Raw genomic sequence first — 51875 nt, 5'->3', positions numbered from 1 at the left:
GGGGCCAGGGGCTGGCCGGGTTCCTCATACGGCAAGCCAAAATCGTCACCCGGCCAGCCCCTGGCCCCGGCGAGCTCTGGCACTGACGCTGCGACTGCCAACCGGATGGAGGAGGGTCGAGCGGGCCTGGCGGGCGACGATTTCTGCTCGCAGCATGAGGAGTCCGCCAGCCCCGTTCGGCCCGACGGCGCGGGTGCTGAGTCCTGCTCGCAGCATGAGGCCGCCGTATCCGCTGGCCCCGACAAAGTGACAGCAAAGGCCAGCCCGCACGCCAATGCCATCCGCATCGTCAACGCCCGCGAGCACAACCTCAAGGGACTGAGCGTCGACATTCCGCGCGGCAGGTTCAACGTCATCACCGGCGTCAGCGGCTCCGGCAAGTCCACGCTCGCCTTCGACATCCTGTTCAACGAGGGACAGCGGCGCTACCTCGAGAGCCTCAACGCCTATGCGCGCTCGATCGTGCAGCCGGCGGGCCGGCCCGAGGTCGATGCGGTCTACGGCATCCCGCCGACGGTCGCGATCGAGCAGCGCCTCTCCCGCGGCGGGCGCAAGTCCACCGTCGGCACCACGACCGAGGTCTGGCATTTCCTGCGCCTGCTCTACGTCAAGCTCGGCACCCAGCATTGTGTGTATGACGGTACCCCGGTCCAGCCGCAGCAGCCCGACAGCATCCTGGCCCAGATCATGACCCAGTGCCGCGGCCAGCAGGTGCAGTTCCTGGCGCCGCTGGTGCTCAACCGCAAGGGCGTCTACACCGAGCTGGCCGACTGGGCCCGGCCGCGCGGCCACACTCATCTGCGGGTCGATGGCGAATTCCTGCCGACCACCGGCTTCCCGCGCATCGACCGCTTCAAGGAGCACACCATCGAGCTGCCGCTGGCTCGCCTGCGCGTCGAGCCCGGCGCCGAGTCCGAACTGCGCCGCGCCATGACCCAGGCGCTCGAGCTCGGCAAGGGGGTGTTGCATCTGCTGGCCGGGGTCGATGGCCTGGAGCAAGCGCTGGCTGATGGCCGCTCGACGCTGGGCATCGGCCGGCTGCAGGTCTATTCGACCTTGCGCGCCTGCCCGGTCTGCGCGAGCAGCTATGCCGAGCTCGACCCGAGACTGTTCTCCTACAACAGCAAGCATGGCTGGTGCCCGGACTGCGTCGGTACCGGAGTCGCCCTGACCAAGGCGCAGCGCCAGCTGATGGACGACTCGGTGCGCGACGACAAGGAGAAGGGCCGCGAGCAGAGCTTCGCCGAGCCCGAACTCGAGGAGGTCGCCGACCAGGCCTGTTCCAGCTGCGGCGGCACGCGGCTGAACCCGACCGCGCGCGCAGTGCGTTTCCAGGGCCTCGGCATCGCCGAGCTGGCGCATCGCAGCGTGCTCGACCTGCGTGGCTGGTTGCAGCAGCTGCAGGCCGATGCGTCCCTGAGCCCGCGCGAGGCCGAGATCGCGCGCGACCTGCTGCCCGAGATCCAGGGCCGGCTCGAGTTCCTGGAGGAAGTCGGCCTGGGCTATTTGACGCTGGATCGCGGCGCGCCGACGCTGAGCGGCGGCGAGGCCCAGCGCATCCGGCTGGCGGCCCAGCTCGGCAGCAATCTGCAGGGGGTCTGCTATGTGCTCGACGAGCCGACCATCGGCCTGCATGCGCGCGACAACCAGATCCTGCTCGATGCGCTGCACAAGCTGGGCAGCAAGGGCAACACGCTGGTGGTGGTCGAGCATGATGAGGACACGATACGCCGCGCCGACCATGTGATCGACATCGGCCCGAGCGCGGGCATCCGTGGCGGCCGGCTGGTGGCCGAGGGCACGGTCGATGACGTGATGGCGGCGCAGGATTCGCAGACCGGCCGCTACCTGCTGCACGCGATGCGGCATCCGCTGCAGCCGCGCCGGCCCGTCACCGAGGAAGCTTTCGCGGCAGCCGCAGCTCAGGCTCAGGCTCAGGCTCAGGCGCTCGTCGCCGAGCCGGGCGGGGTGCCGGGCTCCTCATGCTGCGAGCAGAAATCGTCGCCCGGCACCCCGCCCGACTCGACGACTCGGGGGAAGGCGAGTGGCGGTGTCACGGTTGCAGCATCGGCATCCAGCGATTTCAGCATTCATGCCGAAAGCACAGCGCCACAGGGGCGCGAGGGGGCGGCGGCTGACGATTTCTGCTCGCAGCATGAGGAAGCCGCCGCCGCCTCGCGGCCCGCCGCCAAGAAATCCACCCGCAAGAAAAAGCAGCTGGAACCCGCCACCACTTCGCTGCCCGACAAGCTGCACTGGCTGACCGTCGAGCGCGCGAACCTGCACAACCTCAAGGACGTGACGGCGGCGATCCCGCTCAAGCGCCTGGTCGCGGTCACGGGCGTCAGCGGCTCGGGCAAGTCGACCTTCGCGCGCGAGGTGCTGCTGGCCAACGTCGCCACCGCCGTGACCCAGAGCTCGACCAAGGCCGGGCGCGAGGCGCTGGCCGCCGGCCAGCTGCCGGTCTGGCAGGGTTGTGCCGGCTTGAGCGGCCACGGCCATGTCGAGCGCGTGCTCGAGGTCGACCAGACCCCGATCGGCAAGACCCCGCGCAGCTGTCCCGCCACCTACATCGGTTTCTGGGACCAGATCCGCAAGCTCTACGCCGAGACGCTCGAGGCCAAGGCGCGTGGCTACGGCCCGGGCCGCTTCAGCTTCAACACCGGCGAGGGCCGCTGCCACAGCTGCGAAGGGCAGGGCGTGCGCACCATCGCGATGAGCTTCCTGCCCGACGTCAAGGTGCCCTGCGAGGCCTGCCATGGCGCCCGCTTCAATCCCGAGACACTGGCGGTCAGCTGGCGGGGAAAAAGCATCGGCGAGGTGCTGCAGATGGAGGTCGACGAGGCGGTCGGCTTCTTCGCCTCCATGCCCTCGATCGCGCAGCCCTTGCAACTGCTCAAGGATGTCGGCCTCGGCTACCTGACGCTGGGCCAGCCCTCGCCGACCCTGTCGGGCGGCGAGGCGCAGCGCATCAAGCTGGTGACCGAACTGTCCAAGGTGCGCGACGAGGTCGGGCGGCGCGGCCAGAAGGCGCCGCATACCCTCTATGTGCTCGACGAGCCGACGGTCGGCCTGCACATGGCCGATGTCGACAAGCTGATCCGCGTGCTGCACCGCCTGGTCGATGGCGGCCACAGCGTGGTCGTGATCGAGCATGACCTCGACCTGATCGCCGAGGCCGACTGGGTGCTGGACCTGGGACCCGAGGGCGGCGATGGCGGTGGCCGAGTCGTCGCGGCGGCCACGCCCGAGGAGCTGGTGCGGCTGGGCAGCCACACCGGTCGCGCGCTGGCGCCGGTGCTGGCACGCGGCTGAGTCCGCGTTCAGGCCGGCCTGGCTGTTGCCGTGCTGTCCTGCAGCAAGGCGTCCAGCGCCGGCAGCACGACGCCGTTCCAGCTCGCCTCGCATTCCTCGGCGCTGGGCAGGCGGTGCAGGTCCTTGGCCACCGCGTGGCGCGAGAAGTCCACATGGACCTGGGGCCTCACCTCCTGCCTGGCCAGCGCATGGCGCACGCAATGCAGCGCGCAGCCGTCCAGCGCCAGGATCGGCCGCCCCGACCTGGCGGTGCGTACCAGCGGCTTGACGTCCGAGGCCACGCCGGCGATGCAGGACATCTCGGCCAGCCCCTGGTGGTCGAGCCGCAGCGCGAGCTGGTTGGCCAGCTGGGCCGAGCTCGAGCAGCCCGAGCAGGCATAGACCAGCGGCAGCTGCGCATAGCGTTGCTGGGTCTCGCGCAGCGCGGCCTGGGCCGGCTTGGCTGCGGCCGGAGCCGCCTGGGTCTGCTGGGAATGGGCCATCGGGTCTGCTTTCCGGCGCCGGCTCTGCGCCGCCTGGGTCATGTGTTTGCCGCTCACTGTGCCGCAAGCCCTGGCCGCTGCCCATCCTCCCGAATGAGGAGCGCCGCGACGCTTCCTCGTCCGAAAGCAGGGGCTCGGCTCTGCCGTGCCCGGCCGCGGCCTCAGATCCGCGTGCCCAGCCTGGCCCGCAGCAGCATCGCCAGCCCGGCGGCCGCGACCGCGATCAGCAGCGCCGGGAAACCCAGCCGGGGCGACCATTGCAGCGCGGCCGCGCCCAGCGCCGGCGCCAGCACGCCGCCCAGCGTGTAGGCCAGCACCAGCACCGAGGTGCTGTTGACCAGGGTGATGCCGCGCTCGCGCGAGCCGATGTCTATCATCGACAGGGTGTAGAGGCAGCCGCCGGCGCCGCCCCAGACGAAGGCCAGCGGCCAGGCCAGCGCCGGCTGGTCCGCCACCCAGGGCAGCAGCCCCGAGCCCAGCAGCGTGATGGCGGCGAAGATCCGCATCAGCTGCAGCCGGGTCTGGCGCGCGCCGCCCCAGAAGCTGCCTGGCGCGGCGCGCCCCAGGCGGTCGGCCAGCAGCCCGGCCGGCAGCATCAGCAGCGAACTGCCCAGCCCGCTGGCCGACACCAGCAGGGCAGCCGCCGCCGCGCCCAGTCCCAGCGCCAGGCCGTACAGCGGCAGGATGGCGGTCAGCCCGCTCTCGAAGAAGCCGCCGACGAAGCCCGCCAGCATGATCACCGGGTGCTCGCGCAGCGCGCGCCAGACCCCGCGCAGCCCGACCTCGGCCTGCTGCGCGTCGGCCTCCGACGGCAGCGGCGGGATCAGCAGGCTCCAGAGCAGGCCCAGCGTCATCAGCAGCAGCGCCGCCCAGAGCGCCTCGGGTCGGGCCGGTCCGATCCAGGCCAGCAGCATCGGACCGGCGACGAAGGTGCTGCCGACCATGGTCTCGAAGATGCCGATCCAGCGTCCGCGCTGCGGCGGCGGTGCGCATTCGGCCACCACCGCCTCGGACAGCACCCAGCGCAGGCCCGACGCCATGCCGGCCAGCAGCTGCATGCCGAACCAGAGCCAGAGTGCGTCCGTCAGGCTGAACACCAGTCCCGCGAGCACCGGCAGCAGGCCCGACAGCCAGAGCGTGGGCCGGCGTCCGAGCCGGCGCGTCACGGCCGAGGCGAACGGCGTCACCAGGAAGATGCCGGCCCAGGCCGTGGCCGCGAACAGCCCGGCCAGCCAGGTCGGCAGATCCGCATCCTTGAGCTTCAGCAGCAGCCAGGGCGCGAGCATGAAATAGCCCGTCAGTTCGAGGAAGGTCGATCCGAAGATGCTGGCGAGGCCGAGTCGGGCTTGCCGGGGCGGCAGGTCATGCAGGGGGCTGTGGCTCATTCCCCCATGTTAGCAAGGGCTTGCACAACTATCGAGGCATGGCTATAATCCTTGATTCGGTGAAAATCCGTTCGCCGAAGCACGTCGAAAGACGGACAATTTCAGAGGTTCATATGTACGCGGTCATAAAAACCGGCGGCAAGCAGTATCGCGTTGCCGTTGGCGAAAAACTTAAAGTAGAACAGATTGCTGCGGATGTGGGTCAAGAGATCGTGATCGATCAGGTGCTCGCCGTGGGTAACGGCGCAGACATCAAGGTCGGCACGCCCTTGGTCTCCGGCGCAACGGTCACGGTCACGGTGGTTTCCCACGGTCGTGGCGACAAGGTCCGCATCTTCAAGATGCGCCGTCGCAAGCACTACCAGAAGCGCCAGGGCCATCGTCAGAATTTCACCGAGCTGCAAATCAGCTCGATCAACGGCTAAGGAGTAAAGCACCATGGCACAGAAAAAAGGCGGCGGCTCAACCCGCAACGGTCGCGACTCCAAGCCGAAGATGCTGGGCGTCAAGGTGTTCGGCGGCCAGGCCATCAGCGCCGGCGCGATCATCGTGCGTCAGCGCGGCACCCGTTTCCACGCTGGCGTGGGCACCGGCTGCGGCAAGGACCACACCATCTTCGCGACCTGCGACGGCATCGTGAACTTCACCGTCAAGGGCGAGTTCAACCGCAAGACCATCAACGTCACCCCGGTGTGATGTTGCCTGTTTGATCGCTTCGGCGTTCAGACCGCAAAGGCCCGCGCTGCGGGCCTTTTGTTTTTATCCGTTTGAAGGACAATCCAGTCATGAAATTCGTTGATGAAGCCTATATCGACATAGCGGCCGGCGACGGAGGCAATGGCTGCGCGTCCTTCCGGCACGAGAAGTACAAGGAATTCGGCGGCCCCGACGGCGGCGACGGTGGTCGCGGCGGCTCGGTCTGGGCACTGGCCGACGAGAACCTCAACACCCTGATCGACTACCGCTACAACCGCCGCTTCGAGGCCCAGCGTGGCGAGCACGGCAAGGGTTCCGACATGTTCGGCTGCAAGGGCGACGACATCATCCTCAAGATGCCGGTCGGCACCATCATCCGCAACGCCGAGACCGGCGAGCTGATGCACGAGCTGCTGCAGCCCGGCGAGCAGATCCTGATCGCCAAGGGCGGCGAGGGCGGCTTCGGCAACCTGCGCTTCAAGAGTTCGATCAACCGCGCGCCGCGCCAGAAGACCATCGGCCATCCGGGCGAGCGCTTCAGCCTGGCGCTCGAGCTCAAGGTGCTGGCTGACGTCGGCCTGCTCGGCATGCCCAACGCCGGCAAGTCGACCTTCATCGCGGCGGTCTCGAACGCGCGCCCGAAGATCGCCGACTACCCCTTCACCACCCTGCACCCGAACCTGGGCGTGGTGCGCGTCGGCCCCGAGAAGAGCTTCGTCGTCGCCGACGTGCCAGGCCTGATCGAGGGCGCTTCCGAGGGCGCCGGCCTGGGCCACCAGTTCCTGCGCCACCTGCAGCGCACCCGGCTGCTGCTGCATGTGGTCGACCTGGCGCCGTTCGACGAGGCGGTCGATCCGGTCGCGCAGGCCAAGGCCATCGTCAAGGAACTCAAGAAATACGACCCCGGGCTGCATGCCAAGCCGCGCTGGCTGGTGCTCAACAAGCTCGACATGATCCCCGAGGGCGAACGCGAGGCGCGCGTGAAGGACTTCGTCAAGCGCTTCCGCCACAAGGGCCCGGTGTTCGAGATCTCGGCGCTGACGCGCGAGGGCTGCGAGCTGCTGGTGCAGAAGATCTTCCAGCATATCGTCGCCACCCGCGAGGCCGAGAAGCCCCATGTCGACGTCGATCCGCGCTTCGACGCCGCGCGCGAGCAGGCGGTCGATCCGGCGCCCCAGGTCGACCAGGACGATCCGCGCTTCCGCTGATACCCGGGCTGGACGCCTGCCCGGGTCCGGGGGATGTGCCAGCCGTTTCCGTGACGACAACCTGAGCCCAGACATGAGCACCGACTTGCAAGCCGACCCAGGCGTCTCCCTTTCCGTCGATTCCTCCGAGCTGCTGCGCGGCGCGCGCCGCATCGTCGTCAAGGTCGGCTCCAGCCTGGTGACCAACGAGGGCCGCGGCCTCGACGAGGCCGCGATCGAGCAATGGAGCGCCCAGCTCGCCGCGCTGGTCAAGTCGGGCCGCGAGCTGATCATGGTCAGCAGCGGCGCGATCGCCGAGGGCATGAAGCGGCTGGGTTGGAAGACCCGCCCCAAGATGATCAACGAGCTGCAGGCCGCTGCCGCCGTCGGCCAGATGGGCCTGGTCCAGATGTACGAGACCAAGCTGCGCGAGCAGGAAGTCGGCAGCGCCCAGGTGCTGCTGACCCATGCCGACCTGGCCGACCGCGAGCGCTACCTCAACGCCCGCTCGACCCTGCTGACCCTGCTCGAGCATGGCGTGGTGCCGGTGATCAACGAGAACGACACCGTCGTCAACGACGAGATCAAGTTCGGCGACAACGACACCCTGGGCGCGCTGGTCGCCAACCTGGTCGATGCCGACCTGCTGGTGATCCTGACCGACCAGAAGGGGCTCTACAGCGCCGACCCGCGCAAGAACCCGGACGCCGAGTTCATCCATGTCGCGCGCGCGGGCGACCCGCGCCTCGAGGAGATGGCCGGCGGCGCCGGTTCGCGCGTCGGCACCGGCGGCATGATCACCAAGATCCTGGCCGCCCGGCGCGCGGCCGGCTCCGGCGCCTCGACCGTGATCGCCTGGGGCCGCGAGCCCGACGCGCTGCTGCGCCTGAGCAACGGCGAGCCGATCGGCACCCTGCTGGTCGCGCAGACGGCCAAGCAGCAGGCACGTAAGCAGTGGATGGCCGACCATCTGCAGCTGCGCGGCTACGTGACGGTGGACGACGGCGCCGCTGCCAAGATCGTCGCCGAGGGCAAGAGCCTGCTGCCGATCGGCATGGTCGCCGTCAGCGGCGAGTTCAGCCGCGGCGACGTGATCGCGATCCGCGACGCGCAGGGCCAGGAGCTCGCGCGCGGGCTGGCCAACTACTCGGCCGGCGAGGCGCGGCTGCTGTGCCGCAAGTCGTCGAACGCGGTCGAGGGCCTGCTCGGCTATGCCGCCGAGCCCGAGATGATCCACCGCGACAACCTGGTGTTGCGCGGCTGAGCCGCTGCCGGCCAGCCTTGCCGGGCGATCACGCCCGCCCGTCCCAGGCGACCTGCCAACCTAGCACGGATGCTGTGGGTCGGGATCGAAGCTGGCGCCGGCCGGCAGCTCCATGTGCACCGGCATCGCCGGCAGCTGCAGCATGCCCAGCGGCATCTCGCCATGTGACTGGCGCGGCCGCGCATTGCCGCGCAGGTAGCGGTTGCGGCTCTCCTGCCGCGGCAGGTAGCGCGCGAGCTCATTGAGCGCCATCTCGTAGACGCCACGCTTGAACTCGACCACCATCTCGAGCGGCACCCAATAGTCGTTCCAGCGCCAGGCATCGAATTCCGGATGGCTGGTCGCGCGCAGGTTCAGGTTCCAGTCGCCGCCGGTCAGGCGCAGCAGGAACCAGATCTGTTTCTGTCCCCGGTAGTGGCCGCGTGCATCCCGGCGGATGTAGCGGTCCGGCACTTCATAGCGCAACCAGTCCCGCGTGCGGGCGACGATAGCCACATGTTCGGGCAGCAATCCGATTTCCTCGTGCAGTTCACGGTACATGGCCTGCTCGGGTGTCTCGCCCCGGTCTATGCCGCCCTGTGGAAACTGCCAGGAATGGGTGCGGATGCGCTTGCCCCAGAACACCTGGTTCTTCTGGTTGAGCAGAATGATGCCGACATTGGGCCTGAAGCCTTCTCTGTCAAGCATAATCAACCCCAAATTTTAAAACTGCGTTCATTATGCACCGCTAGTGGGCGGCTTGGCAGGGGCTGCCGGGGCAAACCCTGGCCCTACCCGGGCTGGCTCCGCGGGGCATGCGGGGCGCCAGCCAAAGCCAGACATGAAAGCCTCCCAGTTCCTGATTTCCACCCTCAAAGAAGCCCCGGCCGACGCCGAGGTGGTCAGCCACCAGCTCATGACGCGCGCCGGCATGATCAAGAAGCTGGGCGCCGGCATCTACACCTACATGCCGATGGGCCTGCGCGTGATCCAGAAGGTCGAGAAGATCGTGCGCGAGGAGATGAACCGCGCCGGCGCGATCGAGCTGACCATGCCGGTGGTGCAGCCGGCCGAGCTGTGGCAGGAAACCGGCCGCTTCGACAAGATGGGCCCCGAGATGCTGCGCATCAAGGACCGCCACGAGCGCGACTTCGTGCTGCAGCCGACCTCGGAGGAAGTCGTCACCGACATCGCGCGCCAGGAGCTGCGCAGCTACAAGCAGCTGCCGAAGAACTTCTACCAGATCCAGACCAAGTTCCGCGATGAGCGCCGGCCGCGCTTCGGCCTGATGCGCGGGCGCGAGTTCGTGATGAAGGACGCCTACAGCTTCGACCGCGACCGCGACAGCGCTCAGGCCAGCTACCAGGTGATGGCAGCGGCCTACCGCCGCATCTTCGACCGCTTCGGACTGACCTACCGCGCGGTGGCGGCCGACAGCGGCGCCATCGGTGGCGACCTGAGCGAGGAGTTCCAGGTCATCGCCGCCACCGGCGAGGACGCGATCGTCTACTGCCCGAACAGCGACTACGCCGCCAACATCGAGAAGGCCGAGGCGCTGGCGCCGCAGGGCCCGCGCCCGGTGGCGACTCAGGAGCTGGCCAAGGTGTCGACCCCCGGTACCTCGAGCTGCACTGCGCTGGCCGACTTCCTCGGCCTGCCGCTGTCGGCGACGGTCAAGTCCATGGTGCTGGCGACCGACGAGGTCAACGACTACGATGAAGTCACCAAGACCCGGGTCTTCCTGCTGCTGCTGCGCGGCGACCACGAGATGAACGAGGTCAAGGTCGGCAAGCTGCCGGGCCTGGAGCTTGGCTTCCGCCTGGCGACCGAACTCGAGATCGCCGAGCATTTCGGCTGCAAGCCGGGCTATCTGGGCCCGATCGGTCTCAAGCGCCCGGTCACCGTGATCGCCGACCGCGAGGTCGCGCTGATGGCCGACTGGGTCTGCGGCGCCAACGAGATCGACTACCACCTGACCGGCGTCAACTGGGGCCGCGACCTGCCCGAGCCCGACCTGGTCGCCGACCTACGCAACGTGGTCGCGGGCGACCCGTCGCCGGACGGCAAGGGCCCGCTCGCGATCGAGCGTGGCATCGAGGTCGGCCATGTGTTCTACCTCGGCACCAAGTATTCCCAGGCCATGAACGCCACTTTCCTGGCCGAGGACGGCAAGCCGCGCCATTTCGAGATGGGCTGCTACGGCATCGGCGTGACCCGGCTGCCGGCGGCAGCAGTCGAGCAGAACCATGACGCGCGCGGCATCATCTGGCCGGATGCGATCGCGCCCTTCACGCTCGTGATCTGCCCGATCGGCATGGACCGCAGCGAGGCCGTGCGCGCCGCTGCCGAGCAGCTGCACGACGAGCTGGCCGCGCTCGGCGTCGACGTGCTGCTCGACGACCGTGGCGAGCGCCCGGGTGCGATGTTCGCCGACTGGGAGCTGATCGGCGTGCCGCACCGTGTGACCATCGGCGACAAGGGCTTGAAGGAAGGCCAGGTCGAGTACCAGCACCGCCGCGACGAGGCCGCGACCAAGGTGGCCGTGGCCGAGCTGCTGGCCCTGCTCAAGGGCAAGCTGGGGCTCTGAGATGAGCCGCCGGGACTGTCTGGGCTGGATTGCCAAGGCAGGCCTGGCCAGCCTGTTGCCGGTCAGCCTGCCGGTGCTGGCCAGGGCAGGGGGCCAGCTCGAGGAGCCGCTGGCCGATCCGGTCCGGCTCGCGCTGCGCGCCGCGATCGAGCAGCCCGCGCCGCCCGAGCCCGAGTTTTCCCATCCCGAGGCCAAACTGGCCTATCTGCGCTGGCTCGGCGCGATGAGCCCGCGGCTGGTGCGGCGCAAGCCCGAGTTGCAGACCCGGGTCGAATTCCTGCAGACGGTCTGGTACGAGAGCCGGCGCGCCGGGCTCGACGAGTCGCTGGTGCTGGGGCTGATCCAGGTCGAGAGCGCGTTCCGCAAGTTCGCGGTCTCGCCGGTCGGCGCGCGCGGCTACATGCAGGTGATGCCGTTCTGGGCCCGGCTGATCGGCGACGGCGACCCGTCCAAGCTGTTCCTGATGCAGGCCAATATCCGCTTCGGCTGCGTGATCCTGCGCCATTACCTCGAGCGCGAGCGCGGCGACCTGTTCCTGGCGCTGGGCCGCTACAACGGCAGCCGGGGCCGCCCCGAGTACCCCAATGCGGTGTTCGCGGCGCAGAAAAACTGGCGCCTGGCTTGATGATCGTTTAGGCGGCCGAATCCGCCCGGTCCTCGACCCAGCGCGCGAATTCGAGATCGCGCGCGGTCACGCCGCCGGCGTCGTGGGTCGTGAAGCTGATCTCGACCCGGTTGTAGAGGTTGAACCACTCGGGGTGGTGCTGGCGCCGCTCGGCCTCGAGCGCGACCCGGGTCATGAAGCCGAAGGCCTGGCCGAAGTCGCGGAAGGCGAGCCAGCGCGTGATCGACTGCTCCTCCTCGTCGTACTCCCAGTTCTCCAGCTCCAGCTCGGCCAGCTGCTGGCGCACCTGCTCGGTGCCGAGCACCTGCAGCTCCTCGGTCGCCGGCAGTTGCAGCTCGTCAGCCATCTCAGGCTGCCTCGCCAGCGATGACCTTCTGCAGCTCGCCGGACTCGTACATCTCCATCATGATGTCCGAGCCGCCGATGAACTCGCCCTTGACGTAGAGCTGCGGGATGGTCGGCCAGTTGCTGTATTCCTTGATGCCCTGGCGGATTTCCGGGTCTTCCAGCACGTTGACGGTCTGGACCGTCTTGGTGTCGACGCCGCAGGCCTTGAGGATCTGGATCGCGCGACCCGAGAAGCCGCACATCGGGAAGCTGGCGCTGCCCTTCATGAAGAGCACGATCTCGTTGTTCTTGACCAGTTGGTCGATGCGTTGCTGGGTGTCGTTCATGGGGGTACTCCGTGGGTGGCCGACGGGCCGGTTAGATGCAAAGGCATCCATTATCCCAGCCTTGCCATGTCCACAAGGTCGGGCGAGCCTTGTTCGGTCCCGGTCCAGTGGCCGCTGAGCAGGCTGTCGGGCTTGCGCGCCGCCACCACATGCCCGCTGCTGCCCCAGGTGTCCATCGGCACGCTGAGTCCGGCATAGATGCCGTAGCCAGGGCCGGCGCAGATCTCGCCGCCGGCCTGCAGGCTTTCCCCGGCCTTGATCGAGCCCTGGGCGCTGATGCCACCGCCGGCCCGGATGCCCCAGCCCGCCTCCAGGTGCATGCCGCACCAGATGTCCTGCCCGACCAGGATGCCTTGTTCCGCCTGCACGCTGTGGCCGCTGTGCAGCAGGCCGCCCACGCGCAGGCCTCGCTGGCAGCTGATGCCTTGCTGGACCAGCAGGTCCTGACCCACGCTGGCCGGGCCCTGGACCTGCAGGCTGCTGCCAGCCACGATGTCCCAGCCCACGCGCAGCTCGCCGCCGCAGTGGATGGCCTCGTCGGCCTGTACGCCCCAGCGCACGCGGATGTCGCCGTTGACCTGCAGGCGGCCCTCGCTGCGCAGGCCGCCCTCGCTCCAGAGGTCGCCGCCGACCAGCAGCTGCTGGCCCACGCGCACGCTGCCGCCGGCGCGGACATGGTGGCCGGTCCGCAGCAGGCTGCCGACCTCGATATTGCCCTTGACCTGCAGGCTGCCCGCGAACACGACGGCGTCGGCCTCCAGGTGCTCCAGGGTCAGCACCGCGTCGGTGGGGCCGAACTGCTGCAGCAGCCAGCAGGCGTCCTCCACCCGGCCGGCCTGCACCAGGGTGTCGAGCGCCTGCTGGTAGCTGGCGCCGTCCTCGATGTGGCGCACGAACCAGCGGAAACCGTTGGCACAGGGGTTCTTGGCGCGCAGGAAGCGTTTCGTCAGTTCCATGGCACCGAGGTCGGCGGCGCCTGGGGCGGGATGTCGGACCAGGGCTTGTGACATGGCACTGGCCCTCAGCGGGTGTAGTCGCCCGAGGCTTCGGGCTGGAACAGCAGGGCGGCCAGTTCTGCCTGGCATGCCTCGCCATTGGGCATCGACCAGCTGATGGTGTCGCCCACGCGCCGCCCGAGCAGCGCCATGCCGATCGGCGACAGCACCGAGATGCGCCCGGCACTGGGCTGGGCATCGCGCGGATAGCACAGTGTCAGGCGCTGGCGTCGCGCCTGGCCCGGCAGCACCAGTTCCAGCTCGGAGTTCATGGTGACGACATCGGGCGCGATCTCTTGCGAGCTGACCAGGTCGACGGCTTGCAGCTCGTCGGCCAGGTCCTGCGGCAGTTGCGCACTGCCGAGCTTGTTCAGGCGGGCGTGGTCAAGTTCGGTGAGCACGCGCTCGGGGAAAAACGGGGTTTGCATGTCGCGGTTCCATCGTGAAGCGGCGTGCCGCGGCCGGCCCGCAGGCCGGTGGCACGCCAATGCGCTGTGATGGGGCCCGGCGATCGATGGTCTGCGCTGACAGGGGTGAGGGGGTGGGGAATCGCCGGGCTCAGGAATGTGCGACGGGCTTGTGCAGCCACTGCACGCGCGCAAAAGCGCGCTTTCCGGCGAGGTCATCCATCAGGGCGACAGCAGGAAAGCGGAAGGACATACCGGAGCGGGAGCCTGCCAAGCGTTGCATGTGTCGCATGATAGCAAGCCGGCGCTGCAGGGGCAAGGCAGGGGAATCGCGGCAGTGTAGCCGTGGTGCGATGGCACTGGTCGGGCGCTGCCGCGGCGGCTGTATCAGGGCTGCTGCTTCAGTTCGACCAGCGCGAGCGCGAAGTCGAAGTCCCGGATCGCCTGTGCCACCCGGGCGTAGCGCTCGGGGCCCAGCGCCGCCTGGATCTGGCCGGCATGGTCCTCGAACAGCTGCAGGCATTCCGTGTCGCAGCTCTCGAGCAGGCCCTGCAGCCGGGCGCGCAAGGGCGGCCATTGCCTGCTGTCCGGTCCCGCGGCCGGGCCGGTGTCGGCTGGCCTGGGCAGGCAGGCGGCAATCGCCTGGTTCAGCGGCAGCAGCTGGCTTGCCACGGCCGCGCGCAGCGACTCCAGCTCGCTGGCGGGTTGGCGTTGTCGCAAGGCCTGCTCGAGGCGCCGTGCCGCCTCGCTCAGGGCCTGGGCACCGATCTGGGCCGCGACCCCCTTGAGCGTATGCGCCGCGCGTTCGGCCTGCTCCCAGTCCGCGCGCGCGATGGCCTGTGCCAGCTGGTCCTGCGCATCGGCCTGGCTGGCGACGAAGCGGGCCAGCAGGCCGAGGTAGAGCGATTCGCGCCCGGCCGCCTGTCTCAGTCCAAGCCGGCTGTCGAGCCCTGCCACCTGGGCCAGCGCCTGCCAGCAGGCAGCATCCACGCCCGGCCTGGGCTTGGGCGCCGCATCGGCCGGGCTGGGTGCCGCGTCAGCGGCAGGCCGGGGCGCCGGCTTGATCCAGCGCCGCAGCTTGGCCAGCAGCTGTTCCGGGTCGATCGGCTTGGCGATATGGTCGTTCATGCCGGCCTCGAGGCAGCGCTTGCGGTCGGCGGCCATCGCATTGGCGGTCATCGCGAGGATGGGCAGCGCCTGTCGTCCGGGCAGCTTGCGGATCTCGCGCGTCGCGCTCAGGCCATCCATTACCGGCATCTGCATGTCCATCAGCACGATGTCGTAGGGCTGGCGCTGGACCTTCTGCAACGCCACCGCACCGTCCTCGGCCAGTTCCACCTGCAGTCCGAGCGCCTCCAGGAACTCGGTCGCCACTTCCTGGTTGAGCGGATTGTCTTCCACCACCAGCGCGCGCGCGCCGCGCAGGTCGGCCGCTGGCGCCAAGGCCTGCGTGGCTCTCTCGCGGTCCGTGGCGGCCGGCGCGAGAGGGTCCTGCAGTCCCAGCCTGCTCCCGTGCTGTCCTTGGCTGGCATGGCCCAGGCCTAGGCGGGCGGTGAACCAGAAGGTCGATCCGGCGCCGGGGCGACTGTCGACGCCGATCTGGCCTCCCATCAGTTCGGCCAGCCGCTTCGAGATCGACAGGCCCAGCCCGCTGCCGCCGTACTTGCGCGTGATCGAGCTGTCGGCCTGCTGGAAGCTCTGGAACAGGCGCTCGCGCTGCTCCAGCGACAGCCCGATGCCGGTGTCGCGCACGGCGAAATGCAGCAGCACCTGCTCCGCGCGACGTTCCTGCAGCGAGACGCTGATCCCGATCTCGCCCCGGGCCGTGAACTTGACGGCGTTGTCGGCCAGGTTGATCAGCACCTGCTCGAGCCGCAGCGGGTCGCCGAGCAGTTGCAGCGGCAGGTCGCTGGCGAGTTCGATGCCGAGCTTGAGCCCCTTGCTGGCGGCTTTTTCCGCGATGACCGACAGCACGTCTTCGAGCACCTGCTCGAGGTCGAACTCGACCTGCTCCAGCGCTACCTTGCCGGCCTCGAGCTTGCTGATGTCGAGGATGTCGTTGATCACGCCGAGCAGATGGCGGCCGGAGGACTGGATCTTCTGCAGGTAGTCGCGCACCTTGGGCGGCGGGTCGGCCCGGAGCGCAAGCAGCGTCATGCCCATGACGGCATTCATCGGCGTGCGGATCTCGTGCGACATGTTCGCCAGGAAGGCGCTCTTGGCTTCGCTGGCGGACTCGGCGGCGAAGCGGCGTACCCTCTCGCGCAGGCGCTCGACGCCGAAGGTCACGTTGTACGCCAGCTCCATCAGCAGGCTGACCTCTTCGGGGGCGAAGGCATCGGCCTCGCGGGCATAGACCATCATCGCGCCAAAGGTGCCGACGGCCGGCAGGACCATCGGCAGCGCGATGCTGGACTGGTAGCCATGCCTGAGCGCGAGCTGGCGCCAGGGTTCCATCCTGGGGTTGCTCAGGTAGTCCTGGTTGACCTGCGGCCGGCCGCTGCGGATGGCTTCGCCGGTCGGGCCGCGGCCCCAGGGCGAATCGGCATCCCAGCTGATCCTGATGTCCGCCAGGTAGCCGTCGTTCGACCCCCAGGACACCAGCGGCCGCACCGTCTTGCCGGCATCCTGTTCGGCGCTGCCGATCCAGGCCATGCGGTAGCCGCCGGCATCGACCACGACGCGGCAGATCTCGCTCAGCAGTTCGGTCTCGGAGTCGGCGCGGGCCATCGCGAAGTTGCAGTCGCTCAGCAGCCGCAACGCGCGCTGCACCTTGTGCTCGGACTGCTCGGCCTCGATGTTGCGCGTGATGTCGCGCGCCACGCCGAACAGGCCGACGATCTGGCCCTGGGCATTGCGGATCGGGTACTTGCGGTTGTCGACCCAGCCCGGGCGGCCGTCGTTGTGCAGGATGGGCTGGACCTCGTGCGCCACCGGCAGGCCGGCAAAGACCTGCTTTTCCAGCCGGTAGTAATGGTCGGCCAGGGCTTCGGGGAAGACATCATAGTCGGTCTGCCCGAGCAGGTCGGTCCAGTGCTCGGCCGGACTGCAGATCGTCACCAGGGTCTGGCTGGCGCCAGTGAAGACATGGTGGCGGTCCTTGAAGTAGATGAAGTCGTCGGTGTTCTCCATCATGGCGCGGAAATTGGCCGTCAGCGAGGCATCGTCCAGCGTCCGAGGCAGGCTCTTGGCATCCTGCAGCAGCAGTTCCAGCCGCACCTCGCCAGTGGGCGCCGCTGTCCTGTCGTAGCTGGCCCGGATGCAGCGTATCCGGCCGTCGGCCTGGCGCAGACGCAAGCTCAGGACCCCGGACGACTGGCTGCCATCGGGCGCGAACAGCTGGGCGGCCAGGTCGCCGTCATCCGGGTGGATCAGTTCCTGCAGCGACAGGCGACCGCTGATGAAGTCAGCGGCGGCATGGCCCAGCAGCGGCAGGATGTCCGCGCTGGCCGAGAGCACCGACCAGTGCGCGTTCCGCAACAGGCTGATCTTGACTTCGTTCATGGTGTTTCATTATCACCATTTCGAGCTGGTTGTTTCAGCCTTTCAGCGGGGCTGGCCTAGCTGGATTCGCAATATCCGCCGGTGCAGCGCAGATGGCCGGCCAGATCCTTCCGGTGCGCTATGCCGGCATAGTCCTGCTCGGCCAGCAGCCTGGCCACATCCTGGGCCTGGTCCCAGCCATGCTCGAGCAGCAGCCAGCCGCCAGGCTGCAGATGCAGCCTGGCCTGGGCGGCGATGACGCGGATGTCGTCCAGCCCGTCGGCGCCGCTGGCCAACGCCGACAGCGGCTCGTGCCTGAGCGCGGCCAGGTGCGGGTCGTCGGCGCGGATATAGGGCGGGTTGCTGACGATCAGCTCGAAGCGCTCGGGCAGCGCCTGGCCTGCGGGCTGCTGGGCGGCGGCTTCGGCCTGGCGCTGGTCCCAGTCGGACAGCCAGCTGCCCAGCAGGAAGCGTACCGGCAGGCCGAGCCGGCTGGCGTTGGCGCTGGCCACTTCCAGCGCATCGCGGCTGGCATCGAGCGCCCAGACCCGGGCATCGGGCCGGCGCTGCTGCAGCGCCAGCGCGATCGCGCCGCTGCCGGTGCCAAGGTCGAGCAGGCTGGGGTTCCTGAGCGGGGCCAGCAGCTCGAGCGCCCAGTCGACCAGGGTCTCGGTGTCGGGGCGCGGATCGAGCACGCGCGCGTCGACCTGCAGCTCGAGGCCGTGGAATTCGCGCTTGCCGACCAGGTAGGCCACCGGCTCGCCGGCCAGCCGGCGCCGGCACAGCGCCAGGTACTCCCGCGCCGCGGCGGCGGGCAGCGGGTCGGTGTCGTGCCCGATCAGCCAGGCCCGGTCGTGCGGCGAGCGGCCGAGCCGGTGCAGCAGCAGCACCTGGGCGTCGAGCTTGTCGAGTCCGGCCTGGCGGGCTTGCAGCAAGGCCTGCTGCACGGTGGCGGGCAGGGCGCTGTCCCGGTCGGCATCGGGTCCAGTCGCGGCCGGTCCGGTCGGTTCGACCGCGCTCATGCCAGCGCCCCATGCGCGGCCTGGCCGGCGCTCTGCTCGAGGTCGGCCATCAGCTCGGCGCCGCGCGCGAGCTGCAGCGCCTGGATCACCTCGTCAAGCTCGCCCTCCATCACCGCGCCGAGCTTGTACAGCGTCAGGTTGATGCGGTGGTCGGTCAGGCGGCCCTGCGGGAAGTTGTAGGTGCGGATGCGGTCGCTGCGGTCGCCGCTGCCGATCAGGCCCTTGCGCTCGGCGGCTTCCTTGGCGGCGCGCTCGCTGCGCTCCTTTTCCTGGATGCGGGCCTGCAGCACCTGCAGCGCCTTGGCCTTGTTGCTGTGCTGGCTGCGGCCGTCCTGGCATTCGGCGACGATGCCGGTCGGCAGGTGCACCACGCGCACCGCCGAGTCGGTCTTGTTGATGTGCTGGCCGCCGGCGCCGCTGGCGCGGAAGGTGTCGATGCGCAGCTCGGCCGGATTGAGCTTGATCGCCTCGGCCTCGTCGGGCTCGGGCATCACCGCGACGGTGCAGGCGCTGGTGTGGATGCGGCCCTGGGATTCGGTCGCCGGCACCCGCTGCACCCGGTGGCCACCCGACTCGAAGCGCAGCCGGCCGTAGGCCTGCTGGCCGACCACGCGCAGCACCACTTCCTTGTAGCCGCCGAGCTCGCTCGGCGATTCGCTGACGGTCTCGACCCGCCAGCCCTGGCGCTCGGCATAGCGGGTATACATGCGGGCCAGGTCGCCGGCGAACAGCGCGGCCTCGTCGCCGCCGGTGCCGGCGCGCACTTCGAGGAAGGCGTTGCGGTCGTCGTCCTGGTCCTTGGGCAGCAACAGCCATTGCAGTTCCTGCTCGAGCGTGGCGAGCTCGGCCTCGGCGGCGGCGATCTCGTCGCGCGCCATGGCGGCCAGCTCGGCATCGTCTTCCTGTGCCATCAGCCTGGCCTCGGCCAGCTCGGCCTCGCGCTGCTGGTAGCGCAGCCAGGGTTCGATCAGGGCGCCGTTTTCGGCATGTTCTCGGGTCAGCTTGCGAAAGCGCTCCAGGTCCTGGGTGGCGTCGGGCGCGCTGAGCAGGGCATCGAGTTCGTGCAGGCGCAGGCGCTGGCGCTCCAGGGTTTCGCGGATGAAGGGCTTCATCCGCGGATTATAAAATTGCGGACGAAACCGCAGCTGACCGCCTGCTGGCTGGTGGCCTGCTGCCGGCTTGCGCCTCAGGGACCGAGCTGGTCGACCCGGTCGGTGATGACGCAGTCCAGCCCCCAGTCCAGCAGCTGCTGTGCCCGCTCGGCCTGGTTGACGGTATAGGCCAGCGCCCGCCAGCCCTGTTCGTGGGCCTGGGCGATGCGCTCCTGGGTCCAGAGCGGGTGATGGCAGACCAGCGCGGTGCAGCCGAGCGCCTGCGCCGCCTCCTGCCAGCCATCCCAGAACTCGTGCAGCAGCAGGCCGCGCGGCAGGGCCGGTGCCGCCGCCTGGGCTGCCGCCAGCGCCGCGACCTGGAACGAGGTCAGCAGCGGCGGCAGCGGGGTCGGCTGCTCCGGCTGGCTGGCGGCCTGCTCGGCCCACCAGCGCGCGGCCTGCTCGGCGACCAGCCGGCCGGTCAGGCTTTCCTGGCCCGGCGTGGGCTTGATCTCGATGTTGAGCGCATGACCCTGGCGCAGGCAGAAGCGGGCCAGGTCCTGCAGCGTCGGCAGCGGCTCGCCAGCGTAGGGGCCGGAATGCCAGCTGCCGGCATCGAGCCGGGCCAGCGCGGCCCAGGGCTGGTCGCCGGCCTGGCCCTGACCGTTGGTGGTCCGCTCCAGCGTCGCGTCGTGCAGCAGGAAGGCCACGCCGTCGGCGCTGAGCTTGGCATCGCATTCGAACATGCGGTAGCCATGCCGGGCGCCGAGCCGGAAGGCGGCCAGGGTGTTCTCGGGCGCCAGCTGGCCGGCGCCCCGGTGCGCGATCCAGCACGGGTAGGGCCAGGGGGTCATGGGCTTCATGGGAGACGGATGCCGGTCTGGGCGTCGAAACGGTGCAGGCGGTCGGCGCGCGGCCGGGCGCGCAGGCTGCCGCCGAGCGCGGGCGGGACCTGCTCTTCGGGCATGCGCAGGGTCAGGCTTTCGGTGCCGAGTCGGGTGTGGACCAGGCGCTCGGCGCCCAGCAGCTCGACCGACTCGACCTGCAAGGTCCAGCCGTCGTCGGCCAGGTCGACATGCTCGGGCCGGATGCCGAGGATGGCACCGGCTGCGACGCCTGGCGCCTGCTGCAGCAGGTTCATCGGCGGCGAGCCGATGAAGCTGGCGACGAAGGTGGTGGCCGGCCGGGCATAGACCTCCTCGGGCGTGCCGAACTGCTCCATCCGGCCCTTGTTCATGACGATCATGCGCTGGGCCAGGGTCATGGCCTCGACCTGGTCATGGGTGACGAACAGCGAGGTCACGCCGAGCTCGCGGTGCAGCTGCTGGATCTCGAGCCGGGTCTGGGCGCGCAGCTTGGCGTCCAGGTTGGACAGCGGTTCGTCGAACAGGAAGACCTGCGGCTGGCGCACGATGGCGCGGCCCATCGCCACCCGCTGGCGCTGGCCGCCCGAGAGCTGGCGCGGCTTGCGATCGAGCAGCGGCTCGAGCTCGAGGATGCGGGCGGCGCGCAAGACCCGGGACTCGATCTCGGTGCGCGCCAGCTTGGCGATCTTGAGCCCGTAGGCCATATTGTCGAACACGCTCATGTGCGGGTAGAGCGCATAGTTCTGGAACACCATCGCGATGTCGCGCTGCGCCGGCTCGAGCCGGTTGACCACGCGCGGGCCGATCAGGATCTCGCCGCCGCTGATTTCCTCCAGCCCGGCGACCATGCGCAGCAGGGTGGACTTGCCGCAACCCGAGGGGCCGACGATGACGACGAACTCGCCGTCGCCGATCTCGGCGTCGATGCCGTGGATGACCTGCAGCGACTGTCGGCCCTGCTGGTACTGCTTGATTACGTGCTTGAAGCTGAGGGATGCCATGCGGGAATCGGGTTTATTTCTCGCTGTCGACCAGGCCCTTGACGAACCATTTCTGCATCAGGATCACCACCGCCGCCGGCGGCAGCATGGCCAGCATGGCGGTGGCCATGACCAGGTTCCACTCGATGCGCGCATCGCCGCCCGAGATCATGCGCTTGATGCCCATCACGATCGGGTACATGCTCTCGTCGGTGCTGACCAGCAGCGGCCACAGGTACTGGTTCCAGCCGTAGATGAACTGGATCACGAACAAGGCCGCGATGCTGGTGCGCGACAGCGGCAGCAGGATGTCCCACAGGAAGCGCAGCGGCGAGGCGCCGTCGACCTTGGCCGCCTCGACCAGCTCGTCGGGCACGGTCAGGAAGAACTGCCGGAACAGGAAGGTGGCGGTGGCCGAGGCGATCAGCGGCACCGTCAGGCCGGCATAGCTGTTGATCAGGCCGAAATCGGCGATCACCTGGTAGGTCGGCACGATGCGCACCTCGACCGGCAGCATCAGCGTGACGAAGATGGCCCAGAAACAGAGCAGGCGCAAGCGGAAGCGGAAATACACGATCGCGAACGCGCTCAGGAGCGAGATCACGATCTTGCCGACCGAGATCAGCAGCGCCATGACCAGGCTGACCGACAGCATCCGGGCCACCGGCAGCTGGGCCGCGAACCCGCTGCCGTCGCCGCCCAGGATGGCGCGGTAGTTGGCCCAGCCCTGGTCGCCCGGCCAGATCGGCAGCGGCGACTGCGCCAGCGTCTGCGCCGTATGGGTCGACGCCACCAGCGCGATGTAGAGCGGGAACACGATCAGGCACAGGCCTATCCACAGCACCCCGTGCGACAGCCAGTCGAGCAGGCGGTTGCGTTCGATCATCTCAGTAGTTGACCTTGCGTTCGATATAGCGGAACTGGAACACCGTCAGCGCGACCACGATCAGCATCAGCACCACCGACTGGGCCGCCGAGCCGCCCAGGTCCATCGCCTTGAAACCGTCGAAATAGACCTTGTAGACCAGGATCGCGGTGTCCTTGCCGGGACCGCCCTGGGTGGTCGCATCGACGATGCCGAAGGTGTCGAAGAAGGCGTAGACCGTGTTGACCACCAGCAGGAAGAAGGTGGTCGGCGACAGCAGCGGGAACTGGATGTTCCAGAAGCGGCGCCAGACCCCGGCGCCGTCGATCGCGGCGGCCTCGATCAGCGACTTCGGGATGCTCTGCAAGCCGGCCAGGAAGAACAGGAAGTTGTAGGCGATCTGCTTCCAGACCGCCGCGATCACGATCAGCGCCATCGCGTGCTGGCTGTCGAGCAGCGAGTTCCAGGCGATGCCGATCGACTGCAGCGCCTGCGCCGCCAGTCCGACCGAGGGCGAGAACAGGAACAGCCACAGCACGCCCGCCACCGCCGGCGCCACCGCGTAGGGCAGGATCAGCAGGGTGCGGTAGAACCAGGCACCCTGGCGCACCCGGTCGGCAAAGAAGGCCAGCAACAGCGAGATGACTATGCCCAGCAGCGCGACCAGGGCCGAGAACAGGGCCGTGGTCTGGAACGAGGCCAGGTAGGTCGGGTCCGCCCACAGGGCCCGGAAGTTGTCCAGCCCGACCCATTCGGTCGAGATGCCGAAGGCGTCCGACTGCTGGACCGACTGCAGCAGGGCCTGCCCGGCCGGCCAGAAGAAGAAGGCCAGGATGATCAGCCCCTGCGGGGCGATCAGCAGCCAGGGCAGGTAGCCCGAGGCAAACACGACTCTCTTGTCACTGCTCAAGATGCATCGACCCCGCCTAGGCGGGGCCGTCCTTCAGGTCGATGAGGAAGAAGTCCGGATCAGGACTTGTTGGCCTTCTCGAATTTCACCAGCAGCTCGTTGCCGCGCTGGACGATGCTGTCGAGCGCTGCCTTGGCCGACTTCTTGCCGGCCCAGACCTGCTCGAGTTCCTCGTCCTCGATGGTGCGGATCTGCACATAGTTGCCCAGGCGGATGCCGCGCGACTTCTCGGTCGTCTTGCGGATCATCTGGTTGACCGAGACATCGGTGCCCGGGTTCTGCTGGTAGAAGCCCGACTGCTCGGTCAGCCTGAAGGCGGCCATGGTGACCGGCAGGTAGCCGGTGCGCTTGTGGTTGGCGGCCTGGACGGCCGGGTCGGACAGGTAGTTGAAGAAGGACGCGATGCCCTTGTACTCGGCCGGCTTCTTGCCCGACATCACCCACAGGCTGGCGCCGCCGATCACGGTGTTCTGCGGTGCGTTGGGCACGTCCGGGTAGTAGGGCAGGGTGCCGACGGCGAACTTAAACTTGGCGTTCTTGCTCACGCCCGCGTAGGCGGCCGAGGAGTTGATGCTGATCGCGCATTCGCCCGACTCGAACGGGGCGCCGGCCGCGCTGCCGCGGCCCTTGTAGACGAACAGGCCCTGCTTGGCCATGTTGCCGAGGTTTTCGATATGGCGCACATGCAGCGGCGAGTTGACGACCAGGCGCGCATTGAGGCCCTTCATGCCGTTGCCCTGGGTCGCGAGCTCGGTGTCGTGCCAGGTCGAGAAGCTCTCGAGCTGGGTCCAGCCCTGCCAGGCGGTCGTGAACGGGCACTGGTGGCCGCTGGCCTTGAGCTTGGCGGCGGCCAGCGTGACTTCCGGCCAGGTGCGCGGCAGCTTGTCGGTCGGCAGCCCGGCGGCCTTGAAGGCATCGAGGTTGACCCACATCACGGTGGTCGAGCTGTTGAACGGGAAGGACATCATCTGACCGCTGGGCGCGGTGTAGTAGCCCGCCACCGCCGGCACATAGGCCTTGGGGTCGAACTTGTAGCCGGCCTCGCGCATGACCTGCTCGACCGGCACCACCACGCCCTTGGATGCCATCATGGTCGCGGTGCCGACCTCGAACACCTGCAGGATATGGGGCGCATTGCCGGCACGGAAGGCGGCGACGGCCGCAGTCATCGACTCGTCGTAGCTGCCCTTGAAGACCGGAACGATCTTGTAGTCGCGCTGCTTGCTGTTGTAGTCCTTGGCGATGTCGCCGACCCAGTCGCCCAGCGCGCCCGACATCGAGTGCCACCACTGGATTTCAGTCTGCGCCTGCGCACCGGATGCAAAGGCCAGCGCCAGTGCCAGCGCGATCGGACCACGCAACGATTGAAGCTTCATCCCGGACTCCTGCTGAAAAATGAATTTTCGGCAGCATAGTCGTCAGATATGTCAGCCTTGTGGCAAGGATCTGTGCTGGCGGACTGGGCGGCGACCGGCTGGCGCGCCCTGCCGCGCGCGGGCTGGTTCAGCCGGCGTTGCGCTTGTTCTGGCCGCGCAGGAACAGCCGCTCGACCGTCTGCGCGGTGGCCTGGCGCGTGGCGGCGTCGCCGGTGTGCAGCTCGGCCAGGGCGCCGTGCAGCATCTTCTGCGTCAGGCCGCGCGCCAGTGCCTCGAGCACGCTGTCCACGTCGTCGCCGCGCGCCAGCAGCTTGCGCGCCCGCGCCAGTTCGGCCGCGCGCCATTCGTCGGTCTGCGCGTGCAGGTCGCGGATCAGCTCGACCACGCCGCCGCGCGGATCGCGCTGCCCGATCCAGTGCATGAAGCTCTGCACGCCGGCATCGATGATGATCTCGGCCTCGGCGACGGCGGCCTGGCGGTTTTCCTTGCCGCTCTGCACCACCGCGGCGAGGTCATCGACGGTGTAGAGGTAGACATCGGACAGCTGCTGGACCTCGACCTCGATGTCGCGCGGCACTGCGAGGTCGACCATGAAGATCGGCCGGTGGCGGCGCTTCTTGAGTGCGCGCTCGACCGCGCCCAGGCCGATCAGCGGCAGGGTCGACGCGGTGCAGCTGATGACGGCGTCGAACTCATGCAGGCGCTCGGGCAGGTCGGACAGGCGCAGCACCTCGGCGCCGAAGCGGCTCGCGAGCTTCTCGCCGCGCTCGAGCGTGCGGTTGGCGATCGCCATGCCCTTGGGCGCCTTGGCGGCGAAATGGGTCGCTGCCAGCTCGATCATCTCGCCGGCGCCGACGAACAGCACCTTGATGTCCTTCAGGTCCTCGAACAGCTGGCCGGCCAGCCGCACCGCGGCCGCGGTCATGCTGATCGAGTGCGCGCCGATCTCGGTATGGCTGCGCACCTGCTTGGCGACTGCGAAGCTGCGCTGGAACATCTGGTGCAGCGTGCTGCCGAGCGCACCGGCCTCGTCGGCGGCGCGCACCGCGTGCTTGAGCTGGCCCAGGATCTGCGCCTCGCCGAGCACCATGCTGTCGAGCCCGCTGGCGACGCGGAAGGCGTGGCGCGCCGCCTCGTCGCCCTTGAGCACATAGGCATGGTCGAGCAGCTCCTGCGGGCTCACGCCGCCAGTGCTGGCCAGCCATTGCACGGTCGAGTCGAGCTCGAGCTCGTCGGCCGCGCAGTAGATCTCGGTGCGGTTGCAGGTCGACAGCAGCGCGGCCTCGGGCTGGCGCGCCAGCGAGGCCCGGAAGCGCTGCAGGGTTTCCGGCAGCTGGTCGAGCGCGAACGCGAACCGCCCGCGCAAGTCGAGCGGAGCGGTGTGGTGATTGATTCCTAGCGCCCAGACAGCCATATGTGGGCACATTATAAAATTTTCATCTTTGATTGTTTCCGCATGTCCTTGAACGATAGCCATTCGCTCATCCTGGCGCTCTGGGGCTGGCTGCTGCACCTGGGCAATTTCGCTCTGCCGGCGCTCGGCCTCGCGACCCTGCTGGCGCCGGCCGTGGCCGGCTGGCGTGGCCTGACGCCGCAGCGGCTCTGGCAAGCCTGGTGGCCGCTCGCGGGCGCCGGCCTGCTGGTGCTCGTCGCCGGGCTGGTCGGCCTGGGTCGCGACGGGCGCATGGCGACCTATGCCGCCCTGGTCCTGGTGGCCGCCAGTCTGGCTTGCTGGCTGCAGGGCCGCATGGCCGCGCGTCCGCCCGAGCGCATGGTCATCGCGCGCGCGCCGCGGCGGCGCTGACTGGCGCCGGGCGCTTCCCCGCTCGCGGGCGGCAAGCCGCCAGTCCAGGCTAGCCGTATCCACGTTCGCGATATTGCCTTGCCGCCTGCCTCGCCCGCCGCCAGCGGGGCTGCGGTAACATCGTCCCCCCCGCACCACGGCGAAATTTGCTCCGGATATGAACGCACCCACCCCGATCCAGCACCTGCTCGACGCCGCCGGCGATACCCCCCGCCTGCGCGAGATTCCCTACAACTACACCTCGTTTTCGGATCGGGAAATCGTCGTTCGCCTGCTCGGCTCCCGCGCCTGGGAGGTGCTGAACCAGCTGCGCCAGGAGCGCCACACCGGCCGCTCGGCGCGCATGCTGTATGAAGTGCTGGGCGACATCTGGGTGGTGCAGCGCAACCCCTATCTGCAGGACGACCTGCTCGACAACCCCAAGCGCCGCCAGGCCCTGGTCGATGCGATGAACCACCGCCTGGGCGAGGTCGAGAAGCGCCGCCGCCCGCAGGAAGACGGCGAGCGCGACGCGCTGGTCGGCGAGCTGCTGGCTGCCGCCAGCCAGGCCGTGCGCGAGTTCGCCGCCGCCTTCGACCAGGTGGGCGCGCTGCGCCAGCAGGCCGCCAAGGTGCTGCGCCGCCACACGGGCAAGGACAACATCAAGTTCGACGGCCTGAGCCGCGTCAGCCATGTGACCGACGCGACCGACTGGCGGGTCGAGTACCCCTTCGTCGTGCTGACGCCCGACACCGAGGCCGAGATGGCCGGCCTGGTCAAGGCCTGCATCGAGCTCGGCCTGACCATCGTGCCGCGTGGTGGCGGCACCGGCTACACCGGCGGCGCGATCCCGCTGACCTGGAAGAGCGCGGTCATCAACACCGAGAAGCTGCTCGGCATGACCGAGGTCGAGCTGATCGACCTGCCTGGCGTCAACCACAAGGTGCCCACCCTCTGGACCGAGGCCGGCGTCGTGACCCAGCGCGTGGCCGATGCGGCCGAGCGCGCCGGCTTCGTGTTCGCGGTCGATCCGACCAGCGCCGAGGCGTCCTGCGTCGGCGGCAACATCGCGATGAACGCTGGCGGCAAGAAGGCCGTGCTGTGGGGCACCGCGCTCGACAACCTGGCGAGCTGGCGCATGGTCACCCCCGACGCGCAATGGCTCGAGGTGGTGCGGGTCGACCACAACCTGGGCAAGATCCACGACGCCGAGATCGCCAGCTTCGAGCTGCACTACTTCGAGGCCGACGGCAAGACGCCGATCCGCACCGAGCGGCTCGACATCCCGGGCAAGACCTTCCGTAAGGAAGGCCTGGGCAAGGACGTGACCGACAAGTTCCTCGCCGGCCTGCCTGGCGTGCAGAAGGAGGGCTGCGATGGCCTGATCACCAGCGCGCGCTGGGTGCTGCATCGCATGCCCGAGCACACCCGCACCGTCTGCCTCGAGTTCTTCGGCAACCCGAAGGACGGCGTGCCCAGCATCGTCGAGATCAAGGACTTCATGTTCGCCGAGCAGAAGCGCAGTGGCACGCTGCTGGCCGGCCTCGAGCACCTCGACGACCGCTACCTGCGGGCGGTCGGCTACTCGACCAAGAGCAAGCGCGGCGGCTTCCCCAAGATGGTGCTGATCGGCGACATCGTCGGTGACGATCCGGACGCGGTCGCGCGCGCCGCCAGCGAGGTGGTGCGGCTGGCCAACGGTCGCGCCGGCGAGGGCTTCACGGCCGTCAGCGCCGATGCGCGCAAGCAGTTCTGGGCCGACCGCAAGAAGACCGCCGCCATCAGCCGCCACACCAACGCCTTCAAGGTCAACGAGGACGTGGTGATCCCGCTGCCGCGCATGGGCGAGTACACGCTGGGCATCGAGCGCATCAACATCGAACTGAGCCTGCGCAACAAGATCAAGCTGGCCAACGAGCTGGAGGCCTTCTTCCAGTGCGGCAAGCTGCCGCTGGGCAAGGCCGACGAGGCCGCCGACATGCCGAGCGCCGAGACGCTGCAGGAGCATGGCGAGCGCGCGCTGGCCGTGATTCGCAACGTGCGCGCCCAGTGGCAGCAGTGGATGGACGGCCTCGATACCGTGCAGGCCGACAGCGGCCGCAGCTTCTTCGACCAGCTGCAGGACTATTCCCTGCGCGCGAGCTGGAAGACCCAGATCCGCGAGGCGCTGCGCGCCATCTTCACCGGCTCGGTGTTCGCGCCGGTGCTCGAGGAGTGCAAGGCGATCCACAAGCGCGTGCTCAAGGGCCGGGTCTGGGTCGCGCTGCACATGCATGCCGGCGACGGCAACGTGCACACCAACATCCCGGTCAACAGCGACGACTACGAGATGCTGCAGACCGCGCACGAGGCGGTCGACCGCATCATGGTGCTGGCGCGCAGCCTCGACGGCGTGATCTCGGGCGAGCATGGCATCGGCATCACCAAGCTCGAATACCTGAGCGACGCAGAGCTCGCGCCGTTTGCCGGCTACAAGCAGCGCGTCGACCCCGAGGGCCGCTTCAACAAGGGCAAGCTGCTGCGCGGCGGCCAGCTGTTCGACGCCGCCGACATGCGCCGCGCCGACCTCAGCATGGCCTACACGCCGAGCTTCGGCCTGATGGGCTACGAGTCGCTGATCATGCAGCAGAGCGACATCGGCGCCATCGCCGACTCGGTCAAGAACTGCCTGCGCTGCGGCAAGTGCAAGCCGGTCTGCTCGACCCATGTGCCGCGCTCCAACCTGCTGTACTCGCCGCGCAACAAGATCCTGGCCACCAGCTTGCTGGTCGAGGCCTTCCTCTACGAGGAGCAGACCCGGCGCGGCATCAGCCTCAAGCACTGGGAGGAGTTCGAGGACGTCGCCGACCACTGCACGGTCTGCCACAAGTGCCTGTCGCCTTGCCCGGTCAAGATCGACTTCGGCGATGTCTCGATGAACATGCGCAACCTGCTGCGCAAGATGGACAAGAAGAGCTTCCGTCCCGGCAACGCCGCCGCGATGTTCATGCTCAACGCGACCAACCCCGAGACCATCAAGCTCGCGCGCAGCGCCATGGTCGGCGTCGGCTTCAAGGCCCAGCGCCTGGCCAACACCGTGCTGCACGGCCTGGCCAAGAAGCAGACCAGCGCGCCGCCGGCCTCGGTCGGTCCGGCCACGGTCAAGGAGCAGGTGATCCACTTCATCAACAAGAAGCTGCCGGGCGGCCTGCCGACCAAGACCGCGCGCGCGCTGCTCGACATCGAGAACAAGGACTACGTCCCGATCATCCGCAACCCGCAGGGCACCAGCAGCGACAGCGAGGCGGTGTTCTACTTCCCGGGTTGCGGCTCCGAGCGCCTGTTCAGCCAGGTCGGCCTCGCGACCCAGGCCATGCTCTGGCATGCCGGCGTGCAGACCGTGCTGCCGCCGGGCTATCTGTGCTGCGGCTATCCGCAGCGCGGCTCGGGCCAGTTCGAGAAGGCCGAGCAGATGATCACCGACAACCGGGTGCTGTTCCACCGCGTCGCCAACACGCTCAACTACCTCGACATCAAGACCGTGGTCGTCTCCTGCGGCACCTGCTACGACCAGCTGTCGGGCTACCAGTTCGACAAGATCTTCCCGGGCTGCCGCATCATCGACATCCACGAGTATCTGCTCGAGAAGGGCATCACGCTCGATGCCAAGGGCGCCTACCTGTTCCACGATCCCTGCCACAGCCCGATGAAGCTGCAGGCACCGATCAAGACCGTCAAGGCCCTGGTCGGCGACACCGTGGTACAGAGCGACCGCTGCTGCGGCGAGTCCGGCACGCTGGGCGTGACCCGGCCCGACATCTCGACCCAGGTCCGCTTCCGCAAGGAAGAGGAGCTCAACAAGAACGCGCAGGAACTGGCCGCGCTGGCCGAGAAGAACGGGGCCGCGCTGCAGCCGGGCAAGACCAAGATCCTGACCAGCTGCCCGAGCTGCTTCCAGGGCCTGAGCCGCTATGGCGAAGACCTGCAGAACGGCCTGCTCGAAGCCGACTATGTCGTGGTCGAGATGGCGCGCCATATCCTGGGCGAGAACTGGCTGCCCGACTATGTCGCCAAGGCCAACGCCGGCGGCATCGAGCGCGTGCTGGTCTGATGGCTGCCAGCCCTGAGCCCGGCTGCCCGCTCTGCCGCGAGGACGGCGGGCTGCTGATCGCGCGGCACGACAGGTTCCGCCTCATCCGCGCCACCGGCCCGGATGCGGCGGATTGTCCCGGCTTCTACCGCGTGGTCTGGAACGACCATGTGGCCGAGTTCTCGGACCTGGCCGAGGCCGACCAGCTGCTCTGCCTGCGCGCCGTCAGCATGGTCGAGCGCGTGCTGCGCGAGCAGCTGGCGCCGACCAAGGTCAACCTGGCGGCGCTCGGCAACATGGTGCCGCACCTGCACTGGCATGTGATCGCGCGCTTCGACTGGGACAGCCGCTGGCCGGCGCCGGTCTGGGCCGGGCCGCAGCGCGAAGCCGATCCGCAGCGCCTGCAAGCGCTGCGTGCGCGCTTGGCCGGCTGCGACGCCGCGATCGCCGCCGCGGCGGCCCGGCTGGCCTGAGCCGGTCCGGGCGGCATGCCGCCCGCTTCCGATCCGCCTGCCGCGCGCGTTACGATAGCGTTTTGACCTCACTAGCCTTCTGCGAGACAACATGGCTGGCCTGAACCCCGACACCCCCCATCCCGTCGAGCTGACGCTGCACGCCAAGTCGCGCCTGCTCGAGATCGCCTTCGACGACGGCGCGCGCTTTCGCCTGCCGTTCGAGCTGCTGCGCGTGCTCTCGCCCTCGGCCGAGGTCCAGGGCCATGGCCCGGGCCAGGAGACGCTGCAGACCGGCAAGCGCGAGGTCGACATCACTGCGCTCGAGCCGGTCGGCCACTATGCGATCAAGCCGACCTTCTCGGACGGCCATGACTCCGGCCTCTACAGCTGGGACTACCTGTACCGGCTCGGCCTCGAGCAGGAGCAGCGCTGGACCGACTACCTGGCCCGCCTGCAGGCCGCCGGCCTCGACCGCGATGCACCGATGGCCGCAAAGGCCGGATCGGCCTGCGGCCACTCCCATTGAACCGCCGCAGCGACGGCAAGCAACAGGCAGGAACTGAAGCCATGAGCCAGACCCATTTCGGATTCAAGACCGTCGACGAGCAGGACAAGGCGCGCCATGTGCGCAGCGTGTTCGACTCGGTCGCCTCCAACTACGACATCATGAACGACCTGATGTCGGCCGGGCTGCACCGGGTCTGGAAGGCCTACACGATCCAGGTCGCCAATCCGCGCCCGGGCGACCGGGTGCTCGACATCGCGGGCGGCACCGGCGATCTCGACCTGGCCTTCGCGCCCAAGGTCGCGCCCAATGGCCAGGTGGTGCACACCGACATCAACGAGGCCATGCTGCGCGAGGGCCGCAACCGCCTGCTCAACCACGGCCATGTGCTGCCGACCCTGGTCTGCGATGCCGAGAAGCTGCCGTTCCCGGACGGCCATTTCGACATCGTCACCGTCGCCTTCGGCCTGCGCAACATGACGCACAAGGACATCGCGTTGCGCGAGATGAACCGGGTGCTGCGTCCGGGCGGCAAGCTGCTGGTGCTGGAATTCTCCAAGGTCGCGGCGCCGCTCGAGAAGGCCTATGACTGGTATAGTTTTAACATCTTGCCCAAGCTCGGCAAGTGGATCGCCAAGGACGAGGACAGCTACCGCTACCTGGCCGAATCGATCCGCATGCACCCGGACCAGGAGACCTTGCGCGGCATGATGCGCGAGGCCGGCTTCGGCCATGTGGACGTGCACAATCTGACCGCCGGCATCGCGGCGCTGCACCTGGGCATCAAGTGTTGAATCGGCAGGCAAACGTCACCTGAAGACGGGAGAGGACTGAAATGGAATGGTGGTTAGCGATCCTGGGCTTGGTCCTGCTGGCTTGGCTGCTGAGCCGCTGGCTGGGTCGCCACAAGGGTGGGGCGCAGCAGCCCTTTGCGGATGCCGTCCCGCCCGATACCGTGCCGCCGCTGGCGGGCTACAGCGCGAAGAACGTCGGCAATGACGCCTCGGCCCGGCCCTGGGAGCAGCAGGTCGGCGGCTTCGATGCCAAGATCGAGCCGGTGCTGGGCGACGCCCCGGCCGTCTCGCAGCCGGGCGGGTCCGAGTCGCCAGCTTTTGATACGGCGGCCTTCCTCGAGGCCTCCAAGCGCCACTTCATCCAGCTGCAGGCGGCCTGGGACCGAGCCGACATCCCGGCGCTGCGCGCGATGATGACCGAGGAAATGCTGGCCCAGATCCAGTCCCAGCTGGCCGAGCATGAGCGCCAGCCCGCGGCCCACGGTTCCGAGGTGGTGATGCTAGATGCCCAGCTGCTCGGCATCGAGGAGCAGCCGGCCGGCTATCTGGCCAGCGTCGAGTTCTCGGGCCTGATCCGCGATGCGGCCGCTGCCGGTCCCAACCCCTTCCGCGAGGTCTGGAGCATCATCCGACCCAAGGGCGGCGCCGAGGGCTGGCTGGTCGCCGGCGTTCAGGCCATGCAATAAAAGGGCGGGCTTTATCCGTCAAAATCGGGGGATCTATGAACAAGCCCCCACTCCCCTTGCCGCCGGTTGAGCTGCTGCAGCAGCTCGCCTCCAAGCTGCCGGTACCGCCGGCCTGGCTGCGCGCCGAACTGCACAACCGCCTCGTGCTGCTGCTCAACCATGTGCTGCAGCAGGAGCCCCAGGCCATGGACCGGCTGCGGCGCCAGCAGGGCAAGCGGCTGCAGCTGAGCTGGGGCAGCATCGAGCTGGTACTGCAGCCGACCCCGGCCGGCCTGCTGGCGCTGTCCGAGCCCGGTGCGCCGTCCGACCTGCAGCTGCGCGTGGCCGAAGCCTCGCCGCTGGCGCTGGCGCAGCAGCTGCTGGCCGGCGCCAAGCCGCCGGTCGAGATCCAGGGCGACGTGCAGCTGGCGGCCGAGGTCGCCTGGCTGGTCGACAACCTGCGCTGGGATGTCGAGGAGGACCTGGCGCGCCTGCTGGGCGACCCGGTCGCGCACCAGCTGGCCGCCGCCGGCCGCACCCTGGTGCAGGGCCTGCGTGGCTTCCTGCTGCAGCTCGCCGAACGCCGCAGCAAGGCCGCGCCATGAGCCGCTACCTGCGCGGCTTCTTCATTGTCTGGGTCGTGCTGCGCTACGGCCTCGACGAGCTGCTGCTGTCCGGTTTTCCGAATCCGCTGCTGCGTGCCTTGCGCCGCGTCATCACGGTCGGGCGCAACCTGAAGGCGCCGCGCGGCCAGCGCCTGCGCGAGGCGCTCGAGTCGCTCGGGCCCATCTTCGTCAAGTTCGGCCAGGTGCTGTCGACCCGGCGCGACCTGATGCCGCCCGACATCGCCGAGGAGCTCGCGCGGCTGCAGGACCGGGTGCCGCCGTTCCCGAGCCAGGTCGCGGTCGCGACCATCGAGCGCGCCTTCGGCCAGCAGCTCGACCAGGTGTTCGCCAGCTTCGATCAGCAGCCGGTCGCCAGCGCCTCGATCGCCCAGGTGCACTTCGCCGTGCTGCACGATGGCCGCGAGGTCGCGGTCAAGGTGCTGCGTCCCGGCATGCTGCCGGTGATCGACAAGGACCTGGGCCTGATGCGCCTGATGGCCGGCTGGGTCGAGAAGCTGTCGGTCGATGGCAAGCGCCTGAAGCCGCGCGAGGTGGTGGCCGAATTCGACAAGTACCTGCACGACGAGCTCGACCTGGTGCGCGAGGCGTCGAATGCCGCCCAGCTGCGGCGCAACATGGCCGACCTCGAGCTGGTGCTGATCCCCGAGATGTACTGGGATTACTGCCGCACCGAGGTGCTGGTGATGGAGCGCATGAAGGGCGTGCCGATCAGCCAGGTCGCTCGCCTGCGCGAGGCCGGCGTCGACATCCCCAAGCTCGCGCGCGACGGCGTCACGATCTTCTTCACCCAGGTGTTCCGCGACGGCTTCTTCCATGCCGACATGCACCCGGGCAATATCCAGGTCAGCCTGGACCCGGCGAGCTTCGGGCGCTACATCTCGCTCGACTTCGGCATCGTCGGCACGCTGACCCAGGTCGACAAGGAATACCTGGCGCAGAACTTCACCGCCTTCTTCCGGCGCGACTACAAGCGCGTCGCCGAGCTGCATGTCGAGTCCGGCTGGGTGCCGTCTGATACCCGGGTCGACGAGCTCGAGGCCGGCATCCGCTCGGTCTGCGAACCCTATTTCGACCGTCCGCTCAAGGAGATCTCGCTTGGCATGGTGCTGATGCGGCTGTTCCAGATCTCGCGCCGCTTCAACGTCGAGATCCAGCCCCAGCTGGTGCTGCTGCAGAAGACCCTGCTCAACATCGAGGGCCTGGGCCGCGAGCTCGACCCCGAGCTCGACCTCTGGAGCACCGCCAAGCCCTTCCTCGAGAAGTGGATGATCGACCAGCTCGGCCCCAAGATGTTCTGGCAGCAGCTCAAGGCCGAAGCGCCGCAGTACGCCAAGCTGATCCCCGAGCTGCCGCGCCTGCTGCACGACTTCCTGCGCCAGCGCAAGGGCGACGAGGCGCGCGAACTCAGGGCCCTGCTGGCCGAGCAGCGCCGCACCAACCGCCTGCTGCAGGGGCTGATCTACGGCGGCCTGGGCTTCGTGCTCGGTCTGCTCGCGATGCAGTTGCTGGTGCGCGTGCGCCTCTGGTAAACGCGACTGCCACCCCCAATTTATAATCAAGGGTTTTTCATCCCTCCGACCCGAACGGTAACGCCATGCCCATCTACGCCTACAAGTGCGAGTCCTGCGGCCATGCCAAGGACGTCCTGCAAAAGATCTCCGCCGCACCCCTGACCGATTGCCCCGCCTGCGGTGCGGCGACCTTCAGCAAGCAGCTGACCGCAGCCGGATTCCAGCTCAAGGGTTCGGGCTGGTATGCGACCGATTTCCGCGGCAGCACCAGCGGTGCCGGCGGCACCAGCGCGCCGGCCAGCGTGCCGGCTGAATCGGCGGCCACGCCAGCCAGCGACAGCCCGGCACCCGCCGCTGGCTGTGGCGGCTCCTGTGCCTGCCACTGAAGCGAAGGCCCAGACATGTCCGCATTGCGCAAATGGCTGTTGTCCGGCCTGTTGACCCTGGTGCCGCTGGTCATCACCCTCTGGGTGCTCGACTGGGTGGTCTCGACGCTGGACCAGACGCTCAGGATCCTGCCCGAGCACTGGCAGCCGCAGCAGCTGTTCGGGGTGCATGTCCCGGGCCTGGGCGTGCTGTTTGCGCTGCTGATCGTGCTCACGATCGGCGCGCTGGCGTCCAACTTCATCGGCAACAAGCTGGTCAACTGGTGGCATGCGCTGCTGCACCGGATTCCGGTCGTGCGCTCGATCTATTCGGGCGTCAAGCAGGTCTCCGACACCCTGTTCTCCGAGAAGGGCAATGCCTTTCGCAAGGCGCTGCTGGTGCAGTGGCCGCGCGAGGGCATGTGGACCGTCGCCTTCCTGACCGGCGCGCCCGGCGGTGACGTCGCGCGCCACCTCAACGGCCAGGACTATGTCAGCGTCTTCGTGCCGACCGCGCCCAACCCGACCGGCGGCTACTTCGTGATGGTGCACAAGCGCGATTGCGTCGAGCTCACCATGAGCGTCGACGAGGCGCTGACCTACGTGATTTCGATGGGCGTGATCGTGCCCGGTGGCCCCAAGTCGCTGCAGCCGGCCGATGCGCCGGCCAGCCAGGCCTGAAGCCCCATCTCCCGACATTTCTAGAAAGCTGAATATGGCAATGCGTTCCGAATACTGCGGTCTGGTGACCGAGGCCCTGCTGGGTCAAACCGTGACCCTGTGCGGCTGGGTCAACCGCCGCCGCGACCATGGCGGCGTGATCTTCGTCGACCTGCGCGACCGCGAGGGCTATGTCCAGGTCGTCTGCGACCCGGACCGCCCCGAGATGTTCGCGATCGCCGAAGGCCTGCGCAACGAGTTCTGCATCCAGGTCAAGGGCCTGGTGCGCGCGCGCCCCGAGGGCACGGGCAACGACAGCCTCAAGAGCGGCCAGATCGAGGTGCTGTGCCACGAGATCGTGGTGCTCAACGCCTCGGTCACGCCGCCGTTCCAGATCGACGACGAGAACCTGTCCGAGACCACCCGCCTGACGCACCGCGTGCTCGACCTGCGTCGCCCCTACATGCAGAAGAACCTGATGCTGCGCTACAAGGTGGCGATGGAGGTGCGCAAGTTCCTGGACGCCAATGGCTTCATCGACATCGAGACGCCGATGCTGACCAAGTCCACGCCCGAAGGCGCGCGCGACTACCTGGTGCCCAGCCGCGTCCACGACGGCAACTTCTTCGCGCTGCCGCAATCGCCCCAGTTGTTCAAGCAGCTGCTGATGGTCGCGGGCTACGACCGCTACTACCAGATCACCAAGTGCTTCCGCGACGAGGACCTGCGCGCCGACCGCCAGCCGGAATTCACCCAGATCGATATCGAGACCAGCTTCCTGACCGAGGAAGACATCCGCTCGATGTTCCAGGGCATGATCAAGAGCGTGTTCCAGCACACCATGGGCGTCGACCTGGGCGAGTTCCCCTGCATGCCCTATGCCGAAGCGATGCACCGCTACGGCTCGGACAAGCCGGACCTGCGCGTCAAGCTCGAGTTCACCGAGCTGACCGACGTCATGGCCGATGTCGACTTCAAGGTCTTCAGCGCGCCGGCCCAGGACAAGAAGGGCCGCGTGGTCGCGCTGCGCGTGCCGGGCGGCGCCGAGATCAGCCGCAGCGAGATCGACGCCTACACCGACTTCGTCAAGATCTATGGCGCCAAGGGCCTGGCCTGGATCAAGGTCAACGATGTCGCCGCCGGCCGTGACGGCCTGCAGAGCCCGATCGTCAAGAACCTGCACGATGCCGCGATCAAGGCCATCCTCGAGCGCTCGGGCGCACAGAACGGCGACATCCTGTTCTTCGGTGCCGACAAGGCCAAGGTCGTCAACGACGCCATCGGCGCGCTGCGCCTGAAGATCGGCCACGGCGAGCTGGCCAAGAAGCAGGGCTTCTTCGAGGACCGCTGGGCGCCGCTGTGGGTGGTCGACTTCCCGATGTTCGAGTACGACGACGAGTCCCAGCGCTGGAACGCGGTCCACCATCCCTTCACCGCACCGAAGGATGGCCACGAGGACTACATGGACACCGATCCGGGCAAGTGCATCGCCAAGGCCTACGACATGGTGCTCAACGGCTGGGAGCTCGGCGGCGGCTCGATCCGCATCCACCGCGCCGACGTGCAGAGCAAGGTCTTCTCCGCGCTCAACATCTCGCCCGAGGATGCCCAGCTCAAGTTCGGCTTCCTGCTCGACGCGCTGCAGTACGGCGCGCCGCCGCATGGTGGCCTGGCCTTCGGCCTGGACCGCCTGATCACGCTGATGACCAAGGCCGAGTCGATCCGCGACGTGATCGCCTTCCCCAAGACCCAGCGTGCCCAGTGCCTGCTGACCCAGGCCCCGAGCCCGGTCGACGAGAAGCAGCTGCGCGAGCTGCACATCCGTTTGCGCAATGTGCAAGCGGCCTGATATAGTGAGTCACCTGTAGTCATTTTGACGGAGAAACACCATGAACGCACTCGATACCTCCATCGCCCCGAAGGAAAAACTGGTCGCTGACCTCAAGGTGGTCGTCTCCGACGCCGAAGAGCTGCTGGCTGCCACGGCCTCCCAGACCGGCGAGAAGATCGCCGAGCTGCGCGAGCGCATGCACACCAACCTGCGCCTGGCCCGCCTCAAGCTGGCCGACGCCGAGGCAGCGGTGCGCGAGTCGACCCGCCAGATGGCCAAGGCCACCGACCACTATGTGCACGAGAACCCCTGGAAGGCGATCGGCATCGCCGCTGGCGCCGGCCTGCTGGTCGGCATGCTGATCGGCCGCCGTTGATGTCCGTCCCGGCGTGCGCGTGATGGCTGAGCAGGACCGCCCGCACGCCGATCCGGCCCCCGAGCGCGTGACCCAGGCGCTGCGCGGCTGGCTGCAGGACGGGGTCGCCCTGCTGCGCGTGCGCCTCGAGCTGTTCGGGGTCGAGGCGCGCGAGCATGCGTTGGCCAGCGTCGAGCTGCTGCTCGCCGGACTTGCGGCGCTGCTCTTCCTCGGCCTGGGGCTGGGCTTCCTGGCCGTGCTGCTGACCGTGCTGCTCTGGGACAGCCATCGTCTGCTCGCACTGGCCATCTTCACCACCCTGTTCCTGACCCTGGGGCTGCTCGCCCTGTGGCTGCTGCGTCAGCGCTGGCAGGCGACCCAGCGCTGGTTCGACGCCAGCCTGCAGGAACTCGGGCGCGACGAGCAGCGTCTTTCGCGCTGAAGCCATGACGCCGCGCCAGCAGCTGCTCTGGATCCGTCGGCAGGAACTGCTGCAGCAGTCATCCGAGCTGCGCGACCGCCTGCAGCGCCATGCCGAAGGCCTGGCGCCCGTGCTGCGCGGTGCCGACCGTGCCTGGAGCGCCGGTCTCTGGCTGCGCGACCATCCGCTGGTCCCGGCCGCGGCCCTGCTGCTGCTGGCCTGGCGTCGTCCGCGCCGCTTGCTGCGCTGGGGCCGGCGCGGCTGGTCGGCCTGGCAGCTGCTGCAGCGCCTGCGTGCCGCCTGGACGGAGCGCGCCAGCGAACTGGGCGGCCTGTTCCGGCGCTGAAGCCGGGCAGGGCGCGAGCTGGCCAGTTCGCCCCCACCCAACTGCCTCTCAATCCTTCAGCCTGACGTAGCGTCCGTTCTGGATCGTCGTCATGAAGGCCTTGCGCCGTGTGTCGCCGTTGGCATCGAACACAATGGTCTGCTGCAGCCCCTGGAAGGGACCGCTGCGCAGCGCTGCCTGCTTGAGCGTTTCACCGCGCTGGCGGTTCTTGAGCGAGCTCAGCACCACGGTTGCCGCGTCATAGGCGGCCACCGTGCTGTAGCCCGGCTGGCGCTGGAAGCGCTTGTAGAAGGCTTCGGCAAAGTCGCGGTAGCGCTGCGACTGGTCGTCGCGGTCGTAGTTCTGCATGATCAGCAGGCCCTCGACCACCTCGCCCCCGAGTTCGATCAGCTGCTCGGTGGCGGCCCATTCGGCTGCCGCGATCGGCAGCTTGGGTGCCTGCTTGCGCGCCTGCTGGGCCAGCCGGGCCACGTCGAGCGCGCCCGAGATGAAGACCAGGCTGTCTGGCTTGCTGGCCAGCATCAGGCGCACCACTTCGGCAAAGTCGGTCTCATCCGACGAGGCATAGGGGATCTCGGCCGCCAGGGTATGGCCGGCGGCCTGTTCCGCCGTGCGGAACTCCTTGAGCCAGGACGTGGTGAAGTTGAGGTTGCGCGTGTCGTAGGCCACGGCCGTGCGCTGCAGGCCCTGGCTCAGCAGGGTCTTGGCGTAGTCCTCGGCATAGTCGCGCGTGGTCCGGTTGATGCGGAACAGGTTGTCGTCCTTGCCGTAGAAGTCCATCGAGGTGATGGTCGGGCTGATCTGGAAGACGCCGGCCTGTCCGGTGACCGGGACGATGACCTTGGCCATGCCGCTGGTGAAGGGGCCGATCACCGCCTCGGCCTTGGCCGCCACGAGCTCATGGCTGGATTGCTGCGCCTTCTCGGGGCTTTGCGCATCATCCTTGGCCAGCAGTTCGACCATCTGCCCGTTCAGGCCGCCCTGGCGATTGAATTGTTCCACCGCCAGGGTGACGCCATTGAGCCCGGCCTGGCCGTTGTCGGAGTTGCGATCCGTCAAGCCACCGATGAATCCGATCTTGATCGGTTCCTTGTTTGTGCAACCAGACAGTAGCACGCCTGCGACTGTTAATAATAAAATCATTGTTTTATTCATTAGTTAATTTTATCTAAGATGACCTCGAGTGGATCACCGGGCAAGCCGGCACTGCGGCGCTGGACGGCCTTGTGCAACAAGGTCCTGACGGAATGGCGCCGCGGCCAGTCCGGATGTTCGGACTGGCGCCAGTCGCTGCGCGTGCGCATGCTGATGCTGGGACTGATGCCCATGGTGGTGGCATTCCCGATCGTGATCGCAGTCCTGATCGTGGTGGCGGACAAGCAGACCTTGCTGAAGGCCAATCTGCACGGCAACCTGGCGGGGGCGCGCAACTACCTCGAGCTGGTCAAGACCCAGAACAGCAAGCGCATCGAGCAGTTGGTGCGCTCGGGACGGCTGCAGCAGGAGGTCAGGCAGGCGACCGGCCAGGCGCCGGACGGGGAGGCGCTCAACAAGGCCTTGCAGACCGCCGCCGAGAACAGCGGGCTCGACTACCTGCTGGTGGTCACGTCGGAGCGCGAGATCCTGGGCAGCAGCACCGGTGCCCCGGCAGGCCAGCGCCTGCCCGACTCCTATGTGATCAGGCAGGCCCAGATCGGCGTCAGCAGCGCCGCCTACGAGCGCTTCACGGCCGAGCAGCTGTACGCTTTTTCGCCCAGTTTCCCGGCGCAGCTGCAATTGCCCGCCAGCGAGACCGAGGCCGATGCCGTGGTGTCCCAGCATGGCCTGCTGATCAATGCGGCGGCGCATTTTCCGCTGTCGATGAGCATGTCGGATGTGATCCTGGTGGGTGGCACCCTGCTGAACCGGAATCATTCCCTGATCGATCACATGCAGGAAATCATCTTTCCGATCGGCACCCTGCTCGACAACGCCGAGGGCATGACGGCGATCTATCTCGACGACATCAGCATTGCGGTCAGCATCCAGCGCAACGAAGGCCCGCGCCTGTTCGGCAAGCCCGCTCCGCCTCAGGTCCTCCAGGCCGTCATGGAGCAGGGGCAGGTCTGGGTCGGCGAGCTGGACTACCAGGGCTGGAGCTACATGGCCGGCTACGAGGCGCTGCAGGACGGCAACGGGCAGCGGGTCGGCATGATCAGTGCCAGCTTTCCGCGCGCGCCCTACCAGCGCGTCCTGCGCTGGGTGCTGGGATCGAGCGCGCTGCTGCTGGCGCTGATGATGTTGACGATTTCGCTGCTGTTCCTGCGCTTCGGCCGCAACCTGACCCTGCGGCTCGAGCGCATGGGCGACACGATGAAGGCGGTCCACCAGGGGGATCGCCAGGCCCGCGTCGCCTTGCCGCAGACCCGGGACGAGCTGGCGCAGCTCGGGCTGGCCTTCAACGAGTTGCTCGACACCATCGCCGAGCAGGACGCGCGCCAGCGCCGCAGCCAGGAAGTGATTGCCTACGAAGCCGCGCGCCGGCATGCGCTGTTCAGCCATGCAAGCGACGGCATCCTGATCTGCGATGCCCATGGCTGCGTGGTCGAATGCAATGCCAAGGCCGCCTCCCTGCTCGGCTATGACCGGCTGGAGCTGATCGGGCATTACCTCCATGAATGGGAGATGCCGGCCCGCAGCGCCGAGATCCGCCAGCTGCTCGCGCAGGTCGATGCGGCGGGCAGTTCCTACGAGACCCAGCACCAGCGCCGCGACGGCAGCCGCTATTTCGCCGAGGTGTCGCTGAGCCGGGCGCAATGGGCCGGCCAGACCTTCGTGCTGGCCTTGCTGCGTGACATTTCCGGGCGCAAGGCGGCCGAGGCCGAGCTCGAGAACTCGCGCCGCAGCCTGGAGCAGCGGACCCTGGAGCTGGCGGCGGCCAACGAGGCCAAGAACGAGTTCCTGGCCAACATGAGCCACGAGATCCGTACCCCGATGGGGGTGGTGATCGGCCTGTCCAACCTGCTGCTCGATACCGATCTCCAGCCCGAGCAGCGCGACTACCTGGAAAAGATCCAGACCGCCAGCACGGCCCTGCTCGGGGTGCTCAACGACATCCTGGACCATTCCAAGATCGAGTCGCGCCTGCTGCAGGTCGAGTCGATCCCGATGTGCGTGGCCGAGGTGCTGCGCAAGAGCGAGGCCCTGTTCGCGATCCAGGCTCAGCAGAAGCAGCTGGAGCTGACGGTCGAATGCGACCCCGAGGTGCCTGAGCTGTTGCTGGGCGACCCGCTGCGCCTGCTGCAGGTGCTCAACAACCTGATCGGCAACGCCTTGAAGTTCACCGAGCGCGGCTCGATCCACGTCAAGGCCGAATGCCTGGAACGCGGGCAGGACGCGGTCAAGCTCAAGGTCTCGGTGATCGACACCGGGGTCGGCATCCTGCCGGCCCACATGCAAAGGCTGTTCTCGGCCTTCCAGCAGGCCGATGCCTCGACCACGCGCCAGTATGGCGGTACCGGACTGGGCCTGAGCATCAGCAAGGCCTTGGTCGAGCTGATGGAGGGCGAGATCGGTGCCAGCAGCCAGCCGGGCGAGGGCAGCCAGTTCTGGTTCACGATCAAGCTCGGCTGGCCGCGCAAGACCGAGGAGGCGGTGGTGCCGGCCGATGGCCCGCGATCGTCCTTCGCAGCCAGCGATGCCCGCAGCAGCCTGTCCCCGCTGGCCGAGCGGGCGGCGCCGATCCGGGGGGCCAGGGTGCTGGTGGTCGACGACAACGATGTCAACCTGCTGGTGGCCAGCGCCTATCTGCGCAAGATGGGCCTGCTGGCCGAGACCGTCAACTGCGGACGGTCCGCGCTCGAAAAGTTCCGGCAGCAGCAGTACGACGCCATCCTGCTCGATCTGCAGATGCCCGGACTCGACGGCTTTGCGACCGCACGCGCCATCCGTGCGCTCGACTCGGTCCGGCAGGTGCCGATCATCGCGCTGACGGCGGCGGTGCGGCTGTCCGACCGCCAGGCCGCCGAGGCCGCCGGCATGGATGACCATATCGGCAAGCCTATCGATCCGTTGCAGCTGGCCGACACGCTGGTCAAGTGGATCGTGCCCGCCGCCCAACCGTCCGCGCCGCCGGTCGCTGTCCCGCCCGAGCCGGTACAGCCAGCCCCGCAGGCCCAGCCGGTCGTGCTCGACCTCGAGCTGGCCTTGCAGGAACTCGGCGATGACGAGGACTTGCTGCAGGCGGTGCTGGCCAGCTTCGCGCAGCAGTTCACGCCGGCGGTCGCGCAGCTGACCCAGGCGCTGGAGCAGCAGCAGTTCGCCGATGCCGTCCGCCTGGTGCACACCGTCAAGGGGCTGGCACCGACCCTGGGCGCTGCCACCTTGCACCAGGTGGCGAAAAGCTTCGAGGCGGCGCTCGGGCATCGGGACGCCAGCCAGCTGGCTGCCTTCAGCGAGGCGCTCGAAGCGGTGCTGGCGGCGATCGCCGCCGCCCTCGCGGACCGTGCCGGGGCATCCGGTCCTGTCGCCGCCTGATCTCGCCGTTGGGTCGGCAAGGCGCTTACCATAGCGGCCATGCATACCACCGCTCTCGTCCTGTTCTCGGGCGGGCAGGATTCCACCACCTGCCTGGCCCATGCCCTGCAGCGCTACCAGCGCGTCGAAACCCTGGGTTTCCATTACGGCCAGCGCCATGCGGTCGAGATGGAGGCGCGCCTGAGCGTGCTGGCCGAGCTGCGGCGCCAGTTCCCGGCCTGGGCCGGGCGGCTGGGCGATGACCATGTGCTCGATGTCGGCGTGCTGGGCCAGGTCAGCGAGACCTCGCTGACGCGCGAGATGGCGTTCCAGATCGAGGCCAGCGGCCTGCCGAACACCTTCGTGCCGGGGCGCAACCTGGTGTTCCTGACGCTGGCAGCGGCACTGGCCTACCGCCGCGGTCTGCAGGTGGTCGTGACCGGGGTCTGCGAGACCGATTTCTCGGGCTACCCCGATTGCCGCGACGACACGATCAAGGCGCTGCAGGTCGCGCTCTCGCTCGGGCTGGACCGGCGCCTGCTGCTCGAGACGCCGCTGATGTGGATCGACAAGGCGCAGACCTGGGCCCTGGCCGAGCAACTCGGCGCCGAGTCGGGCGTGGCGGGCGGCGGTCAGGCGCTGGTCGACCTGATCGTCGAGCACAGCCACACCTGCTACCTTGGCGACCGCGAGCACCGCCACGACTGGGGCTGGGGCTGCGGCAGCTGTCCGGCCTGCGAGCTGCGCGCGCGCGGCTGGCAGCGCTGGCGCGCCGGCCTGTCGAACGCCATGGGTGGCCCTGCGACCTAGTCCGGCTGATCGGCCGTCGGGATCGCGGGGAGTCCGTCGCCGGCCAGCCAAAAAGCAGAAAGCCGGCATTGCCGGCTTTCCTGTTCATGCGCGCTGCGGCGTCAGTTGGCGGCCAGGGTCACGCCCGCCTTCGAGATCACCTTCTGGTGCGAGTAGTCGGCGCGGGCCGGGCGGGCGATGCTGCCCTTGGCCTTGACATAGTCGACGAAGCTCTGGGTGTAGAGCAGGTAGGTGTTGACATAGTTGCCGGCCTTGTACTGCGTGCCCAGGGTCGCGTAGCCGTCACCGCCGGCCGCGACGAAGTCGTTGGTCACCAGCACATAGGTCTTGCTCTTGTCGATCGCGCTCCAGGCGCCGGTGGTCTTGTTGCGCACCTGCACGTTGCCAAAGCGCTGGCCCTTGGCCTTGCTCAGGTCCAGGTCCCAGCGCAGGCCGGCCGCGTAGGGGTGGGAGCCGGTCGAGCTGCTGGCGTCGTAGTTGGCCACGCCGTCTTCCAGCGCCGCGACGATCTGCTCGCCTGTCAGGCTCATCTCGACCAGCACGTTGGTGAAGGGCAGCACCGTGAAGGCGGTGTCCATGCTGAGGTCGCCGGCCGGGATCGCGATGCGCACGCCACCGGCGTTCTGCAGCGCGAAGTCGGCGCGCTTGCTCGCGTTCAGGAAGGCCTCGGCGACGACCTGGGCCGCGTCGCTGCCGCGCGCCAGGGTGTTGGCGGTCTCGCAACCGGCGGTGCTGCCGCTGCGGTTGGTGCTTTCGCCCGGCATGCGGACCAGGCACAGCGCCTCGCTGGCTGCGCCGATCTTGATCGCCTTCTGCGCCGCGACCTTGTCCGAGTAGTCGGTCTTGAGCGCGGCAGCGGTGGCCGCGTCGGGCGTGACGACCTGGACCTGCGGCACCGATGCCAGCTTGGTCAACAGCGCCTGCTTGTCGGCGTCAGCCAGGGTCTGCCAGGCACCGGCGCCGTCCTTGCGCTTGAAGCTGTCGCCGATCACCAGCCTGGCCTGGCCGCCGCAGCTCTGCACGCGCGCCTGGTCGTCGAACTTGACGTTCATCAGGCCATAGGCCTTGGCGTATTCCCAAGCCTGGCCGATGCAGACCGTGTCGCCCGACTTGTTCTTGACCAGGGTCGGGTAGCTGCCCGACGAGGCGCTCACGCCGACGGCGCTGAAGTAGCCCAGCAGGCTGTGCGAGTCGCCGCCGATGATCACGTCGACATCGGTCAGCTGCGGCGCGATCTTCTTGTCGGCCTCGTAGCCCAGGTGGGACAGCAGCACGATGTGACGCACGCCCTGGCCGCGCAGCTCGTCGATCGCCTGCTGGGCCGAGCTGGCCTCGTCCTTGAACTCGGTGGTGGACAGGGGGCGCGAGGAGTTGACGGTCTTGGCCGAGACCGTCAGGCCGACGATGCCGACATCGACGCCGTCGATCTTCTTGATCACATAGGGCTTCAGGTAGGCCTTGCCGCCAGCCGGTGCCAGCGCGGTGCCGGCCTTGGGCAGGATGTTGGCCGCGACGGTCTGGGTGCCGCAGGCCCCGCCGAGCGCGGGGTTGGCCAGCGCGTCGAGGAAGGTCTTGAGCTGGGCATCGCCGTCGTCGAACTCGTGGTTGCCGGGCACGAAGGCGTCGAAGCAGATGCTGTTCATGAGCTTGGCGTCGGCCTCGCCCTTGAAGAAGGTGTAGTAGAGAGTGCCGGTGTTGGCGTCGCCGGCGTGCAGCTTGAGCAGGTTGGGCGTGCTGGCGAGCGACTTGAAGACGGCGGTCTGGCGCGCGAAGCCGCCGAGGTCGACCTGGGTGTCGACGCCGTCGAGCTTGAGGGTCTGTGCCGCGATCGGGTCGAGCTGCGAGTGGTGGTCGTTGATGTGGGCGATGTTGATGTCGATCGCCTTGTAGCTGATGTCGTCGCTGCCGCAGGCGGCCAGGCCGAAGGTGAGGGCGGCCAGCGCCGCCATGGCCGCCGGGCGCAGCGGGGTGAAATCGAGGTCGATGCGTGACATGGTTCAATATCCAATTGAAAACAGATGGCACAAAGCCTAACGCTGCCCTGTGACGGAACGATTAATTCTTCGTGGCAGGCGCCGGTGGTCAATCCGGGGCATCGCTTTCCATCCTGATCCGCGCCTTCAACAGGCTTTCACAAACGCTGTCTAAGGTGAAGAGGATTCCCACTCCCTGCACCTGCCCATGAACCCGATCCATCGCCGCGATTTCGTCATCCGTCTGTCCACCGTGGCCGCCGCCCTGTCGGCCGGCGCCGCCCTGAGCGCCTGCGGCGGTGACGATGCCGTGCCCCAGTTCCTGTATGGCGTCGCCAGCGGCGACCCGCTGGCCGACCGCGTGATCCTCTGGACCCATGCGCGCTATCCCGACAGCGAGGCCGCGGTCGAGTTGAGCTGGGAGGTCGCGAGCGACAAGGGCTTTGCCGACATCGTCAAGAGCGGCAGCGTGACCGCAACTGCGGCGACCGGCTTCACCGCCAAGGTCGATGCGACCGGACTGGTTGCCAACACCGAATATTTCTACCGCTTCCGCCAGGGCCGCCATGTCTCCGCGGTCGGCCGGGCCCGCACCCTGCCGACCGGCTCGGTCAGCGAGGTCAGGCTGGCGGTGCTGTCCTGCGCCAACTACCCGGCCGGCTTCTTCAACGTCTATGCCGAGGTCGCCAAGTCCGACGCACAGTTCGCGCTGCATCTGGGCGACTACATCTACGAGTACGCGGCTGGCGGCTATGCCTCCGCGAACGCGGACAAGCTCGGCCGCGTGGTCCAGCCCGCCAACGAACTGCTGACGCTGGCCGACTACCGCCAGCGCCATGCCCAGTACCGCAGCGACCCGGACGCCAAGGACCTGCATGCGCGGCTGCCGATGATCGCGGTCTGGGACGATCACGAGATCGCCAACGATGCCTACAAGGATGGCGCCGAGAACCACGACCCGGCCAAGGAGGGCAGCTTTGCCGCCCGCCGCGCGGCCGCCCTGCAGGCCTGGCATGAATGGATGCCGGTGCGCAGCGGCGCCGACCAGGGCAAGATCTACCGCAGCTTCGACTTCGGCAACCTGCTGTCGCTGCACATGCTCGACACCCGCCTGGTCGGGCGCGACCAGCAGGTCACGACCGAGCAGCTGTTCAACCCGGCGACCCAGGCCAGCGCGCTGGCCACGTTGGCTTCGCCCACGCGCCAGCTGCTGGGCGCCGAGCAGCTGCAATGGCTGCAGGGCCAGATGAGCGCCTCGAAGGCGAGCTGGCAGGTGCTGGGCCAGCAGGTGCTGATGGCGCGCATGACGGTGCCGGTCTCGATCCTGAACGCCCTGAACCCGGCCAATACCTCGCCGACCGCCGTGGCGGATGGCGCCAAGGCCGTGACCGACTACCTGACTGCCAAGGCGACTCCCGTGGCGCTGCGCACCCAGGCCCAGCAGGACCTGCTCGATCCGGCCAAGAACCCCGAGCTCGGCTACAACCTCGACGCCTGGGACGGCTATCCGGTCGCGCGCGAGATTCTGCTTGGGACCGTCGCCCAGCTCGGCAAGAAGCTGGTCGTGTTGGCCGGCGACACCCACAATGCCTGGCACAGCAGCCTGACGCTGATGAATGGCAGCAAGGTCGGCGAGGAGTTCGCGACCTCGAGCGTGAGCTCGCCCGGTCTCGAGAGCTACCTGGCCGCGCTGCCGCCGGAGCAGGTCAAGTCCATCTTCGAGAACGTGATCGACGACCTCGACTGGATGGACCCCAAGCGGCGCGGCTTCCTCAAGATGAGCTTCACGGCCAGCGCGGCCAAGGGCGAATGGGTGTTCGTCGACCGCATCGACAGCCGCAGCTATGCCGTCGATACGGCGGCCGGCAAGACCCTGGTCTACACCCCTGGCCTGGGCTGATCCGGCAGACACCGCCTGGCCATGGATTCACGCAATAATCAAGCGACATTGAAGCCAGGCCAGGGGCTCCTCCATGCGACAGCGGGGCAGGGGCAATGCCAGCTGCCCGCTGGTCCAGGCCCGGTCATCGTCGAGCTGCCGGACCTGATCGCGCCGAGAGCTGTCGGTGAGGCCGGTGAGGCCGTCACCGCTGGCCAGCGTCAATGCCTGGACAGCCAACACCCCGACCGGAGAAGCCGCATGAGCCCGATCACCATCTATCACAACCCCGCTTGCGGCACCTCGCGCAACACGCTGGCCCTGATCCGCAACAGCGGCGTCGAGCCGCAGGTGGTCGAGTACCTCAAGACCCCGCCGAGCCGCGACGAGCTCAAGGTGCTGCTGCTGCGCCTGGGAATGACCGTGCGCGAGCTGCTGCGCCAGAAGGGCACGCCCTACGAGGCCTTGGACCTGGGCAACCCGAAGTGGAGCGACGAGCAGCTGCTCGACTTCATCGGCCAGCATCCGGTGCTGATCCAGCGCCCGATCGTCGTGACGCCACTGGGCGTGCGGCTGTGCCGGCCGTCCGAGCTGGTGCTCGACATCCTGCCCGATGCGCAGCGCGGCGCCTTCAGCAAGGAGGACGGCGAGGCCGTGATCGACGCCGAGGGGCGCCGGGTCATCGCCTCCCAGTCCGGCAGCCTGCCGCAGCGCTGATGCCGCGCGTCGGCCAGCCGGCATCCTGAGGCCGGACGCTCCACGAGCCAGGGGAAAGCAGATGCCAACCATGACGTCGGAGCCCGGCCTGGTCCAGGCAGCCTGGAGCCAGCCGGCCCAGCCGCTGGCGGACCAGCTGGGTGTCGAGCCCGGCCTGGGGCTTGCCGCCGCCGAGGCGCTCAGCAGGCTGGAGCGCTTCGGTCCGAACGAATTGCGGGTCGAGGCGCCGGTGCCGGCCTGGCGCCACCTGCTGGCCCAGTTCCACGATCCGCTGGTCTATCTGCTGCTGGCGGCGGTCGGCATCACGCTGCTGGTCTGGCGCGTGGAGGGGGCGGGCGGCTGGCCGATCGACGCGCTGGTGATCCTGGTCATCGTGCTGCTCAACGCGCTGATCGGCTTCCTGCAGGAGCTTCGCTCGCAGCGTGCCGCCGCCGCCCTGGCCCGGCTGACCGCCGTCACCTCGGCCGTGCTGCGCGACGGTGTGCCGCTGCGGGTGCCGAGCACCGAGCTGGTGCCGGGCGACCTGCTGCAGCTGGCCGAGGGTGACCGCGTCGGCGCCGACGCGCGCCTGCTGCAGGCCCATGCGCTGCGCGTGCAGGAGGCCTCGCTGACCGGCGAGAGCGAGGCGGTGCTGAAAGACGCCGCCATCCTGCCGCCAGACACTCCCCTGGCCGAGCGCGCCAACATGGTGTTCAAGGGCACGGCGGTGGTCCAGGGCACGGGGCTGGCGCTGGTCACCGCCACCGGCATGAGCACCGAGATGGGCCGCATCGCCCATCTGCTCGCCACCACGCCCGAGCAGGCCACGCCGCTGCAGAAGGAGGTGCGCCAGATCGGCCTCATGCTCGGGCGCGCCGTGCTGCTGATCGCGCTGGTGGTGGTGGTCACGGTGCTGCTGCTGACCGAGGTGCGCAGCCTGGCCGATGTCGAGGCGGTGCTGCTGCTGGGGGTGTCGCTGGCGGTGGCGGCGGTGCCCGAGGGCCTGCCGGCGATCCTGTCGCTGGTGCTGGCGATCGGGGTCCAGCGCATGGCGAGCCGGTCGGCCATCGTCAAGCAGCTGTCGTCGGTCGAGACCCTGGGCTCGGCCTCGGTGATCTGCACCGACAAGACCGGCACCCTGACCCGCGCCGAGATGGCGATCGAGCGCGTCATGACCGCTTCCGGCTCCAGCTACCCCGAGGGCGTGGGCTACGAGCCGGTCGGCGACATCCGGCATCAGGGCCGCCTGATCGAGCCCGGGCCCCTGCACAGCGAGCTGGTGCTGATGCTCAGCGGCGGCAGCCTGGCCGGCAATGCCGACCTGCGTCAGCAGGCCGACGGCAGCTGGGTGATCCAGGGCGACCCGACCGAGGCTGCCTTCCTGGTCGCCGAGCGCAAGCTGGGCGTGCACGAGCGCCGGCGCGAGCGCTTCGAGCGCATCGCCGAGATCCCGTTCACCTCCGAGCGCAAGCGGATGTCGGTGCTGGCGATCGACCACGAGCAGGGCGACCAGCGCGTCATCATCGTCAAGGGCGCGCCCGACCTGCTGCTGCAGCGCTGCAGCGCGGCCCGGGTCGGCATGGACGTGGTGCCGATGAGCGAGGCCATCCGCGCCCGCGCCCTGGCCGATGTGGACGAGCTGTCGGATGCGGCGCTGCGCACCCTGTCGGTGGCCTATCGGCCGCTGCGTGCCGACGAGGACGAACAGGCCGGCGCGGCGCTCGAGCAGGAGCTGGTCTTCGTCGGCACGGTCGGCATCATCGACCCGCCGCGCGCCGAGGCGGCGGTCGCGATCCAGGAGGCGCAGCGCGCCGGCATCCGCATCATCATGATCACCGGCGACCACCCGCGCACGGCCGCGCGCATCGCGTCCGACCTCGGCATCATCGAGGCCGGCGGCAGCGCGCTGACCGGGGCCGAGCTGGACGCGCTCGACGCGGCCGGGCTGGCCGAGGCGGTGCGGTCGACCTCGGTCTATGCCCGGGTCGATCCCGCGCACAAGCTGCGCATCGTCGATGCGCTGCAGGCACAGGGCCATGTGGTCGCGATGACCGGCGACGGTGTCAACGACGCGCCGGCGCTCCGGTCGGCCGACATCGGCGTGGCGATGGGCATCACCGGCACCGAGGTCACCAAGGAAGCCGGCCAGATGATCCTGGCCGACGACAACTTCGCCACCATCGTCGCGGCGGTGCGCGAGGGCCGCGCCATCCTCGACAACATCCGCAAGTTCCTGCGCTACCTGCTGTCGTCGAACATGGGCGAGGTGCTGACGGTGTTCCTCGGCGTGCTCGGCGCGCGCGCGCTCGGGTTGATCGATGCGGGCGGCGCCGTGGTGCTGCCGCTGCTGGCGACGCAGATCCTGTGGATTAACCTGGTCACCGATTCGGCGCCGGCGCTGGCGATGGGGGTCGATCCGCAGGGCACCGATGTGATGGAGCGCCGGCCGCGCCGCCCGGACGAACGCATCATCGACGCACGCATGGGCTGGGGCGTGCTGCAGACCGGCCTGGTGATGGCGCTGGCCACCCTGCTCACGCTCGACTGGCTGCTGCCCGGCGGCCTGATCGAGGGCGGGCAATCGCTCGAGACCGCGCGCACCGCCGCCTTCACCGTGCTGGTGCTGGCGCAGCTGTTCAACGCCTTCAATGCCCGCTCCGAGTCGGCCAGCGCATTTCGCGGTCTGTTCGGCAACCGCCTGCTCTGGGCCGCCGTGCTGCTGGGCCTGGGCCTGCAGGTCGCGGTGGTGGAATGGGACTGGCTGAACCGGGCCTTCGGCACCCTGCCGCTGACGCCCGGCCAATGGATGCTGTGCGTCGCGATGGCCAGCAGCGTGCTGTGGTCCAGCGAGCTGCGCAAGCTCTGGCTGCGGCGCCAGGATGGCCAGCGCCGCCCCTGAGATTCAGTAGCAGCAGCCGCCCGAGCCGCAGCAGCTCGCGGGCTTGCCGCTGCCGGCCGCCGCCTGGCTGGCGGGTGCCGGCTCGAGCAGGCGGATGCCGGCCTTGAGTCCGGCGCGCACCAGCAGCTCCTCCGGGATCACCTCGTAGCAGCGGCCTTCGAGCTCGAGCGTGCGGCAGTCCTGCTCGCCGCATGCATCGCAGCAGCGGCTGGCGCCGGTCTGGCCCCCGAGCCAGGCCTCGAGCGGCTGGCCATCGACCCAGATCCGGTTCGATTCCGCGGGCTGGTGCTGGAACGCCTGCATGTCGAGCGTGCGGCATTCGAGCACCGGCTGCACGCCCAGCGGCTCGAGCACGGTCCTGAGCCGCTCGAGCGCCCGCCGGACCGCGTCTCCCGTGCCCTGGCAGCGGGGGCAGGTCTTGCCCTGGTCGTTGACCAGGCGTTGCCAGACGATGGACAGGGTTTTCATCGAATTCTCCTTGGCAGATTGCGACAGGTTCAGATTTTCTGTTTCAGCGATAGGCTACATTAGCAGGCCGTTGAAAAACCC

The 51875-nt window shown here is 68.5% G+C and carries 44 protein-coding genes and 1 pseudogene; 26 read left to right on the top strand and 19 right to left on the bottom strand.

The window, feature by feature from the left end:
* Positions 1-264: 264 nt before the first annotated feature.
* Positions 265-3315: pseudogene (locus C6P64_RS18170) on the top strand (excinuclease ABC subunit UvrA); the annotation flags it as partial.
* 8 nt (positions 3316-3323) lie between these two features.
* Here the strand turns inward: C6P64_RS18170 and C6P64_RS18700 are convergent.
* Both C6P64_RS18700 and C6P64_RS06740 read right to left on the bottom strand, forming a co-directional pair.
* Positions 3324-3797 carry a putative zinc-binding protein gene (locus tag C6P64_RS18700; RefSeq protein ID WP_105747829.1) on the bottom strand — a complete coding sequence of 158 codons (474 nt, stop codon included), beginning with the start codon at positions 3795-3797 and terminating at the stop codon, positions 3324-3326.
* A 161-nt stretch (positions 3798-3958) separates the two neighbouring features.
* Positions 3959-5182 (bottom strand): MFS transporter, encoded by a 1224-nt coding sequence (locus C6P64_RS06740; protein ID WP_105747828.1) that lies wholly within the window; start codon positions 5180-5182, stop codon positions 3959-3961.
* A 113-nt stretch (positions 5183-5295) separates the two neighbouring features.
* On the opposite strand from C6P64_RS06740, the gene rplU reads away from it, so the two are divergent.
* From rplU to proB, 4 genes are all read left to right on the top strand, one after another.
* On the top strand, positions 5296-5607 hold the full coding sequence (gene rplU / locus C6P64_RS06735) for a 50S ribosomal protein L21 (RefSeq protein WP_105747827.1): 312 nt from the start codon (positions 5296-5298) through the stop codon (positions 5605-5607).
* Between the two features lie 13 nt (positions 5608-5620).
* Positions 5621-5878 carry a 50S ribosomal protein L27 gene (rpmA, locus tag C6P64_RS06730; RefSeq protein ID WP_105747826.1) on the top strand — a complete coding sequence of 86 codons (258 nt, stop codon included), beginning with the start codon at positions 5621-5623 and terminating at the stop codon, positions 5876-5878.
* Positions 5879-5967: 89 nt separating this feature from the next.
* Positions 5968-7086 carry an Obg family GTPase CgtA gene (gene cgtA / locus C6P64_RS06725; protein WP_105747825.1) on the top strand — a complete coding sequence of 373 codons (1119 nt, stop codon included), beginning with the start codon at positions 5968-5970 and terminating at the stop codon, positions 7084-7086.
* A gap of 73 nt (positions 7087-7159) precedes the next feature.
* Positions 7160-8329 carry a glutamate 5-kinase gene (gene proB, locus C6P64_RS06720; RefSeq protein ID WP_105747824.1) on the top strand — a complete coding sequence of 390 codons (1170 nt, stop codon included), beginning with the start codon at positions 7160-7162 and terminating at the stop codon, positions 8327-8329.
* A 60-nt stretch (positions 8330-8389) separates the two neighbouring features.
* Here proB and C6P64_RS06715 read toward each other — a convergent pair whose 3' ends face one another.
* Positions 8390-9016: an RNA pyrophosphohydrolase gene (locus tag C6P64_RS06715; protein ID WP_105747823.1), complete on the bottom strand. Its 627-nt coding sequence runs from the start codon at positions 9014-9016 to the stop codon at positions 8390-8392.
* Positions 9017-9149: 133 nt separating this feature from the next.
* On the opposite strand from C6P64_RS06715, the gene C6P64_RS06710 reads away from it, so the two are divergent.
* Both C6P64_RS06710 and C6P64_RS06705 read left to right on the top strand, forming a co-directional pair.
* Positions 9150-10895, top strand: coding sequence for a proline--tRNA ligase (locus C6P64_RS06710; protein WP_105747822.1), 1746 nt, complete (start codon positions 9150-9152; stop codon positions 10893-10895).
* A gap of 1 nt (position 10896) precedes the next feature.
* Positions 10897-11520 (top strand): lytic transglycosylase domain-containing protein, encoded by a 624-nt coding sequence (locus C6P64_RS06705; protein ID WP_105747821.1) that lies wholly within the window; start codon positions 10897-10899, stop codon positions 11518-11520.
* Between the two features lie 7 nt (positions 11521-11527).
* Here the strand turns inward: C6P64_RS06705 and C6P64_RS06700 are convergent, their stop codons facing one another.
* From C6P64_RS06700 to hemA, 13 genes are all read right to left on the bottom strand, one after another.
* Positions 11528-11866, bottom strand: a complete 339-nt coding sequence (locus tag C6P64_RS06700; protein ID WP_105747820.1) for a 4a-hydroxytetrahydrobiopterin dehydratase — start codon at positions 11864-11866, stop codon at positions 11528-11530.
* Position 11867: 1 nt separating this feature from the next.
* Positions 11868-12194, bottom strand: a complete 327-nt coding sequence (grxD, locus tag C6P64_RS06695) for a Grx4 family monothiol glutaredoxin (protein ID WP_105747819.1) — start codon at positions 12192-12194, stop codon at positions 11868-11870.
* Between the two features lie 50 nt (positions 12195-12244).
* Complete coding sequence (locus tag C6P64_RS06690; RefSeq protein WP_245911650.1) at positions 12245-13204, bottom strand: FapA family protein; 960 nt, start codon at positions 13202-13204, stop codon at positions 12245-12247.
* A gap of 11 nt (positions 13205-13215) precedes the next feature.
* Positions 13216-13617 (bottom strand): GreA/GreB family elongation factor, encoded by a 402-nt coding sequence (locus C6P64_RS06685; RefSeq protein WP_105747817.1) that lies wholly within the window; start codon positions 13615-13617, stop codon positions 13216-13218.
* Positions 13618-13983: 366 nt separating this feature from the next.
* Positions 13984-17100, bottom strand: a complete 3117-nt coding sequence (locus C6P64_RS06680) for a response regulator (RefSeq protein ID WP_105747816.1) — start codon at positions 17098-17100, stop codon at positions 13984-13986.
* Positions 17101-17156: 56 nt separating this feature from the next.
* Positions 17157-18101: a peptide chain release factor N(5)-glutamine methyltransferase gene (gene prmC, locus C6P64_RS06675; protein WP_105747815.1), complete on the bottom strand. Its 945-nt coding sequence runs from the start codon at positions 18099-18101 to the stop codon at positions 17157-17159.
* The gene (gene prfA, locus C6P64_RS06670) at positions 18098-19213 is read right to left on the bottom strand and encodes a peptide chain release factor 1 (protein ID WP_105747814.1); all 1116 of its coding nucleotides are present in this window, start codon (positions 19211-19213) and stop codon (positions 18098-18100) included. Before prfA ends, prmC begins: the two co-directional genes overlap by 4 nt.
* 74 nt (positions 19214-19287) lie before the next feature.
* Positions 19288-20055 (bottom strand): glycerophosphodiester phosphodiesterase, encoded by a 768-nt coding sequence (gene ugpQ / locus C6P64_RS06665; protein ID WP_105747813.1) that lies wholly within the window; start codon positions 20053-20055, stop codon positions 19288-19290.
* Positions 20052-21059: a sn-glycerol-3-phosphate ABC transporter ATP-binding protein UgpC gene (gene ugpC, locus C6P64_RS06660; protein ID WP_105747812.1), complete on the bottom strand. Its 1008-nt coding sequence runs from the start codon at positions 21057-21059 to the stop codon at positions 20052-20054. Before ugpC ends, ugpQ begins: the two co-directional genes overlap by 4 nt.
* A gap of 13 nt (positions 21060-21072) precedes the next feature.
* Positions 21073-21924, bottom strand: coding sequence for a sn-glycerol-3-phosphate ABC transporter permease UgpE (gene ugpE, locus C6P64_RS06655; protein ID WP_105747811.1), 852 nt, complete (start codon positions 21922-21924; stop codon positions 21073-21075).
* A gap of 1 nt (position 21925) precedes the next feature.
* Positions 21926-22813 (bottom strand): sn-glycerol-3-phosphate ABC transporter permease UgpA, encoded by an 888-nt coding sequence (ugpA, locus tag C6P64_RS06650; RefSeq protein ID WP_105747810.1) that lies wholly within the window; start codon positions 22811-22813, stop codon positions 21926-21928.
* 59 nt (positions 22814-22872) lie between these two features.
* The gene (ugpB, locus tag C6P64_RS06645; protein WP_105747809.1) at positions 22873-24189 is read right to left on the bottom strand and encodes a sn-glycerol-3-phosphate ABC transporter substrate-binding protein UgpB; all 1317 of its coding nucleotides are present in this window, start codon (positions 24187-24189) and stop codon (positions 22873-22875) included.
* A 127-nt stretch (positions 24190-24316) separates the two neighbouring features.
* Entirely contained in the window at positions 24317-25603 is a 1287-nt protein-coding gene (hemA, locus tag C6P64_RS06640) for a glutamyl-tRNA reductase (RefSeq protein WP_105747808.1), read from the bottom strand.
* 42 nt (positions 25604-25645) lie between these two features.
* On the opposite strand from hemA, the gene C6P64_RS06635 reads away from it, so the two are divergent.
* The 14 genes from C6P64_RS06635 (at position 25646) to C6P64_RS06570 (ending at position 38575) form a co-directional block, all read left to right on the top strand.
* On the top strand, positions 25646-25993 hold the full coding sequence (locus C6P64_RS06635) for a hypothetical protein (protein ID WP_245911649.1): 348 nt from the start codon (positions 25646-25648) through the stop codon (positions 25991-25993).
* A gap of 157 nt (positions 25994-26150) precedes the next feature.
* The gene (locus C6P64_RS06630) at positions 26151-30062 is read left to right on the top strand and encodes a DUF3683 domain-containing protein (protein WP_105747807.1); all 3912 of its coding nucleotides are present in this window, start codon (positions 26151-26153) and stop codon (positions 30060-30062) included.
* Positions 30062-30514, top strand: a complete 453-nt coding sequence (locus C6P64_RS06625) for an HIT family protein (protein WP_105747806.1) — start codon at positions 30062-30064, stop codon at positions 30512-30514. The genes C6P64_RS06630 and C6P64_RS06625 overlap by 1 nt, the downstream gene beginning before the upstream one ends.
* 91 nt (positions 30515-30605) lie before the next feature.
* Complete coding sequence (locus C6P64_RS06620; RefSeq protein WP_105747805.1) at positions 30606-31022, top strand: gamma-butyrobetaine hydroxylase family protein; 417 nt, start codon at positions 30606-30608, stop codon at positions 31020-31022.
* A 41-nt stretch (positions 31023-31063) separates the two neighbouring features.
* Entirely contained in the window at positions 31064-31795 is a 732-nt protein-coding gene (ubiE, locus tag C6P64_RS06615) for a bifunctional demethylmenaquinone methyltransferase/2-methoxy-6-polyprenyl-1,4-benzoquinol methylase UbiE (RefSeq protein WP_105747804.1), read from the top strand.
* A 41-nt stretch (positions 31796-31836) separates the two neighbouring features.
* Positions 31837-32481, top strand: a complete 645-nt coding sequence (locus C6P64_RS06610; protein ID WP_105747803.1) for a Tim44 domain-containing protein — start codon at positions 31837-31839, stop codon at positions 32479-32481.
* Between the two features lie 35 nt (positions 32482-32516).
* Positions 32517-33065 (top strand): ubiquinone biosynthesis accessory factor UbiJ, encoded by a 549-nt coding sequence (locus tag C6P64_RS06605; protein ID WP_245911648.1) that lies wholly within the window; start codon positions 32517-32519, stop codon positions 33063-33065.
* Positions 33062-34615, top strand: coding sequence for a ubiquinone biosynthesis regulatory protein kinase UbiB (ubiB, locus tag C6P64_RS06600; RefSeq protein WP_105747802.1), 1554 nt, complete (start codon positions 33062-33064; stop codon positions 34613-34615). The genes C6P64_RS06605 and ubiB overlap by 4 nt, the downstream gene beginning before the upstream one ends.
* 65 nt (positions 34616-34680) lie before the next feature.
* The gene (locus tag C6P64_RS06595) at positions 34681-34983 is read left to right on the top strand and encodes an FmdB family zinc ribbon protein (RefSeq protein WP_105747801.1); all 303 of its coding nucleotides are present in this window, start codon (positions 34681-34683) and stop codon (positions 34981-34983) included.
* Positions 34984-34998: 15 nt separating this feature from the next.
* Positions 34999-35643 (top strand): DUF502 domain-containing protein, encoded by a 645-nt coding sequence (locus tag C6P64_RS06590; protein ID WP_105747800.1) that lies wholly within the window; start codon positions 34999-35001, stop codon positions 35641-35643.
* Positions 35644-35677: 34 nt separating this feature from the next.
* Complete coding sequence (aspS, locus tag C6P64_RS06585) at positions 35678-37471, top strand: aspartate--tRNA ligase (protein WP_105747799.1); 1794 nt, start codon at positions 35678-35680, stop codon at positions 37469-37471.
* Between the two features lie 40 nt (positions 37472-37511).
* On the top strand, positions 37512-37829 hold the full coding sequence (locus tag C6P64_RS06580) for an ElaB/YgaM/YqjD family protein (protein ID WP_105747798.1): 318 nt from the start codon (positions 37512-37514) through the stop codon (positions 37827-37829).
* Positions 37830-37851: 22 nt separating this feature from the next.
* Positions 37852-38250, top strand: a complete 399-nt coding sequence (locus C6P64_RS06575; RefSeq protein WP_105747797.1) for a phage holin family protein — start codon at positions 37852-37854, stop codon at positions 38248-38250.
* A gap of 4 nt (positions 38251-38254) precedes the next feature.
* Positions 38255-38575 carry a YqjK family protein gene (locus C6P64_RS06570; RefSeq protein ID WP_105747796.1) on the top strand — a complete coding sequence of 107 codons (321 nt, stop codon included), beginning with the start codon at positions 38255-38257 and terminating at the stop codon, positions 38573-38575.
* A 48-nt stretch (positions 38576-38623) separates the two neighbouring features.
* On the opposite strand, the gene C6P64_RS06565 is transcribed toward C6P64_RS06570, so the two are convergent.
* A complete protein-coding gene (locus C6P64_RS06565) occupies positions 38624-39718 on the bottom strand; it encodes an ABC transporter substrate-binding protein (protein ID WP_281257948.1) in 1095 nt (364 codons plus the stop codon).
* A gap of 30 nt (positions 39719-39748) precedes the next feature.
* Here C6P64_RS06565 and C6P64_RS06560 point away from each other — a divergent pair, with 30 nt between their 5' ends.
* Positions 39749-43090 (top strand): ATP-binding protein, encoded by a 3342-nt coding sequence (locus C6P64_RS06560; protein ID WP_105747794.1) that lies wholly within the window; start codon positions 39749-39751, stop codon positions 43088-43090.
* A 39-nt stretch (positions 43091-43129) separates the two neighbouring features.
* Positions 43130-43879 carry a 7-cyano-7-deazaguanine synthase QueC gene (gene queC / locus C6P64_RS06555; protein ID WP_105747793.1) on the top strand — a complete coding sequence of 250 codons (750 nt, stop codon included), beginning with the start codon at positions 43130-43132 and terminating at the stop codon, positions 43877-43879.
* Positions 43880-43980: 101 nt separating this feature from the next.
* On the opposite strand, the gene C6P64_RS06550 is transcribed toward queC, so the two are convergent.
* On the bottom strand, positions 43981-45873 hold the full coding sequence (locus C6P64_RS06550; RefSeq protein ID WP_105747792.1) for a bifunctional metallophosphatase/5'-nucleotidase: 1893 nt from the start codon (positions 45871-45873) through the stop codon (positions 43981-43983).
* A gap of 187 nt (positions 45874-46060) precedes the next feature.
* On the opposite strand from C6P64_RS06550, the gene C6P64_RS06545 reads away from it, so the two are divergent.
* The 3 genes from C6P64_RS06545 to C6P64_RS06530 all read left to right on the top strand — a co-directional run bounded on the left by C6P64_RS06545 (position 46061) and on the right by C6P64_RS06530 (position 51326).
* Positions 46061-47752: an alkaline phosphatase D family protein gene (locus tag C6P64_RS06545; protein WP_105747791.1), complete on the top strand. Its 1692-nt coding sequence runs from the start codon at positions 46061-46063 to the stop codon at positions 47750-47752.
* A gap of 240 nt (positions 47753-47992) precedes the next feature.
* A complete protein-coding gene (gene arsC, locus C6P64_RS06535) occupies positions 47993-48448 on the top strand; it encodes an arsenate reductase (glutaredoxin) (RefSeq protein ID WP_105747789.1) in 456 nt (151 codons plus the stop codon).
* 70 nt (positions 48449-48518) lie between these two features.
* Positions 48519-51326: a cation-translocating P-type ATPase gene (locus C6P64_RS06530; protein ID WP_105747788.1), complete on the top strand. Its 2808-nt coding sequence runs from the start codon at positions 48519-48521 to the stop codon at positions 51324-51326.
* A gap of 3 nt (positions 51327-51329) precedes the next feature.
* Here the strand turns inward: C6P64_RS06530 and C6P64_RS06525 are convergent, their stop codons facing one another.
* Positions 51330-51794: a DUF2703 domain-containing protein gene (locus tag C6P64_RS06525; protein WP_105747787.1), complete on the bottom strand. Its 465-nt coding sequence runs from the start codon at positions 51792-51794 to the stop codon at positions 51330-51332.
* Positions 51795-51875: the final 81 nt, after the last annotated feature.

The sequence above is a fragment of the Malikia granosa genome, from assembly GCF_002980595.1.
In the GTDB taxonomy this organism is placed as follows: domain Bacteria; phylum Pseudomonadota; class Gammaproteobacteria; order Burkholderiales; family Burkholderiaceae_C; genus Malikia; species Malikia granosa.
This window is presented reverse-complemented; position numbering and strand designations above follow the sequence as displayed.

Bases quoted from the DNA above. Each gene is read 5' to 3' on its own strand.
- prmC (WP_105747815.1), bottom strand. From the start codon at position 18,101: ATGAGCGCGGTCGAACCGACCGGACCGGCCGCGACTGGACCCGATGCC.
- prfA (WP_105747814.1), bottom strand. From the start codon at position 19,213: ATGAAGCCCTTCATCCGCGAAACCCTGGAGCGCCAGCGCCTGCGCCTG.
- cgtA (WP_105747825.1), top strand. From the start codon at position 5,968: ATGAAATTCGTTGATGAAGCCTATATCGACATAGCGGCCGGCGACGGA.
- C6P64_RS06550 (WP_105747792.1), bottom strand. From the start codon at position 45,873: ATGTCACGCATCGACCTCGATTTCACCCCGCTGCGCCCGGCGGCCATG.
- C6P64_RS06715 (WP_105747823.1), bottom strand. From the start codon at position 9,016: ATGCTTGACAGAGAAGGCTTCAGGCCCAATGTCGGCATCATTCTGCTC.
- C6P64_RS06685 (WP_105747817.1), bottom strand. From the start codon at position 13,617: ATGCAAACCCCGTTTTTCCCCGAGCGCGTGCTCACCGAACTTGACCAC.
- rplU (WP_105747827.1), top strand. From the start codon at position 5,296: ATGTACGCGGTCATAAAAACCGGCGGCAAGCAGTATCGCGTTGCCGTT.
- C6P64_RS06590 (WP_105747800.1), top strand. From the start codon at position 34,999: ATGTCCGCATTGCGCAAATGGCTGTTGTCCGGCCTGTTGACCCTGGTG.
- C6P64_RS06560 (WP_105747794.1), top strand. From the start codon at position 39,749: ATGACCTCGAGTGGATCACCGGGCAAGCCGGCACTGCGGCGCTGGACG.
- C6P64_RS06710 (WP_105747822.1), top strand. From the start codon at position 9,150: ATGAAAGCCTCCCAGTTCCTGATTTCCACCCTCAAAGAAGCCCCGGCC.
- C6P64_RS06620 (WP_105747805.1), top strand. From the start codon at position 30,606: ATGGCTGGCCTGAACCCCGACACCCCCCATCCCGTCGAGCTGACGCTG.
- arsC (WP_105747789.1), top strand. From the start codon at position 47,993: ATGAGCCCGATCACCATCTATCACAACCCCGCTTGCGGCACCTCGCGC.
- C6P64_RS06680 (WP_105747816.1), bottom strand. From the start codon at position 17,100: ATGAACGAAGTCAAGATCAGCCTGTTGCGGAACGCGCACTGGTCGGTG.
- C6P64_RS06625 (WP_105747806.1), top strand. From the start codon at position 30,062: ATGGCTGCCAGCCCTGAGCCCGGCTGCCCGCTCTGCCGCGAGGACGGC.
- C6P64_RS18700 (WP_105747829.1), bottom strand. From the start codon at position 3,797: ATGGCCCATTCCCAGCAGACCCAGGCGGCTCCGGCCGCAGCCAAGCCG.
- rpmA (WP_105747826.1), top strand. From the start codon at position 5,621: ATGGCACAGAAAAAAGGCGGCGGCTCAACCCGCAACGGTCGCGACTCC.
- C6P64_RS06700 (WP_105747820.1), bottom strand. From the start codon at position 11,866: ATGGCTGACGAGCTGCAACTGCCGGCGACCGAGGAGCTGCAGGTGCTC.
- C6P64_RS06595 (WP_105747801.1), top strand. From the start codon at position 34,681: ATGCCCATCTACGCCTACAAGTGCGAGTCCTGCGGCCATGCCAAGGAC.
- ubiE (WP_105747804.1), top strand. From the start codon at position 31,064: ATGAGCCAGACCCATTTCGGATTCAAGACCGTCGACGAGCAGGACAAG.
- C6P64_RS06705 (WP_105747821.1), top strand. From the start codon at position 10,897: ATGAGCCGCCGGGACTGTCTGGGCTGGATTGCCAAGGCAGGCCTGGCC.
- ugpB (WP_105747809.1), bottom strand. From the start codon at position 24,189: ATGAAGCTTCAATCGTTGCGTGGTCCGATCGCGCTGGCACTGGCGCTG.
- C6P64_RS06575 (WP_105747797.1), top strand. From the start codon at position 37,852: ATGGCTGAGCAGGACCGCCCGCACGCCGATCCGGCCCCCGAGCGCGTG.
- proB (WP_105747824.1), top strand. From the start codon at position 7,160: ATGAGCACCGACTTGCAAGCCGACCCAGGCGTCTCCCTTTCCGTCGAT.
- ugpC (WP_105747812.1), bottom strand. From the start codon at position 21,059: ATGGCATCCCTCAGCTTCAAGCACGTAATCAAGCAGTACCAGCAGGGC.
- C6P64_RS06545 (WP_105747791.1), top strand. From the start codon at position 46,061: ATGAACCCGATCCATCGCCGCGATTTCGTCATCCGTCTGTCCACCGTG.
- C6P64_RS06570 (WP_105747796.1), top strand. From the start codon at position 38,255: ATGACGCCGCGCCAGCAGCTGCTCTGGATCCGTCGGCAGGAACTGCTG.
- C6P64_RS06605 (WP_245911648.1), top strand. From the start codon at position 32,517: ATGAACAAGCCCCCACTCCCCTTGCCGCCGGTTGAGCTGCTGCAGCAG.
- C6P64_RS06630 (WP_105747807.1), top strand. From the start codon at position 26,151: ATGAACGCACCCACCCCGATCCAGCACCTGCTCGACGCCGCCGGCGAT.
- C6P64_RS06530 (WP_105747788.1), top strand. From the start codon at position 48,519: ATGACGTCGGAGCCCGGCCTGGTCCAGGCAGCCTGGAGCCAGCCGGCC.
- hemA (WP_105747808.1), bottom strand. From the start codon at position 25,603: ATGGCTGTCTGGGCGCTAGGAATCAATCACCACACCGCTCCGCTCGAC.
- C6P64_RS06635 (WP_245911649.1), top strand. From the start codon at position 25,646: ATGTCCTTGAACGATAGCCATTCGCTCATCCTGGCGCTCTGGGGCTGG.
- C6P64_RS06740 (WP_105747828.1), bottom strand. From the start codon at position 5,182: ATGAGCCACAGCCCCCTGCATGACCTGCCGCCCCGGCAAGCCCGACTC.
- C6P64_RS06525 (WP_105747787.1), bottom strand. From the start codon at position 51,794: ATGAAAACCCTGTCCATCGTCTGGCAACGCCTGGTCAACGACCAGGGC.
- ugpE (WP_105747811.1), bottom strand. From the start codon at position 21,924: ATGATCGAACGCAACCGCCTGCTCGACTGGCTGTCGCACGGGGTGCTG.
- ugpQ (WP_105747813.1), bottom strand. From the start codon at position 20,055: ATGAAGCCCATGACCCCCTGGCCCTACCCGTGCTGGATCGCGCACCGG.
- grxD (WP_105747819.1), bottom strand. From the start codon at position 12,194: ATGAACGACACCCAGCAACGCATCGACCAACTGGTCAAGAACAACGAG.
- queC (WP_105747793.1), top strand. From the start codon at position 43,130: ATGCATACCACCGCTCTCGTCCTGTTCTCGGGCGGGCAGGATTCCACC.
- aspS (WP_105747799.1), top strand. From the start codon at position 35,678: ATGGCAATGCGTTCCGAATACTGCGGTCTGGTGACCGAGGCCCTGCTG.
- C6P64_RS06565 (WP_281257948.1), bottom strand. From the start codon at position 39,718: ATGATTTTATTATTAACAGTCGCAGGCGTGCTACTGTCTGGTTGCACA.
- ubiB (WP_105747802.1), top strand. From the start codon at position 33,062: ATGAGCCGCTACCTGCGCGGCTTCTTCATTGTCTGGGTCGTGCTGCGC.
- C6P64_RS06580 (WP_105747798.1), top strand. From the start codon at position 37,512: ATGAACGCACTCGATACCTCCATCGCCCCGAAGGAAAAACTGGTCGCT.
- C6P64_RS06690 (WP_245911650.1), bottom strand. From the start codon at position 13,204: ATGTCACAAGCCCTGGTCCGACATCCCGCCCCAGGCGCCGCCGACCTC.
- C6P64_RS06610 (WP_105747803.1), top strand. From the start codon at position 31,837: ATGGAATGGTGGTTAGCGATCCTGGGCTTGGTCCTGCTGGCTTGGCTG.